Below are 53,857 nucleotides of genomic sequence, written 5' to 3'. Positions count from 1 at the left end.
GGACGAGTTCCAGCGTGTCCGGGTTCTTCTTCTGGGGCATGATCGACGACGTCGAGGAGTAGTCGTCCGCCAGGGTGACGAAGCCACGGTTCGCGAAGATGATCACGTCCTCGGCCAGCCCCGACAGCGTCGTCGCGTGGGTCGACAGCGCCTGCACCGTCTCGAGCAGGAAGTCCCGGCTCGAGGAGGCGTCCATCGAGTTCTCGACGATTCCATCGAAGCCGAGCAATTCCGCGGTGCGCTCGCGGTCGATGTCGAACGTCGTCCCCGCGAAGGCGGCCCCGCCCAGCGGCGACTCGTTGATCCGCTCGTAGGCCTCGAGCAGTCGTTCGGTGTCGCGACGAACCGCGCCCTCGTAGGCCAGCGCCCAGTGTGCCACGGTGGTCGGCTGGGCGGGCTGGAGGTGGGTGTAGCCGGGCATGATCGTCTCGGCGTGCGCCTCGGCCACGTCCACCATCGATTCGCGCAGCGCGAGCGTCGTCTCAATTGCCTCGAGGACGTCCTCGCGCAGGCGATAGCGGATACAGGCCGCGACCTCGTCGTTGCGCGAGCGCGCGGTGTGCATTTTCCCGCCGTCAGGGCCGATGCCCTCGATAACGGCCGTCTCGATGGCCTCGTGGACGTCCTCGCCGTCGGGCAGGGAGCCGTGGCCGTCGACCTCGATCGCGTCGAGCGCGGTCAGGATCTGGCCGGCGACGTCGTCGTCGATGATATCCTGCTCGGCGAGCATGACCGTGTGTGCGCGGTCGACCTCGAGGTCGGCCTCGAAAATGCGTTCGTCCGCGTCGAGCGAGGAGAGGAAGCTCCGGGCGGGGCCGCCGCTGAAGCGGTCCCGGCGGACGACCCCTTCGTCGTCAGTTCCCCCGTCGGTGAGGGGTGCTTCGGATCGGGGCGAATCGTCGTGAGCGCTCTCCTCGGTCATCGTTACTCGTCGTCGTTCCCGCTGCCGTCGGTCGCGAGTTCGACTTCATCGTCCGCGTTCGCGGCGATCGCCTCGTTCGCGAGGCGGCGCTGGAAGCCGTGGTACTTCGCGACGCCGGTGGCGTCTTCCTGTTTGATCTTCCCGACCGTCTCGGTGTCGAACGAAGCGTGTTCAGCGGAGTAGGCCGCGAACTTGCTGTCGCGAGCGACCGGACGTGCCTGGCCGCCCTCGAAGCGGATCGTGACGGTGCCCGTCACGCGCTTCTGGGTCTCGTCGATGAAGGCCTCGAGCGCGCTCACGAGCGGCGCGTCGATCAGGCCCTCGTAGGCCTTCTGGGACCACTGCTGGTCGATCTGTTGCTTGAACTGACGCTCCTCCTGCGTGAGGACGAGACCCTCGAGGGCCTCGTGAGCGTTGAGCAGCGTCGTCGCGCCGGGGTGCTCGTAGTTCTCGCGCACCTTCAGCCCGAGCATGCGGTCTTCCATCATGTCGGTGCGACCGACGCCGTAACTGCCGGCGAGCTCGTTGAGGTACTCGATGAGTTCGACCGGCTCGTACTCCTGCCCGTCGACGGCCACGGGGTAACCGTTCTCGAAGGAGATCTCGATCTCCTCGGTCTCGTCCGAGGGATCCTCGGTCCACGCGTAGATGTCCGTCGGCGGGACATAGTTGGGATCCTCGAGGTCGTCGCCCTCGACCGAGCGGCTCCAGATGTTGGTGTCGATCGACCAGTCGCCGCCGCTGCCACCCTCGACGGGGAGGTTCTTCTCTGCGGCGTACTCCTTCTCCCACTCGCGGGTGAGCCCGAGTTCGCGCACGGGAGCGATGACCTCGAGATCCGAGTCGCGCCAGACGGCCTCGAAGCGCAGTTGGTCGTTGCCCTTGCCCGTACAGCCGTGGGCGATACCCGTACAGTCCTGTTCCTCCGCGACCTCCAGGATCGCCTTCGCGATCACCGGACGGGCGAGCGCCGTTCCCAGCGGGTAGCCCTGATAGGTCGCGTTCGCGCGAACGCTCTCGAGACAGAGTTGAGCGAATTCCTCTCGCGCGTCGACGACGTAGTGTTCCAGGCCGAGCGCCTCGGCGGTTTCTTCGGCTTCGTCGAACTCCTCGGCCGGCTGGCCGACGTCGACGGTAACGCCGATCACGTCGTCGTATCCGTATTCCTCCTCGAGCAGCGGGACACAGACGGTCGTGTCCAAGCCGCCCGAGAACGCAAGTGCCACGCGGGTCATATCGTACTCGAGTGAAACCCCAGGAGAGACTTAAGGACGTTGGTTTAGATTCCGTAAAATGGCAATAGAGGCGCTGCTAACCGAAAATAATGGGTTTTCGGGAAAGGTGAAACAAACCGGAACAGGGGGAGTAGTATAGTACGGGCTCAGAGGCCCGGCCGGAGTCGCCGCGGTCGCCGCCGAGCGACGGTCCCGTCGGTGCCGGGAACGGCAATCGCGGTACCGACGGGGTGGCTCATTGGTAGGACACATCTGTCCCAGAGTATTAAATCCTGCTACATCGCACTCCCTGCGGTCCGCAGCCGGGGATTCGGCAACGGAGCGGAGAACGCGGCGGGAACGGAGAACCGAACGCGGACGCTACTCCTCGTCGGGCAACGCCAGCACGTTCTCCCGCCCGATTCGGAACACGTCGATCTCGTCGTTCTCGCGCAGCTCGCCGACGACCTGGCTCGTCTTGGCCTCGGTCCACTCGAGTTCCGACACGACCTCCTGTTGTTTGACCCGACCGCCGCGTTTCTCGAGCAGCCGCAGAACCCGTTCCTCGTTGCTCAGCAGTTCGGGCGGCGGGCCGCTGGCTGCGTTCGACTCGGCTTCGACGGACCCGTCGGTCCGTTGGATGGTACCGGACTCGGCCTCGATCCCGACGTCGCCGGATCGGTTCCGCCCGATCAACCAGCCGGCTGCGCCGACGACGGCCAGCAGAGCGAGGGCGAGAGCGACGATGGCCCACGGCATCGACGGTCCGTCCTCGGACGGCGACGGTTCAGTGGCCGCGTCACCGTTCTCGATCAGGACGATCCGCGGCTGGTCGTCCGTGAATTCGGTCTCCTCGCCGTTCCAGGTGACGGCCCCATCGAGCTCGGACGAGTCGGCCGGCGACGGATCGACCTGTGGCTCGCCCTCGTTTTCGTAGACGGCGTACGCTTCCGGCCATCGGAGTTGCAACGTCGTGCCGTCGGAGAGGGTAAACCCGGAGAGCGCGGCACCGGCCTCGATCCGGTTGAGTTCGACGAGCGCGAATTCGGACCACTCGAAGGTGACGATCACGTGGCCGATCTCCTCCGGTGCGGAATCCGTCTCAGTGGAGATGGAGACGTTCGAGATCGCCATATCCCGTCCGGTTTCGTTCTCCCCTTTCGAGAGGGTTTCGTTCCACCCTCGTCGCTCCTCCTCGACGTACCAGTCCGTATTGTTGGAGACGTTCGCTTGCAATTCCTCCCACTCCTCGGCGGAACGGTTCTCGTCGGTGAGCTGGAACTGATAGTCGACGGTCACCACTGCCGACCCGTTCTCGGCGATGAACACGTCCGTGTGGATCTGATCCGCCTCGCCGAGTTCCGGCGTCGCATTCGTGTCCTCGCCGTCGCTGGTCGGCTCGTCCTGTAGCGTCGCTCGCTGCGCTCCGGCATCCGCAATGGCGATCGAGGCCGGAGCGAACGCGATCGAAGTTGCGACCACCACGAGCACACAGATCAGGGCCCGCAGCCCCCTCACGTCCATTACTATGATATGCCAGAGCCGTTCAGATAGGTCTTTCCGACCGCGGAGCGGTGTGTTTTTCAGACTGTCACTCGTGTGTGACCGTATGGCCGATACACGCGGTGAACTCGAGGTCGAAACGCTGTTGAAGATCGTCCTCGGACTGGTCGCCGTTTTACTCGTCCTCGAGATCGTGCAAGCGGTACTCGGCAGTATCGCGGGATTGCTCGGCCCGTTCTTCATACTCGTCCAGCTCGCGATCGCGGTCCTGATCGTCCTCTGGCTGCTCGACCGGCTCTGAGACGATCCGCTGGCGGCCCGTCTCCGCCGTGAGAGACCACCAGACTGATAGCTACATCGATCCAATATCGGCCGAAGTGTACAGCGTCACCGTCCCGGTCCCCGGCCGCGTCCGTCAGCTCGCGAACCGGCTCCACCCCGATCTGATCGGGTTCGAGACCGTCCGCGAGGACCACTCGTGTCTGCTCAAGCGACTCGGCGAGGGCGACCACGTCGCACAGCTCCAGCACCGCGCCCACCGCGCCCTCGAGGGAACCCCAGCCGTCGAGGCCGAAATCACGGGGATCGACTACTTCGAGGACCCGCCGCTGGGCTCCGCACCGGTCGTCTATCTAGTCGTCGAAAGCCCCGGCCTCGAGCGGATTCACGCCGACCTCACCGAGGCGTTCGAACCTGTCGAAGGGCTCGAGGGGAACGATTACGTCCCGCACGTGACGCTCGCTCGCGGGGGCGACCTCGAGACTGCAACGCGGCTGGCCGACCGCGAGATCGACCCGATCCGGTGGACGGTCGGCGAACTCGAGTTTCGGGACGGAACGGACGAACTGCCGGTGAGCCGGGTTTCGTTGTCGTCATAGCTCGCTGCCCGGTCTCGAGAAACGGACGAAGCACACGGACGATCGGCCCGGGGTTCGAAGACGCCGACTCCACCGAAGGTCGCTTCTGTCGGTACTCACAAATACCGCAGCTACCTGCGGCGGAGAGTCAGCGAGGTTTTTCGAATACTGGCCGCGTTCGGCCCCCGTATCGCCCGTATTCGGATCTAATCCCCGTCAATAGTCAGGGTAGACCTGTCCGACTGGCCGTGCGTTAAGTCGTCCGAGCGGCTTGCTCCGGTGTGGTCGCAACGCTACTCGTCGCAGCGGTCGTCGGAATCGCCATCGGGGCCTTCCTCCAGAAGGGGCGATTCTGTTTCGTGAACGCCTTCCGGGACTTCTTCGCGTACAAGGACTCCCGGGTCACGAAGGGCGTGCTCGCTGCGACGCTTCTGACGATGGTCTTCTGGGGTATCGCCTATCAATTCGGCTACTATCAGGGGTTCTGGACGCCAGATTGGGGGCTGACCGGCCTCCTCGGTGGGTTCGTCTTCGGCGTGGGCATGACCTACGCCGGCGGCTGTGCCAGCGGCACGCTCTACCGCGCCGGTGAAGGGTATCTCCAGTTCTGGCTCACCCTCCTATTCATGGGCGTCGGCTACGCCGGGTTCACCGTCGCGTTCCCGACGCTCGAGAGCACGTACTTCGAGGCGCTCACGTTCGGAACGGGGGCGACCCTGTTCGAACTCACGTCCGTTCCGGGCGGGCTCGTGGCCCTCGCGGTCGCGATCGTCGGCCTGCTCGTCTACGCCACGCTGACCGGGCGGTCGTCGACCGCCGCTGCGTTCGGCGAGCGCGCCGACGTGGCTCAGCTCAATCCGACCGCCCTCCTCGCGCCCGTCGTGGGACTCCGGCAGTTCGGTCGCGGAACGGCGGCGTACGTCCGGGGCCTCGTCCGCGCGTGGCGCACTCCCATCGCCTCGAGCAAGCAGCCGTGGGATCCGCGGACGGCCGCGCTCGGGATCACCGCCGCCGCAGTTCTCTGGTTCAGTCAAGTGTCCATCGTCGGCGTCACCGGTCCCGAGGCGCGCTGGACGGGGTATCTCCTCTCGCAGGTCGGCGTCGACGCAGCGTCGTTCGACTACTGGGGCTCGGTCCTCTTTCAGGGCCAGGGCGTCGGCGTGACCGTCGACATGGTGATGATTGCGTTCGTCATCGTCGGCGCGTTCGTCGCCGCCCTCTGGAGCGGGGACTTTTCGGTCCGGGTCCCGAAGCGTCGACGCCTCCCGAACGCCGTCGTGGGCGGCCTCATGATGGGGGCAGGCTCGCGGCTCGCCCCCGGTTGCAACATCGGCAACATCTACTCCGGCATCGCGGAGCTCTCGATCCACTCGTTCATCGCGGCGGTCGGCATCGTCGCCGGCGTTTACGTGATGACCCACTGGATCTACCGCGACGTCGGCTGTGCTATCTGAAGACGAATCGTTCGCCAACTACAAATCGATCCGACTACGGACACACGATACAATGCCATCCATCGACGACGTCACGAACGCGCCGGACGAACTGAGCGACGACCGAGCGGACGAACTCCTCGAGGAGGCCGATCTCGTCCAGGACATGATGGGCGAGGTCTGCCCATACCCGCAGGTCGAGGCGAAAAAAGGGCTCCAGAAGATCGACTCGGGCGACCTCCTCGTCCAGGAGACCGATCACGTCCCGTGTACCGAAAACGTGCCGCGGGCCGTCGGCGACGACGCCGACGCGCAGGTGTGGCGCAGCGGCGACGCGGTCTACCGCATCTACCTCCGGAAGCAATAATGGTCGAGGAACTCGCCCCCGAAACGGTCCGCCGACGCATCGACCGGGACGACGAGTTCGACCTGCTCGACATCCGCGACGACGAGGACTACGCCGAGGGTCACCTCCCCGGTGCCGAACGCGTCAGCATCGAGGAACTCGAGGAGACCGTCGTCGACCGAGACTGGGCCGACGACGTGGTCGTCTACTGTTACATCGGCCAGACCTCGGTCCAGGCCGCTCGCCTCATCGAGGAGTACGGCGACGCCGAGCGGGTCGCGAGCATGGACGGCGGCTACGACGCGTGGGAGCCCCTCGAATCCTCGACGGCCGACTGATTTCCGGCGGGCGAAGCACCCTACCGGTAGTCTGGCGGTCGGTCACGGCGCCGGCGGTTCGCCGTCGTACTCGTCGTGGCCGCCGTAGAAATTGAGCATCGCGAACTTGAGCTTGTCCGGACCGATGTCGATCAGTTCCTCGCGTTCCTCGTGTGGGAACGTCCCGTTGACGCTGTACTTGCCGAGATCCGATTTCGCATCCCGTGAGTACCGCCGGTCGAGCAGCGCGCGGACGCCCACTTCGTCGGGTGAGCGGATGACCCGCCCCAGGGCCTGTCTGGTCTTGCGAACCGTCGGAATCTCGACGGCGTAGCGCCAGCCCGTGTCGGTGCCGTCGAAGGCCACGTCGTAGGCCTCCTGGACGGCCTCCGCCCGATCGTCCAGATGCGGATAGGGAACGCCGACGACGAGCACCGTGTTGGCGTCGTCGCCGTCGAAACTCACGCCCTCCGCGAGGGTCCCCCACAGCGACGTACAGAGCACCGCGTCGTCGTCCGCGACGAACTGCGTGCGGAGTTCCTCGACGGAGACGCCCGGCTCGTCCAAATAGACCGTCCGGTCGGTCCGGCGCTCGAGCCGGTCGGCATATCGACCAGCCTCGCCGTAGTTGGGGAAAAAGGCGAGCGTGTTGCCGGGCGTCATGCGGACGGCGTCGTGGATGGTCTCCGTGACGTCCTCCTGAACCGCCGGATCGTCGCGATCCGAGGAGAACAGCGGCGGCGTCTCGACGGCGTACGTGCGCCGGTTTGCCTCGGGAAACTGCAACCCGTAGGCCATCGTCACCGCGTCCTCGAGTCCGAGGACGTTCTCGGTGACGTCGAACGGCTGCAGCGTCGCGCTCATGAGGACGGTGGCGTAGACCTCGTCGAACAGCTGGCCGGTCACCTGCCGCGGCAGACAGGAGTACAGTTCCGCGCGGCCGTAGATCTCGTCGGTGCCGGCGTCCCGGGTGACCGAGACGACCGGATACAGTCCCTCCGCCGAGCTCTCGGTCATCCACGCGCTGACGAAGCCGGCGGCCTGCAGGGTTTGACACTCCGTTCGCGTGGCCGTCTCGCCCTCGCGATAGGCTTCCTCGTACTGTTCGTCGAGTTCCTGACCGAGTTTCATCGCGGCCTCGAGGTCGTCCTCGATCCCCCGGCCGGAGTACCGCTGCAGGAACTCGAGCGTGAGGTCGTCTTTCCGATCGTCGTTGGCGATGGGGACGTCGGACCAGTTCTCGCCGATTCCCTCGCGGTCACCGAAGCCGAAGGAGTCCTCGTAGGTCTCGACGAGCGCGCGGTGGAACGCCGAGAGGACGTTCGCGGCGTCTTCCGAGCGCGGATCGTCCGCGTCGGCCAACTCGTCCAGCGCGGAGTCGAAGGTGCGCTCGGAGCAAGTTCGGGTCGCGTGCTCGCGGGCCGCATCTTCGACGTTGTGGGCTTCGTCGAAGACGGCGATTACGTCCTCGGGATCACGGCCAAGCCACCGGAAGAACTGCTCTCGAATGGTCGAATCCAGCAGGTGGTGGTAGTTGCAGACGACCAGATCGACGCCCTCGAGCCCCTCCTTCAGGAGCTCGTAGCCGCAGAACTGCTGTTGTTCGGCGTGTTCGTAAATATCGTCCGGCGTGCGGACGTCCTCGAAGAGCCAGCCGAAGAAGTCGTCCGTGTCTCCCGTGAGATTATTGCGATAGTAGTCACAGACGTTCTGCTCTTCGAGGTCCTCGAGGCGCTCCTCGATGTCCTCGAGTTCGTCCATCACCGCCGAGCGGGCGTCGGCGGCCGAGCCGTCGCCGTCCTGGCTCTCCGCGAGCAGTTCGCGCTGTCGGCGCTCGAGTTGCTCGCGGTCGCGTTCGGCGTCGACGACGGCGCGAGTGTTGTCCCGCAGGGCCTGACACTCCTCGTAGCCGACGTCGATGTGGCACATCGTGGCCTTTCCCTTGAACACGACCGCCCGGATGGACTCCTCGCGGGTGATCGCGCGGGCTTCGGCGACGAACTGGCGCATCTGCTGGTGGACGTTCGTCGTGATGACGACCGTCTTGTCCTGCTCGCGAGCGATCTCGAGGGCGGGGATCAGCGACGAGAGGGTTTTGCCGGTCCCGCAGGCCCCCTCGAAGAGGACGTCCCGTCCCTGGTGGAGGGAGTTGTAGATGCGGTCCATCGCCTTGCGCTGGTTCTCGTACGGCTGGTCGTACGGGAAAAAGCGCATGTACCCGGCTGTCTCGGACACACGTGACGATAGGTTCGCGATGCGATAAAAGGATTCGTCTCGATTCGGCCGGCTCCGCGACCCGTCGGGAGGTGGCACCAAATACCACCGGCCGGCGAACGCGCGCTACAGGGCCATGTGTCTCGCGTCCCTGTCTCCGGTATGGCTATTCCGGGCTACGATTCGAACAACGTCGCGGAGTACACACTCGAACAGGTGGGCGCTCGCGTCGAACTCGTCGCGGGCGTCGTCCCCGACGAGTTCGGCCTCGCGAAGAGCGGGGGTGAGCCACCGGTCGATGCGCTCGCCGATCCCGTCGACTTGGTCGATCTCGAGACCGTAAAGGCGGTCGAAGCGGTCAGAATCGCTTTGGTCTACGATCCCTCGAAGCTGCCCCCCGGCGCGAGTCCGACCGACGTCGCGGTCGCCGTCGAAACGGAGGACGGCTGGGAGCCGCTCGAGTCGACGGTGGACTTGGACGAGACGACGGTGACGGCGGTGTTGAACGATCGACCGGCGGGATCGACGGTGGTGGCGGGGTACGACGACACGGACGAGGAGCGCGAAGAATAAAGCGATCGGCGCGGGCGAAACGGCTACGTCTCGGGTTCGATGTAGATCTTCTGGATCTGATCGTCGTGATCCATCAGCGCGAGTTCGATCTCCGTGATGCGCTCGTTGATCGTCTCGGCGTCGAGGTCGGGTTCGAACGCCACGTCGGCGGTGACGAGCAATTCCTCGGCACCGAAGTAGACGGTCCGGAAGTCGACGAGTTCGGTAACGCCGTCCCAGTCAGCGATGATCCGTCGGAGCTCGTCCTCGTCGTCTTTCGCGAGGCTCTCGCCGAGGATGAGCCGCTTGTTCTGCCAGCCGAGCGCGAGGGCGAAGCCCATGAGCATGATCCCGATGATGAGGGCCGAACCGGCGTCGTACATCGGGTTTCCGGTGGTTCGGGTGAGGTAGATGCCAAAGAGCGCGATCCCCGCACCGGCGAGTGCGATCGTGTCCTCGGTGAGCGCGGTCAGCGTCGTCACGTCGCTGGTCTTTTTGAACGCTTCGCGGAGGGTCGCCCAGTCGTGCTCGTCCATCTGGCGGCTGATTCCCTGATACGCCTTCCAGAGCGCGTAGGACTCGAAGAGGATCGCGCCGATCAACACGGCGTAGTTGACGTACACCGGGTCGAAGGTCGCACCGAGCAGCGTGACGTCTTCGCTGGCGCGGTGGACCCCGCCTTCTCGCAGCGCACTGAGACCGTGACGAGCGCTCTCCCAGCCGGCGATGCCGAAGAGCATGATACTCACGAGCAAGCTGTAGAAGAACTGCGCCTTCCCGTGGCCGAAGGGATGTTCTCGAGTCGCTTCCTGCGCACCGTACTTGATCCCGACCAACAGGAAGACCTGATTGCCCGTATCCGAGATCGAGTGGTACGTCTCCGACAGCATGGCGGGGCTCCCGGTGAGCGTGAAGCCGATGAATTTGAGAATCGCGATCGCGCCGTTCGCAAACAGTGCTGCGAGAACGACGGAAGTGCTACTGGCCATCGGCGGCGACTACGAAGGGGTTCCCTAAAAGTGTAAGCGGTTCTAGAGCCGGTCGGCCTCGGTTTGGAGTCGGCTACGTATCCCGACCGCAGTGGCGATCGCATCCGAAAGGGACCTGTCAGTGACGGGCGAAGTGCGACCATGATCGCGATCTTCTCCGACACGCACAGCAGCGGCGGCCACGAACTCGAGGGCGAGGCCCTGATCGCGGCCCGCGAGGCCGACACCGTCATTCACGCCGGCGATTTCACGAGCGAGACGGCGCTCGAGGCCTTCCAAACGGAGTGCGACCGCCTGTTCGCGGTCCACGGCAACGCCGACAGCGCGGCGGTTCGCGACCGGCTGCCGACGGCCCGCGTCGTCGAGGCGGGCGGTGCCCGGTTCGCCGTCACTCATCGCCGGGACGGCGGCGAAACCGGCCTCGCGATGTTCGGGCGGTCTCGAGACGCCGACGTCGTCGTCTTCGGGCACAGCCACCGACCGACGGTCGTCGAGACCGAGGACGCCGTCCTGCTGAATCCCGGGAGCCACGCCGACCCGCGCGGAAATCGACCGGGGTTCGCCACACTCGAACCAGGGGAGGAGGGGGCGGGGACACTCGAGGGCGAGATTCGAGAGCCGGACGGAACGGTCCTCGAGACGTTCGAGATTCTGACGGAGTAAGCAAACGTAGCCGTAGCGCTCGCGGACAGCGCCAGCGGGGGACTCGGACGGGAGACCGGCGAAGGGAGGGTGCCGCGGTACCGCGAGGGTGTCAGAGGCCGGCGGTCCACGGGCGATCGGCGCGATCGGGGACGGGTGATCCGGGCAGGTAACCTCGATCTCGGAGGCGGCCCGCGGAACGTTCGGGGAGGGCACACGGGCCGACGATCGAGGCGCATCTCGGTCTACGACTCGGCCGAGATTATAACCGGTGCAAGCTGAAACTCGCGTTTCAGCTACCGAAACCGGACATGGATACAGCCGATCGAGGTCGAAACGATTAACCTCACTGACAGAGTAGCTGCGGATATGCTGGATCTCATCACCGGTCTCCTCCCGGACGATCCCGTCATCATCGCGGTCGTCCTGATCCTGCTCGGGTTGGTCTTCTTCGCGTACCTCCTCCTCCGCCGGACCGTCCTCGAGTTCCGCGACGGCATGCGCGGCAACCAGTAGCCGCCACGACCCGAGCCACACTCAACCGAACGACGCTTCTATCCGTTCGAGCGCCCGCTCGATATCCTCGCGAGCGACATCGCGGTGCGTACAGAAGCGGATCGTCGTCGGTCCGAAGGGCGTCGCCAACACGTCTCGATCGCGGAGGCGATCGAGGACGCCCGCCGGCTCGAGTCCCGTCTCGGAGACGTCCGCGAGGACGATGTTCGTCTCCGGCTCCTGGACGTCGAACCCGTCGACGTCGTCGAGTCCAGCGGCCAGGAGGCGCGCGTTCTCGTGATCGGTTTCGAGGTCGTCGACGTTCTCGAGGGCTTCGAGCGCGGGGCCCGCGATGATCCCGGCCTGTCGCATTCCACCGCCGAACAGCTTGCGAGTTCGACGTGCGCGCTCGACGAACGCCTCGCTGCCCGCGAGCATCGAGCCGACGGGCGCGCCGAGTCCCTTCGAGAGCGAGACCATGACCGAGTCGACGGGAGCCGTGAGTTCGGTGACCGGGACCTCGAGCGCCGTCGCGGCGTTGAACAGCCGCGCACCGTCGAGATGGACGGGAACGTCGCGCTCGCGGGCCGCCGTCGCCGCCGCGTCGATTTTTCCGGAGTCGATCGCGAGTCCGCCGCGAGCGTTGTGCGTGTTCTCGAGACAGAGCAAGCCGGTTCCGGGCCGATGCAGGTCTTCGTCGATCACCGCTGTGGCGACCTGCTCGGGGGAGGGGACCCCACGATCGGTATCGAGCATCCGCACCTGTAGTCCCGAGTGCTGAGCCAGCCCGCCGAGTTCGTACTTCACGACGTGGCTCTGGCGATCGGCGACGACCTCCTGTCCGTGTTCGGTATGGACGCGGGCCGCGGTCTGGTTCGCCATCGTCCCCGTCGGGAAGTACAGCGCCGCCTCGGTCCCGAGCCGGTCGGCGACGCGGGCCTCGAGTTCGTTCACGGTCGGGTCCTCGCCGTAGACGTCGTCCCCGACGTCGGCGGTGGCCGCTGCCTCGCGCATCGAGTCGTCGGGCGTCGTGACGGTGTCGGAGCGCAGATCGATCATACGTCGCCGTAGACCCAGAGCGTGGAAATAATCGATGGTCCGTCGGTTCGATTCGTGCGGACCGAACGGACGAGTTTACTTTCACGTTCTCCAATAGGTTCGTATGGACGGCGAGGGGACGACCGACGAGATGACGACTACGATAGAGACAGGCACCGGCTCGGAACACGAGACGGCGGCCGGTCGGGTAACGCTGCGAACGACGCACCCCGGCGGCAACGGGCGCGTCCTCGAGGTCGACGGCGACACGATTCGACTCGAGCCCGAGATCCGGGATTCGACCCGGCGGTGGTTCTACTGGTACGTCGACGTCGAGAGCGATGTGGACCAAACGCTCCGGTTCGAGTTTCCCCGCGACGAGGTGATCGGCCCCCGCGGGCCGGCAGTGCGAACGGCGATGCCCTGCGGCGATCCGATCGGGAACGGCGCGTGGAACGAGTGGCGCTGGCTCGGTGCCGACCACCGTATCGACGCGACGGCGTTCCGATACGCGTTCGAGGCCGGCGAGGAGACGCAGTTCGCGCTGTCGTTCCCCTATCAGCGCGCCGATTTCGACGCGTTCGCGTTCGAATACGAGCCGGACGCACGACTGTCTCTCGAGACGCTGACGACGACTGCGGGCGGCCGAGACGTCCCAGTCGTCCGACTCGGGCCGTCCGACGCCGACCACCACGTCGCGCTCGCGGCCCGCCATCACGCCTGCGAATCGACGGCCTCGTACGTTCTCGAGGGCGTCCTCCGAGAACTCCTCGAGAGCGAGGCGGCGGGGTCGCTGCTCGAGACCCATCGGGTCCACGCCTACCCGTTCGGCGATCTCGACGGCGTCGAGCGCGGCGACCAGGGAAAGTACCGCGGACCTCACGACCACAATCGGGATTACGTCGACGCGAACGGGATCACCGAACTCTCACCGCTGTACCCGACCACGTCGGCGATCGCCGACGACCTGCGATCGCTCGAGTCTCTCGCGCTCGCGGTCGATTTCCACTGCCCGTTCAAGTGGGGCGGCGATATCAACGACCGGCCGTTCTTCGTGACCGAGCCGTCGACCGCGAGCGATTCGCTCCGACGGCTCGCCACGATATTCGAAGAAACCACGCAGGCCCGTTCGTCGACCGACGAGCCGACACTCACCTACGACGCGACTCCGGGCGTCGGACTGGCCAGTTTCGACAGTCAATCGGGGTTGCTGCATACCTTCCAACGGTACTGTTCGCAGCTGGGTGCCGAGCCGGCCGTCTCGCTCGAGGTTCCCTACGTCGGAACGGCGACGGATCCCGTGACGCCGTCGACTGCACGGCGGTTCGGGCGGGATCTGGCCGTCGCGCTCGAAGCGTGGACGCCGTCGGATAGTCGCTAACTCGAGTGCTATCGGACTGTTGGCCCTGTCACACGGGTACGGTCCGTGACTCGAGCAGGTGCAACTCCTGTCGAAAGTCATGACTAGCGAAACGTTCAATGGTGCGTCATTTGTATCGCGACGTATGGTCCCCGCCCCCAACACCGGACCGCCTACCGACGACGGTCCGTCGACGACCGCCGGCGGCTCGAGCGGCGGTCGCTCGAATTCGTTCGCGCGCCACGTCTCCCGGGTCATCGACCGATTCGGCGATCTCGGGGGATTCGCGGCCGTCCCGCTACTCCTCGCGCTCGTCGAGTTCGAGAAGGTTCGACGAGCGATCGACCCCGTCGGTCGCGGGTTCTCGATCAGCCTCGAGTTGCTGTTGCCGAGCCCGCTGGTGACCCTGTGGCGGTTCGCCGAGCCGCCCGAACCGTTCACGGGATCGCCGCGCGACGAGTCGTTCGGTTCTCCCTCGTTCGGCGAGTCGGCACCGGGGAGCGGGTCGACGACCCCCACGAGATCGACCGGCTCGAGCAGCGTCGACGTGACGATCGAAACCCCCGTCGAAACCGTCGATATTCCGCTCGAAGCGGTCGATGCCGAGACGATGGTCTGGCTCGGCCTCGCGCTCGTCGCGTACGGCGTGATTTCGGCGATCCTGATGGCGGCGTACGTCGGCGGGATCGATCGACGACTCCGGCGTGAACCGATCGCCATCGGCTCGTGTCTCGTCACCTACGCGCCGCGGTTCGTCCTGTACAATCTCGTCGTGTTCGGCGCGTTTCTACTGGTCGTCCCGGTTTTCGTTCTCGTACCACCGCTCGCCGTGCTCGCGATTCCGGCGATCATCGTCCTCGGGTACGTCTTCTATCCGGTGCCGTTCCTGTTCGTCGTCGACGATACCGCGTTTCTCGAAGCGTTTCGTCGGTCCGTTCGGCTCACGACCGCGGGCGGGCCGGTGCTCAGCTTCGCGTTCTGGCACGTCGTCGTCGGGGCCGTCTCCTCGCTCGTCCTGTCCCTGCTGGTGAGCGCCGGTAGCGCGGGCTTCCTGCTCGCATTGCTCGGTTCGGCACCGCTCGCGCTGGTCCTGACGGCCGCGACCGTCTCGTTCTTTCAGGAACATCTCGAGAGCGACGGTCTCGAAACCACGGACGACTCTCGGAACGACGGCCGCGGAACGGAGGAGACCGACGAGTACGAATTTGTGGTCGACTGAGCGATCGACGGGAATCCGGTCGCACCTCGATCCGACACGTTCCAAATCACGAACCGTTTTTTCCTCCCCCACCAATACTGAGGTATGGACCCCCGAATCCGCGAACACGCTGAGATCATCGCCACCCACTCGGTCGACCTCGAGGCGGGCGACAACGTCGTCGTCGACGCCCACCCGGTCGCCGAGGACCTTGTCGTCGCCCTCCACGAAGTGATCGGTGATATGGGAGCGAACCCGGTCACGACGAGCCAGCGAACCGGAAAGCGCCAACAGCGGGCGTATCTGCGTTCCTCCGATGCGGAGTTCGACACTCCCGAACACGAGCTCGCGCTCATTCAGAACACGGACGTCTACATCGCCATCCGCGCCACGGACAACGCCACCCAGACCAGCGACGTCGATCCCGAAATCAGCGCGGCCTACCAGCAGGCCCAGCGGCCGATCCTCGAGGAACGGCTCTCCAAGCGCTGGTGTCTCACCCAGTACCCCGCACCGGCCAACGCCCAGCTCGCCGAGATGAGCACGGAAGGGTACGAGAACTTCGTCTGGGACGCCGTCAACAAGGACTGGGACGAACAGCGCGAACATCAAGAACACATGGTCGAGATCATGGATCCCGCCGAGGAGGTCCGGATCGTCAGCGGCGACACGACCGACGTGACGATGTCCGTCGCCGGCAATCCGACGATCAACGACCACGGCGAACACAATTTGCCGGGAGGAGAAGTCTTCACCGCCCCCCAGCCCGACAGCGTCGAGGGCGAGGTCCTGTTCGACATGCCGCTGTACCATCAGGGCCGGGAGATCACGGACGTGTATCTCGAGTTCGAGGGCGGCGAGGTCGTCTCCCACTCGGCGGCGAAGAACGAGGAAGTACTGACGGAGGTTCTGAATACGGACGTCGGTGCGCGCCGGCTGGGCGAACTCGGCATCGGGATGAACCGCGATATCGACCGGTTCACCTACAACATGCTCTTCGACGAGAAGATGGGCGATACGGTCCACATGGCCGTCGGCCGCGCCTACGACGACACCGTCGGCGAGGGCAACGAGGCCAACGACTCCGCGGTCCACGTCGACATGATCGTCGACATGAGCGAGGACTCGTTCATCGAAGTGGACGGCGAGGTCGTCCAGCGGGACGGGACGTTCCAGTTTGAAGACGGCTTCGAGGAGTAGTAACCGCGAGCGTCCGACGGGAACAAGCGGTCTTTTTCATCGAAGTTTTTGCGCGAGGGGTGCCTGCGGCACCCCGAGCGGAAAAAGTTCGCTACGAATCCACGAACAGCTCCGCCTGGGCCTGGGCTTCGGACTGGGGATGTTCGTCGCTCCGGTCGACGATCTGGTCCGTGACGGCATTGTCGAGCGTCGCAGCAGTGGGCCAGTCGACCTCGATCAGATTGCCGGCCGGATCTCGAAGGTACATCTGGACGCTCCCGTCGGGAAGTTCGAATATCGGGAGTCCGTCGTCCGGAGCGAGGTGTTCGTCGAACAGGTCGTCCGCTCGAGCGAGCCGATAGACCGCTTCGAAGTCGTCTACCGTCAGCGCGAAGTGGTGGTATCGCGGGGCATCGGTGTCGCGACGGACGATATGCAACTGACCGTCACCGCAGCGTAGCCATGCGGCCGGGACGCCGAGGTTGGGTGCCTGGACTCGCTCGAGATCGAACACTCGCGTGTAAAAATCCACGAGTTCGGTGACGTCGTCACCGTACACCGTGACGTGGTTGAAACCGGTTGCGGCCATCGTCTTCGGATCACCCGCTACCCAGTTATATGGAGAGGGTCGAACCGGTCACCCGATCGCTATCCGGGTTTATAGTTCTGAAAAACGAGTTACGGATATGGCAATCCTCGTCGCGTACGACGGCTCGGAACCCGCACAGAAGGCGGTCGAACACGCGTTCACGACGTATCCCGACGAAGAGATCGTGCTGTTGCGCGTCATCGAGGCCGCGGACGGCTCGACGGGAGCAGGGATCATGGCCGCACAGGAGTGGCTCCGGGACCGCGAGGAGGAGATCTCGACCGAACTGCCCGAGGAAATCGCGGCGATCATCAGCGATCCCGATCGCGACTTTCGGACCGAAACCGCGGTCGGGAAACCCGCGCGCGAAATCGTTCGCTTCGCGGAGGACAACGACATCGACCACGTCATCATCGGGAGCCACGGCCGGTCGGGGCTCTCGCGTATCCTACTCGGCAGTGTCGCCGAAACGATCGTCCGTCGTTCGCCCGTCCCGGTCACGGTGATGCGCTGAGTCGGAGCGCAGACCGCGGTCAGTCCACCAACTCGGCGACCATCCCGGAGACGTACTGCATCTCGTCCTCGTTGATGCCGTGGCCCATCCCCTCGTAGAGCCGCTTGGTCACGTCAGCGTTCATGGATTCGAAAACGTCGGCCGTGTCGTGGACCCGCTCCTCGGGAATGTGCGGGTCGACGTCGCTACAGCCGAGGAAGATCGGCGTCCCCTCGAGATCGCCGGGATACTCGTCGTCCAGTTCCTCACCGATGAGGCCGCCGCTGAAAGCGGCGAGGCCGCCGTAGCGCCGCGGGTTGCGGGCGAGGTACTCGCTGGCGAGACAGGCACCCTGCGAGAAGCCGATCAGCATGACCCGCTCGGTCGGGATGCCGGCGTCGTTAGCTTCGTCGATCGCGTCGGAGATCGCCTGCAGGCCCGAGGACCGACCGGGCTCGTTGCGTTCGACGGGTTCGAGAAACGAGTTCGGGTACCAGGTCTGGCGAGCAGCCTGCGGCGCGAGGAATGCGACGCCCTCCTGCTGGAACTCGGCGGCCATCTGGATCATGCCGCGAGCGGTCGCCCCGCGGCCGTGAGTGAGCACGAGGGCTGCCTCGGCGTTTGCGAGGTCAGTACCGCCCGTAACGAGTTGCTGATCCTGATGCGGGCCGTCGACGCGGTCGTCCGCGCTCATTCGACACCACCGACGCCGGTGCTGGCCTCGGGCAGGTCGTGCTCGATGAGTTCGAGGCCCAGCGCCTCGATGGCACCCCGGAGGTGCTCGTCTTTCGCGTACTCGGCCCCGTCTTCCTCGCGGAGTTCCTGAGCCTTGGCGAGCACCTCGCCGCGGCGGTCGTCGGGTACTTCGTACTTGTCCGTCGAGAGCTCGATGACGAGGCCGTTGTTGTCCGTCGTGTAGATCGAGTGGAAGATGCCCCGGTCGAAGACGTTGTACTGGTGGCCGGCGTCCTCGAGCGCCTGCATCGTGTCCTCGTAGTCGTCGGGGTCGACGCTGAAACAGAGGTGGTGGACGGCACCGGTTCCGCCGCGCTGACCGCGCCGGTTCGACGGGCGGTCGTCGCTGACGAAGAAGGTCAGGATGCGGCCGTCACCGGTGTCGAAGAACAGGTGCGTCTGCGAAGGGTCGTCGAGGTTCGGCTGGCGAAGGACCAGCGGCATGCCGAGGAGGTCCTGATAGAACTCGATCGTGTCGGCCTCGTTGCTCCCCCAGATGGTGATGTGGTCGGTTCCCGTCGTGTGGACGGGGCTGTCGGGCAGTTCCGGCGTGACTGGATTCTGTGATTCGTTGGACATTGTCGTGGATGAAATTCGGTCGGTGAGATCCTGCAGCGCGTTACTCCGAGATCAGGTCGCCGAAGACGCGCTCTGCGTCCGCGGGAACGTCGAAGTCGTGGTAATGTTCCCCACGTACGTTCGACAGGATGTTAAGTCCCGCGGCGGCACCGTCGCCGACGGCGATCGCGGCCTGCCACTCCTCCGGGCGGACCATCGCGCCGGTCGCGTAGACGCCCGCCACGCTGGTCTCCATCTCGACGCCGACGTCGACGGTCTCGTCCTCGGCGAACGCAACGCCGAGATCCTCGGCGAGATCGCGGTTCGCGCCCGTCGCGAGGACGACGAAGTCGGCCTCGTACTCGCCGTCCTCGGTCTCGACCGCGAAGCCGTCGCCGGCTTCGCTGACCGCAGTCACTTCCTCGCCCTGTCGGCGATCGACGCCGAAGTCGTCGACCTGCTGACGGGCCGTCGCCATGAACTCGCTGCCGCCGACCGAACCGATTCCGAGGTAATTGAACAGGTGCGCCTTGTGCATCCACGTTCCGTCCGTATCGAAGACGGTCGTCTCGAGGCCGTTCTTCGCGGTAAAGAGGGCCGCACTCAGTCCGGCGGGGCCGCCGCCAACAACGATCACTGTCGTCTCGTCCGCAGTCGTCTCGTCGCTCATGTAGTTACATAGTGTTACCACAGGAGTATCAATACGGTAGCAACCCCGGAGCCACCACGTAACATCAGTGTTAGTGGCCCTGAGGAGCATCGTACCGTGCCGCTAACGGACGACGTGAACCGTGATCGGGCCAATACGTCACTAGAGGTCGTTCGGCCATCGGCTCCGCGAAGGGAGCGTTCCGTGGGCGTCGTAGCCGAAGTGGATTCGACAGCGCGGAGATGCTGGCGTGCGGCCGAGACCCACCTGCTCGGGACGTAGACCCGAACGGAGGGGTATTCACTCAGGCGATTCGGTCGAGCGCAAACACCGGCGGCTACTGCTGTCGGGTATCGAAAGGGTGTACACGTGTCGGCAGCAGGGATAGAGACTGTCGTGTGACGATGATCAGTGCCTCCCCCGTATCCCCTGTGATGCCGTCGGACGGCTCTGCCGACGTTCTATTTAACGTTAGTGGCCGACATTAGTGTACCGAAATTGTTCGATAATTCAACATTTTCTGGACTACTGATTCGTTCCGAGTCGCCTCTAACTCGTCTATGGGTTAGTCGAACAGGAACGGAGCCTCATCGATGTGACGCTACTATCGAGCTACTCGTGCGTGACGGCCGTCGAATCACCCGTTAATTGTGGTGGGTATTTCGTATCGATCGTTACACGAACTCTCGGGTCCAGCCGAGCAAAAACCGTACTTCTCCGTTTTTCGGGTTCACTTCGGGCAGAACACGCCGATACGATCGGGGATCACCGCCTGCGAACGGGCTAATCTTCCGTCCATCCTTCGTTCTGTCGCCACCCACAAAAGTAAACTGCTATGGTGATTTCCACCAGTAAATTTCGTATTTCTTCAGCGGGAACCGTTCGGTCGAGAACCTAGTGCGGTCGCTGCTGACCGTCGACCAAGGGGCGTTCACGCTACTCGTGCAGGCGAGAACGCCCAACGGACATCCCATCCGTTTGGGACCAGCGATTCGTTTAGAGGTCCATCTCAGAACCGCTGGAGAGCATTTCGACCGACAGGGATGTCCTCAAGAACGATACGGTTCCCGATGGTATCTAGAGTATGTACTGTCATTAGTTGGTGTATACTAATATTTGAATGTATATATTTTGGGGACGGATACAGTCCGCATGCAACGGAACGAGAGACCGGCCGGGAAACGCGCGATGGCGATACCGATGCTACCGAGGAGCCGTACCGAACTGTCGTTCGGACGGCCGCTTTCCGGATCGATTCGCTCCGTTTCGGCCTGCTGGAAACCGCTTCGAAGCAGCTCGTCGACCGTCTCGTCGGGCACGTGAATGTATCCGTAGACGGAATTCCGTACGAAGTGATACTATGGTACAAAATCCGAATCCGACACGACGAACCGTGGTAAAAGGACTCGCTGGGACCGGCCTCGCAACCAGCGCCGTCGGCAGTGCGAGCGGTGCGGGCAGTGATCGATCCGGCGGCGACGACGATGCCCTGACGCTCGTTGCAGCGGCCGGCGTCGAGAACGCGATGGAAGTCGTCGCCGACGACGAGTACGCGTACGTGGCGACCGGCCGCGGAATGGCGATCGTCGACTGGGAGGACCCGAACGAGCCGGACGTCGTCGCGGACATCGAAGCGTCCGATCCGGAAGCGATCGGCGGTGACGACAGAGGGGCCACCGGTGGCGTACTGGACGTCAAGGTCGACGACGATCTTGCGATCATGGCCCACGACGACGGGACGGGAATCACGACGGTGGACGTGAGCGATCCATCGGATCCCGAGGAGCTGGCGTTCTATCACACTCTCGACGCGGTGGGTGTCCACAACGCCTTCCTCACCGACGAGACGGTCTACATGACGATCAGCGGAGACCGGATGATTCAGGACGATGCGGGCGTCGGCGTCCGAATCTTCGGGAACGCCGGCGTCGAAATCGTCGACGTCGAAGACCCGAGGCGTCCGGAGCGCGCGGCGACGTGGTACCTCCACGAGGCGCTCCCCGACTACGCGGACGCCGGTATCAACCCGAATCACGACCTCTACGAACAGGACGGGTTCCTCTACAACGCGTTCTGGGACGCCGGCGTCGTCGTCCTCGACGTCGACGAGCCGACCGATCCGAGCTTCGTCACCCAGTTCGGTGCGGCACCCGACGGCGACGAGGAACTCAGACCCTGGCGGCCCCGCGAGGAGAGCCGCTCGGAGTTCTTCGACGCGGCGTTCCCCTCCGAACGGTACTCCGCCGGCGAGGGCAACACGCATTACGTACAGCCGTCGCCCGACGGCGAGTACGTGTACGTCGGCGACGAGAAGTTCCCCGGACAGGTACAGGAAAACCCCCCGACCGAAGCGTTCGGGGGCATCCGAATCTTCAGAACGGAGGAGCTCGACGACGACGGCAAACAGCACGTCGAACGGGTCGGCTACATTTCCCCGCCGGACGCCGAGGGACTGCGAACCGCTCACAACTTCGACGTCACCGACGACTACCTCCACGCGTCCTGGTACAACGGTGGCGTCCGACGCTACGATGTCACGGATCCGTCCAATCCCAAAGCGGCGGGCGTCTACAACCCCGACGGCCAGTCGTTCTGGACCGCAGTCGCGAGTGACGACTACACGCTCGGCGGGATCTACGGCGCTGGCTCCGACGCACACGAGGGCGGCGTTGCTATCCTCTCCTCCGACGACTGAGCCTCGAGGACCGACGAGCTACTCGCGGTATTCGAGCCGCGTGATTTCGCGCTTTTTGCAGCGTTTCCGGCGTTCGGCGGACTACTTGACGACGCCACCCCAATCGCATCGATCGGTCTCTCGACGGTCGTCGAACGGTGACCGATCGCGTACGTACCGGACCCGAACCACGGTCGCAGCACGCTGCTCCCCCATTCACCCCATCTCATCGAGTGCTGTGGCTCACGAATTGTTCGCGACAGCAAGCGGGCGCGATGGGATTATGAACCGAAGCCAGACGATCGTCTCACTCCGTTCGACGCTGTGACTGGCAGGGTTCAAACCCATCTCTGTCGGTAATTTGTTCCTCACGTCCGTTCGTCGCAGAATCACGGGCGCAATGGGATTTGAACCACGCCCGAGAACCTGCGCTTCGCGCAGAACCTCGGTCTCATTCAAATCCCACGTGCCGGTTCGCTCACTTCGTTCGCTGTACGGGCGCGATGGGATTTGAACCCACGACCGTCGGATTAGAAGTCCGACGCTCTTTCCGGACTGAGCTACGCGCCCTCGAGTCCGAATCCGCGGTGGACCCTGATAAGCGGTGTGGATTTCGGTTTTCATCGGGCCGTAGAAAGGCGATAGGAGTTCCCGACCGGTACCCAGATCGCCGGTCGGCGAAACGTCGAGTGACGCGGCCGGACGAGGACGCGATAGACTCCCGTCACGTTACTAGAAGCGGTGATTCCCATCCGTACCTCCCGAAACGAACGGAGAGGGCTCCGGCGGGGCGTCCGAAGCCGAGAGCAAGGAGCGGTGTCTCGGAGCCGCCCGCGACTCGAGCGCCGAACACAGCGTTTATGCACGTCTCGCCGGTACGTGTGCTCGATGCACGTCATCGGAACGGTGGGACTCCCCGGGAGCGGCAAGGGCGAGGCCGCCACCATCGCACGCGAGGACGGGATCCCGGTGGTAACGATGGGCGACGTCGTCCGCCAGGAGACGGCCGATCGCGGGCTCGACCCCGCGAAGGACCACGGGACGGTCGCGCAGGCGCTGCGCGAGGAGAACGGCCCGGCGGCGATCGCCGAGCGGTCGCTCCCGATGATCGAAGACCGACTCGAGGCCCACGACACGGTGCTGGTCGACGGCATCCGCTCGGACGTCGAGGTCGACGCCTTCGAGGAGCGGTTCGGCGACGCGTTCACGCTGATCAGTATCGAGGCACCGTTCGAAGTCAGGGCCGAGCGGGTCGACGAGCGCGGCCGAGATGCCGGCGAGGCGGACGGCGGTGAGGGGCTAGCCGCCCGCGACGAGCGCGAACGGGGCTTCGGGATGGACGACGCGATGGATCGGGCCGACGTCGTCGTGGAGAACACCGACTCGCTCGAGGCGTTCCACGAGCGGATCCGATCGATCGTCCGGACCGGAACCGACGACGGGAAACACGCCGAGGCCGAAGCCGACCCATGAGCGAGATTTACCGCGTCGACGTCGAGATCACGGCACCGGTCTACGACACCGAAGTCACGAGTCGCGTCGTCGACGCCGTCGCCAACGTCTTCCCCAACGCCGACCTCGAGGAGGAGTTCGGCGAAGTTCGGGGCGAAACCCACACGCTCGATCACTTTTCGGACCTGCTCCACCGGCAGGAGATCCTCGACACCGCCCGGGGCGAGTTCTTCGCCAACCGCGAGGGTGACACGTTCACCTTCGCGCTGAAGAAACAGGCGGCCTTCGAGGACTACGTCAATTTCTCGGTCGGGAAACCGGACGAGCTCGGCGAGATCGCGGTTCGCGTTCGGGTCGAGGAGCCGACCCTCGAGGAGTACGTCGATCACATCGCGCCGCCGACGGAGGACGGGCGGCCGGTCGACGCCTGATTCGACGGCGATTCGCGGCACCGTCGTTCGTGGTGTGTGGTAGCGTCAGTCATTGGACACTGATAGGGATCGACGGTGAATGGTGGTCAAATGCACGACACCATACCCGTCGCCGAGATCATGGTCGAGGACGTCGTCACCGCCTCGCCCGACGCGACCGTGACCGAAGCGGCGACGCTGTTGCGCGCCGAGAGCGTCAGTTCGGTGATCGTCGAGCGGGACGGCGAGCCGGTCGGCATTCTCACCGAGGGCGACTTCGCTACCCAGCTCTGCGAGCGGTCGCATCTGGGTCACGTCGCGGTGCGCGACGTCATGTCGACGCCGCTGACGGCGATCGAACCGACCGCATCGATCGTCGACGCCGTGGATCTGCTTCGAACGACGGACATCGAGCACCTGCCGGTCGTCTCGAGCGACGAGGCAGCGACCGGCGGGGACGACGACCCGACTCCGATCGAGGGGGACGACGCCGGCGAACTGGTCGGCATCGTCACGACGACCGAGCTCACGTACTACGTGCCACAGCTCGCCCATCGCGCCAGCGAGTCGCGCCAGCGGCACCCTCGCAGGCGCGTCCGGTCGGACACGCTGTACGAACGCGACGACTGGGACTTCGACTACCGCGGCGCGGACGAGTCGACCGTTTCGGTGGGCGACGTCGCCCAGTTCTCGAAGACGATCTCCGACGACGACGTCGAGGCATTCGCCGAGGTAACCGGCGACACCAACCGGGTCCACCTCGACGCGGCGTACGCCGCCGAAACCCGCTTCGGCGAGCGAATCGTCCACGGCGTCCTCGCGAACGGACTGATCAGTGCGGCGCTCGCTCGATTGCCGGGATTGACGATCTACCTCTCGCAGGAGAGTAGCTTCCGCGCACCGCTCTCGATCGGCGAGCACGTAACCGCCGTCTGCGAGATCGTCGAGGACCTCGGCCGGGCGAAGTACCGGGTCGAAGCGACCGTATTCGACGGCGACGACGCGATCGTACTCGAAGGTGACGCCGTCGTGCTCGTCGACGATCTCCCGCCGATAGCCGCCCGCGAAACCGACGCAGCGACGACGCAGTAGCCGAGACACGCAGACCGGGCAGTAGCCGAAATCAGGCCGTGCAGTCCCCGACCCTGTCGAGGGCGGCCTCGGCCTCGTCCCGATGGGCGGCAGCTGCGGACAGATTCCCGTCCGACGCGTCCGCTGCCGCCGCCGCGAACGATTCCGCCGCCGACGCCAGGTGCCGATTCTGACACTCGGCCGTCTCGAAGTAGCCGGCGAGTCCCTCGGGGGCATCAGCCATGCCGGTGTCGAGTTCCGCCTGGGAGTTCGAAAACGTCGACTCGGCCGTCTCGAACTCGGTCTGTGCGGCATCGTACTCCCGCTTCTCCGAGTGCTTCCGGCCGCGCTCGAGTGCACCGTACCCGTCCTCGAGATCCAACGTCCCCGCGTACGCCCCGGCGAGGGTTTCGAGCGACGCCACGACGGTTCCGAGCGCGGCCGCTCCCGCCTCGAGTTCGGCGACCGAAACACCGGTCAGTTCCTCGAGCGTGTCGGCGTCCAGATCCCCAATCGTCGCGTTCGCTTCCTCCCAGCGCTCGTGGGCGTCGGAGATTTCGGCGTAGCGGTCGTCGACGGTCTCGCTCGCGCTCTCGAGATCCCCTTCGGATTCGATCGCCGCGGTGACGGCGTCGATATCGTCGGCGATTCCCCCGTCGGTTACGGTGGCAGTCACGTCGACGAGTCCCTCGAGGGCGTCGGCGTAGGACCGGAGCGTGTCGATATCCCCCTGTCGGTCCTCGGGCAGTTCGGTCGCCGCAGTCTCGAGGTGCTCCCGAGCGTCCGCGAGATGCGATCGCGGCGCTTCGGGGTCGAATTCGACGGCGTCGGGGTCCTCGAGGCCACCGACCTCGTTCAGCGCCTGCGCGGCTTTGTTCAGGTCGCCGGCGGCGCGGTCGAGCGCTCGTTCGCCGGCCCGACTGCCGGCTTCGTCGTCGGTGCCGTCGTTCGTGTCGGACGACCCACTGAGGTCGTCGATACAGCCGGCGAGTCCCGTAAGTAGTCCGACACTCGTCCCGGCCGCGCCGGTCCGGGCGAGATACTGTCGACGGTTCATTCGTACTCGAGGATACGTCTAGAGACGTATTAACGTAGTGGCACGGAGATTTTCGGATGAGTTGAAATATCGATCGAAAACCCGTCGCGGTTCCGAAACGGCTGCTCGGCGGATCGTACTGCTCGACGGTATTAGCCGAACGGTCCCATCCCGCCCATGCCGCCGCCACCGCCACCGCCGCCCTGTTGCATCTGCTGCATCATGCGTTGCATCTCCTGTTCGGAGCCCATGCCCTGGAACTGCTTCATCGTGCGCTCCATCATCTTGTACTGCTGGAGCAGCTCGCGAACCTGTTCTTCCTCGGTTCCCGAGCCGCGGGCGATGCGTTCGATCTGGCTCGCGCCGATCGCCTTGGGGTACTCCTTCTCGGCCTCGGTCATCGAGTCCATGATCACCGTGAACGTCCGCATCCGCTCCTGGGTGACGTCCATCGCGTCGTCGGGCAGCTGGTCCTTGATCCCGCCGCCGAGGCCGGGGATCATGTCCATCACCTGATCGAGGGGGCCCATGTTGTTCATGGCCTCCATCTGCTTTTGCATGTCGTTGAGCGTAAACTGGCCCTGGAGCATGTCCTCGGGGTCCCAGTCCTCTTCTTCGATCTCGGTCTGCTCCATCGCGCGCTCGACGCGCTCGGCGAGCTGACTGAGATCGCCCATGCCGAGCAGCCGCGAGATGAAGCCGTCGGGCTCGAAGCGCTCGACGTCCTGGACCTCCTCGCCGGTCCCGAGGAAGGCGATCGAGGAGTCGGTCTGGTCGACAGCGGTCAGTGCACCGCCACCCTTCGCCGTTCCGTCGAGCTTCGTGATGACGACGCCGTCGATCCCGATAGACTCGTCGAACTGCTGGGCCTGGTCCTTCGCGCCCTGCCCGATCGCCGCGTCGAGGACGAGCAGGGACGTGTCGGGCTCGACGACGCCCTCGATCTGCTCGATCTCGTCGATCAGGTCGTCCTCAAGCGCGTGGCGACCCGCCGTGTCCACGATGTGGACGTCGGCGTCGCTCGTCTCCTCGAGTCCCTTGCGGGCGATTTCGACCGGATCCTCGCTGTCCGGATCGCCGTAGAAGTCGACCTCCGCGCGCTCGGCCATCTCCTCGGCCTGATCGTACGCGCCGGGTCGGAAGGTGTCGGTCTGGATGACCGCCGGGCGCAGGCCCTTCGTGGAGAACCACCAGGCCATCTTCGCCGCGGAGGTCGTTTTACCCGACCCCTGAAGCCCGGCAAGCAGGATGGTCTGTTCCTCGAGCGGCAGCTCGGTCGACTCGCCGATGAGGTCGACCAGTTCCTCGTAGACGATGCGAAGGACGAAGTCCCGCGCCGGGGTGCCGGCGGGGGGTTCCTCCTCGAGGGCGCGCTCCTTGATATTGTCCGACAGCTCCATCACGAGCGAGACGTCGACGTCGGCGGAGAGCAGCGATCGCTGGATCTCCTTGACGATCTCCTCGATGTCTTCCTCGCTGAGTCGCGACTTCCCGCGGAGCTTGTCGAGGGTGCCCCGCAGAGAACTCCCGAGATCGTCGAGTACCATTTGCTGGGTATACGAGACGGCGGCGTTAAAGGCTTTTTCTACGGCCGACACGATAGATCCGATTCGACCGCTAGCGGATCGGCCTAGTCCCGTGATTGGGACCCGCACTCGGTCGCCACCATCACAACGACTCGAGCGGCGTCGATGCGTATTTCACTCGAGCGCGACAACTCGTGTCCATGAGTTCCGACGCAGACGTCGACCCCTCCGACTACGAAGGACTCGAGGACGCGGACGTGACCATGCGAGTCAACGACCACGGCCTGCACATCGCCGACGACGAGGAGACCGGCGTCTCGAGTCAGGGACAGACGCCCGAAGAGGCCCTCGAGAACCTCGCTGAAGCGGTCAAGACGTACACGGAGGCGACGTCGGACGATCCGGGCGACGACTGGCTATAGGTAGATACGACTCACTGTAGTCGAGCGAATCGGGGCGGCAGGCAGCGCCATTCGTATAGCAGGCTCCCATTTTACGCGGCTGTCCGTGGTCGACGCCGGCATGGAGGAGTACGACATCGTCGTCCTCGGCGGCGGATCGGGCAGTCAAGTCGCGACCGCGGCGGCCCAGCAGGGACTCGAGGCGGCCGTCGTCGAACCCGGGCCGCTCGGCGGCGCGTGTATCACTCGCGGCTGCGTTCCCTCGAAGGCGCTCATCCACCGAGCGGACGTCGTCGAAGACGTTCGAGGGGCGGAAGCGTTCGGCGTCGCCGCACAGGTGGACGACGTCGACTACGGCGAGATCACGGCCTCGATTCACGACACGGTCTACGAGAAGGCGGGGAACCAGGAATCCAGTCTGGAAGACAGCGAGCACGTCACCCTCTACCGCGGTGAGGGACGGTTCGTCGACGATCGAACGGTCGAGGTCGTACCGAACGACGAATCGACCGATACGCGGGAGATCGGCGCCGAAACCGTCGTCATCGCGGTCGGCGGCCGACCGATGGTCCCGCCGATCGAGGGCCTCGACGACGTCGAGTTCCTCACGAGCGACGACGCGCTCTTCCTCGAGGACCGGCCCGACGAGCTCGTGATCGTCGGCGGCGGGTACATCGGTGTCGAACTGGGCTATTTCTTCGGCGCGCTCGGGACCGAGGTGTCGATCGTCGGTCGCAGCGACCGATTGGTTCCCCGGGAGGACGACGATGTCAGCGCGGTCGTGACGGAGTCGATGAAGACCTACTGCGACGTCTACACCGGCTACGAGGCGGCCGAGGTGAGTCAGGACGACGAGACGGTCGCCGTCACCGCGAAGCCGAGCGACGGTGACGGCGGCGACGGTGATGGGGACGGCGACGCAGTCGAACTCACCGCCGACGACCTCCTGCTCGCGACCGGCCGGCGGCCGAACACGGACACGCTCGCCCTCGAGGAGACGGCGATCGAAGCGGACGAGCAGGGCTACGTCGAAACCGACGACACGCTCGAGACGACCGTCGACGGCGTCTGGGCGCTGGGCGACATCCTCGGCGAGCAACCGTTCAAGCACACGGCCGACTACGAAGCGCGCATCGTGACGAGAAACGTGCTCGATGACGCAACCCAGGCGGTCGACTACGGCGCGATGCCCCACGCGATCTTCACCGAGCCGCGGGTCGCAAGCGTTGGTCGAACGGAGGACGACCTCGCGGACGAGGGACGTGACCACGAGACCGCAACCGTCCCCTACGACGCCGCGCCGCTGGGGATGATCCTCGAGGCCGACGACGGGTTCGTGAAGGCCATCGCCGCGCCGGACGGCGAGATCCTGGGCTGCCACGTCGTCGGTCCCCAGGCTGCGACGCTGATTCACGAGGTGGTCGTGGCGATGGACAGCGGCGGTGGTACCGTCGACGACGTCGCCGAGCCCGTCCACATTCACCCCGCGCTGAACGAGGTGGTCTACGCGACGTTCGACGAACTTTCGGACGCGACGTATTCGACGGCTCCGGACTGGCGGGACGTGAGCAACGGATAGCTTATCCGTTACAGAACCCTCGACGGAGTACATGCCCGAGCAATCGAACCCATCCGAGCAGCACGACGGTGATGCTGCAAGGGCTTACGGGCGCATCTCCGATGCCGTCTTCGCGCTCGACGAGGAGTGGCGGTTCACCTTTTGCAACGAGCGAGCCGAAGGGCTGCTCGAGCGGTCCGAGGCGGAGTTGCTCGGGACGGTCATCTGGGACGGAGTCCCCGACGCGGTCGGGTCGGCGATCCGTCCCGAGTACGAGCGTGCGATGGCATCCCAGGAGCCGGTCACGTTCGAGACGATACCCGAGTCGCTCGATGCCCGCCTCGAGGGTCGCGCGTATCCCTCCGAGACGGGGGTGACGGTCTCCGTCCGCGTCGACACCGAGTGCGTCGGACGAACGGAACGGCTTCGAGCGCGCGAGACCGCGCTTCAGAACGCCTACGAGGTCATCGCGGACCCCGAGCTGTCGTTCACCGAGCAGGTCGATTCGCTCCTCGCGGTCGTTCGGGAGACGATCGGAACGGACTACGCGACGCTGTCCCGCGTCCGCGAAGATACCGACGAGTACATCTTCGAGGCCGTCGACGCGCCGGCCGACGCCGACCTCGAGGCGGGCGACACTACCGCACTATCGGCGACGAACTGCGAACACGTCGTCACCACTGAACGGACGCTCGTCCTCGAGGATGTCGACGCGGACGCGCCGGAGTTGGCCGACCGCGACGGGAACGCCGAGTGGGGAATCTCCTGTTATCTCGGGACGCCCGTCACCGTCGGCGACGAGGTGTACGGCACCTTCTGCTTCTACGATATGGAAGCGCGCGCAGCGGAGTTCTCCGACTGGGAGGTCACGTTCGTCGAACTGCTCGGTAACTGGGTGAGCGCCGAACTCGAGCAGCAACGATCCGAACGGGAACTCGAGGCGTCGAACGAACGGTTAGAACAGTTCGCCCACGCCGCCTCCCACGACCTCAAGGAGCCCCTGCGGATGGTCTCGAGTTACCTCTCGCTCGTCGAAGAGCGATACGCGGACGAACTCGACGCTGACGGCCGGGAATTCATCGACTACGCCGTCGACGGCGCCGACCGAATGCGGGCGATGATCGACGGCCTCCTCGCGTACTCGCAGGTCGAAACGCAGGGGGATCCCTTCGAACCCGTCGACCTGAACGCCGTGCTCGCGGACGTGCGAAGCGATCTGGAACTGAGACTCGAGGAGACCGACGCGGCGCTCTCCAGCGAGTCGTTACCTCGGGTCAGGGGTGACGCCGACCAGTTACGGCAGCTGCTCCAGAACGTGCTCTCCAACGCGCTCGAGTACTGCGGCGACGAGCCGCCGCAGATCCACGTGGGCGTTCGACGGGACGGCAGCGACTGGATCGTCTCGGTCAGCGACGAGGGAATCGGAATCGATCCCGCGGACGAGGAGCGGATTTTCGAGGTGTTTCAACGACTCCACAGCCACGAGGAACACGCCGGGACGGGGATCGGACTCGCGCTCTGTCGACGTATCGTCGAGCGCCACGGCGGCGAGATCTGGCTCGAGTCCGAACAGAGCGACGGGGCGACGTTCGAATTCGCGCTCCCGGCCGTCGAACCCGCGCAATCGTAGGGCCGCCACTGACGGCGGCTGTCTCAGTGATCCGTTCCGGCAGGCCCGGCTTCGATCTCACCGTCGTTGGCGAGCCATTCCGTGAGGCTCCCTTCGTAGAAGCGGACGTTCTCGTAGCCGAGCGCTTTGAGCACGACGTAGGTGTGGCTAATTCGGCGAGCCGTGTTACAGTAGAGGACGATTTCCCGATCCGGCGTGATGCCGTGGTCGGCGAGCAGCGCCTCGAGTTCGGCCTCGGGTTTCAGCCGCCGCGTCTCGTCGTCGACGACCTCGCGCCAGTCGAAGCGGACCGCGCCGGGCAGGCGGCCCTCCTCGAACTCGTCCTGCTCCCGCGTGTCGACGAAGACGGCGTCGCGATCGAGCGCGTCCGCGACGGCGTCGTAGCCCACGAGCGGGCTCTCCTCGGGCGCGAGCGGATCGGCTTCGTAGGTCGTCGGCTCGACCTCGGGCGTCTCGCCGGTCGTCTCGTACTCTCGATTCCAGGCGCTGTAGTCGCCGTCGAGCAGACGCACGTCGTCGTGGCCGTACTCGAGCGCGGTGAGCACGAAGCGAGCGGCGAAGACGCCGTGGGTGTCGTCGTAGGCGACGATCGTGTCGTCGGGGGTAATTCCCACCTCGCCGAGCAGGTCCGCGAACGCCTCGGCACCAGGTAGGGTACCGCGGTCGACGTCGCTCTCGTCGCGGTAGCTGTCGAAGGGAACGTTCACTGCGCCGGGGAGGTGACCGATCCCGTCGAACTCCCAGGCGTCCCTGACGTCGACGAGACGGACCTGCGGATCGTCCAGACGCGATGCGAGCCAGTCGGGGGAGACGACGACGGATTCGTCCATTACGTCGCCGTTCGGAACGAGGACTCGAGTACGCACCGATTTCGGTCGCGCATGGAGTACCGGGACAGTGGCAACTCTTGCTTGTTTTTGGTGGAGAATCTGACCTATGGAGATTCCTATATATTGAACTCCCCGCGAATGTGGCGAATAGGGCCTCTCTCCGAACGATGTCGAGGATCGGTGCCGCCGGAGGAGGCAAATATTTCCGCCAGAGTCGATCGGTGTCCGAATTGACCGGTTAAGAAGTCCCTTTGTGTGTCGCCATTGTAGGAACGGGTATGGCAAACGACTACGCCAACGACGTACTCGTCACGGCCGACTGGGTCGCTGACCGACTCGACGACTTCCAGGACGACGACTCCGACCTCCGACTGGTCGAGGTCGACGTCGACACGGAAGCCTACGAAGAGGAACACGCCCCCGGCGCGATCGGGTTCAACTGGGAGACGCAGCTCCAGGACCAGACGCAGCGAGACATCCTCGACAAGGAGGACTTCGAGGACCTCCTCGGGAGCCACGGCATCAGCGAGGACGACACGGTCGTCCTCTACGGTGACAACTCCAACTGGTTCGCTGCCTACACCTACTGGCAGTTCAAGTACTACGGTCACGACGAGGTCTATCTGCTCGACGGCGGCCGCGAATACTGGCTCGACAACGACTACCCGACCACGGACGAGACGCCCGACTTCTCGGAAACCGAGTACGACGCCGCCGGTCCGCGCGAGAGCATCCGCGCGTACCGAGAGGACGTCGAGAACGCGATCGAGCGGGGCGTCCCGCTGGTCGACGTTCGCTCGCCCGAGGAGTTCTCCGGCGAGATCCTCGCTCCCTCCGGCCTGCAGGAGACCGCCCAGCGCGGCGGCCACATCCCCGGCGCGAAGAACATCTCGTGGGCCGCCGTGACCAACGACGACGGCACCTTCAAGGACTACGACGAGCTCGAGGAGCTCTACGCCGAGGAAGACATCGACGGCGACGAGACGACCGTCGCCTACTGCCGCATCGGCGAGCGATCGTCCGTCGCGTGGTTCGCGCTGCACGAACTGCTCGGCTACGACGACACCGTCAACTACGACGGCTCCTGGACGGAGTGGGGCAACCTCGTCAACGCGCCGATCGAAACCGGCAGCGGCGAGTAAGCGTCATCCCTCGAACGAGCCTCGCTCGTTCGTGAGTGGTCGAAAGCAGTTGCGGGACTTGCGGTTTTTCTCTTCGGAAGTGACCGGACGGTGAGACAGCGGAGTGAGTCAGCAGGTAACGGCGTTACTCGTACCCGAGACGTATCTCTCCCCCACCTTTCCGTTGTACTCACGGAAAGACGGCCGTCTCGAGTTCGAGAGAGGCCGGCCGATTACCCGCGGAGAGACGACTCGAGGCGACGCTCGCCGGCGCAATCGGGGCCGACCGAGACGGCGGGTTCGGGGACGCCGCCGAGAGCGCCGTCGCGACAAACCTAACTCGGGGCCGCCCGAAGGCCACTCTATGACCGATCCGGACGCGTTCGTCGAGACTGTCAGTGAAGGGAATCAGACCGCACTCTCGCGACTCGGCTCCTCGAAGTCGCTGTACGCCGACACCGGCGGGGAGATCGACACCGAACCCGTCCTCGAGGCGACCGCCGACGCCGAGTACGCCGCCTGGCAGACGTTCCTCGAGTGGGCCGACGACGAGGCGGACGGCGAGGCCCGCGAGGCCTTCGAAGCCACGGCAGCGGAGGAAGAAGATCACTACGAGACCGTCGCCGACAAACTCGCCGACGACGAGTTCGAGCCGAGTGACGTCCCGCAGCTCCACGAGTACCTGCGCGACCGCGAGGACACCGTCTCCCGCGTCGGCGCGCTCGTCGGCCGCATCCTCGCGAGCCAGCGCTCGAAGGATCAGGTCGTGGGCTACTTCGTCGGTGACGCCGACCCCCAGACCGCAAGCCTGTTCCGCGGCTTCGGCGAGGACCTGGACGACCAGCTCGAGCGTGCGAAGTCCCTCCTCACGTCGGTCTGCGAGAGCGAGGAGGACTGGGACCGCGCCGAGGAGGCCGCAAACGGCGCGATTCAGGCCGCCTACGACGAGTACGTCGAGACGCTCGAGGGGATGGGTGCGAACCCGAAGCCGGTCTGTTGAGGAACGCGGCCCGACAACCCTACCGACGATCCAACAGACGGGTGTAATCACCTTCTTCGGCGGGAACCCACGTCGTTTCCAGCTCCTCGTCGGTCGCATCGGACGGATAGAGAACGCACTCGTTGGGCGAATTCGGGTTCTCTATCACGACGGTGCTCACGCGACGCTGCGTCGACGCGTCCTCGAAAGAAGCGCTCATGCTATCGAAGTGGGGCGGTTACGGTCGCGGTGCGGGTTCCGGTGGCGGGAGCGTTCGAATGGATCGGTCGATCCCCTGGAGTAGGAGATCGATTCCTTTCTCGTGTGCTTCCTTCCGCCGGTGAACGTGAGACGGCCGAACCGGTTGCGCATCGTAGGCAGCAAACGCGTCGGGCGGAACGTCGCCGCCGTCTTCGAGTTCCGCACGCACCTCGAGTAAGAGCGCATGAAAGTGGATGAGTTCTTGGCTCCGCATACGCTGAGGCACCACATCATTCCGAATAAAGCATTTCGTAATATTTTCTTGGTGTCAAATTGTGAGTGACTGGTACGCCACGCAGTGAATCGGTGATCGACCCACTCCGAACGGTCGCCGTGTGAATTATCCATAATTCTGTCGCGGGCAAATCAGCGGACTGCCCCGCTGTCGGGACGAGGTCGGAGCCGCGTCAGCTGTCGTTCTATTCATCCTCTTCGATAGGACTGCGTACTGACTGAACGGCTCCGCTCGAAGCGTCTTCCCCCGAGCGGAGATTCGAGGGGACAGTGTTCAGTGAGGGGCTGCTCGAGGCTGCCCGGTAGAAAACGGGTTGCCGGAACAACCAATCGGGATCGCTCCGCAGACTGCGGAAAATCGGTATTTTCGAAACGGAACTCGCTTCGGAAGCCCTAGACGCCCTCGAGCGTCGACCGGAACTCGGTGATCGCCTCGAGGGCGTCGTCGACGTGGTCCGCGACGTCGCCGCCTTCCTCGTCCGCGATGTCGTGCAGGATGTGTTCGTGGCGTGCGAGCTGTCCGTGGTCCGGACCGCGATCCGCCGTGGCGTAGTCCTCGAACTTCGTCGCCTGGTTTTGCAGTCGGTCCCGTGCCTCGTCGTCGTCAGCGGCCGCTGCCGCGTCCGCGAGCGACTCGGCCGCGTTCTCGAGTTCGTCTCGAGTCATAGGGAACAGTTCACCCGGAGGTATTAAAACGGTTTCAGTACGTTCCCGATCGCTGGAAGCACTGCGGAGAGCGAGTCGCGCTCTGGTGCTGTCGGGGCCGGGTTCAGAGAGCCCGTTCGATCCGATCCGCGAGCGCGAGATCAGCGACGGCGTCACCGGTGACGCCGTAGACGGCATCGCGGAAGTTCGTCCGATAGCTTCCCGGACCGGCATACTCGAGGTCGGCGGCCCGTTCGCCGGCGATGCCGAACGCGAGCGTGCCGTGGACGGCGGCTTCGCGGGCGTCCTCGAGCGCGCCGCAGAACGTGGCGATCGTCGCGCCGAGCATACAGCCGGTGCCGACGACCTCGCCGAGCATCTCGTGGCCGGCGGTGAGCCGAACCGCGCCGTCGGCGTCGGCGACGACGTCTTCCACGCCGGAGGCGACGACGACCGCGCCGGTCGATTCGGCGACGGACCGAGCCGTCTTCTCGATGTCCTCGTAATCGCCGATGGACTCGACGCCCTTTACCTCCGCCTCGACGCCCGCGAGCGCGCTGATCTCGCCGTAGTTGCCCTTGATCGCGGCGAACTCGACCTCCGAGAGGAGGCTCTCGACGACGGCCTCGCGCGAGGGCGTCGAGCCAACGCCGACGGGATCGAGGACGACCGGGATCCCGCGCCGGTTCGCCTTCCGGCCGGCCTCGTGCATGGCCTCGACGCGGCCGTCGGGCACCTGCCCGATGTTGATCACGACCGCGCGGGCGAGTTCGGCCATCTCGCCGGCGTCCCCGAAGGAGTCGGCCATCACCGGCAGCCCGCCCCAGTGGAGGGTCAGGTTCGCTACGTCGTTGATCGTCACCGTGTTGGTCAGGTGCTGGACGAGCGGTTCCGTCTCCCGGACCGTCCGGACCGAATCCGCGAGGTCGTCGGCGGCGATATCAGTCACGCTCATGCTCCTCCTCCTCCGTTCCCGATTCCCTTCGTCGTTTCGACGGCGGCCGCAAGCGATTCGGTCGCCGCTCGCGGATTCGGGGCCCCCGTAATCTCGCTGATCACGGCGACGCCAGTCGCACCCGCCTCGACGACCGGGCCGGCGTTGTCAGCCGTAATCCCGCCGATACCGACGACCGGAATCGAGACCGCGTCCGCGATCGCGGCGACTCGTTCCGGACCGATCCCGTCCTTGTCCTCGTCGACGTCCTTCGAGGAGGTTCCGTAGACGGCCCCGACGCCCAGGTAGTCCGCCCCGTCGGCTTCTGCTTCCCGGGCGTCCGCGACCGTCGACGTCGAACAGCCGACGATCGCGTCCGGCCCGAGCAGGTCGCGCGCGACCGCGACCGGCAGATCCGACTGGCCGACGTGGACGCCGTCGGCGTCGATCGCCCGCGCGATATCGACCCGATCGTTGACGATCAGGTCGACACCTGCGTCGGCCGTGAGCTCGCGCAGCTCGAGGCCGAGTTCGTGCCGCGATCGAGCGCTCGTTTCCTTCTCGCGGAGCTGTACGACGTCGATCCCGCTGTCGATGGCCGCGCGGACGACCTCCACTGTCGACTGCTCGCCCGACAGCGACGCCTGCGTGACGAGGTAGGTCTGCCAACTCGAGATATTCACGGCAGATATCAGGGGGTGGTCACACTAAGTGACATCGATCGAGATCGCGTAGGGACGCGTTCGATCGTCCTCGAAGTGAATAGAACGGCCGACGTTCTTGGCCCTCCCCTCCGTAGGTATCCCATGGCCTTCGATCCCGACCGCGTTACGACGGTTACGTTCGACTCCTACAGCACGCTCGTCGACGTCGATGCGACCGTGGCCGCGCTCGCGGACCACGCGGATATCGACGATCCGGATCCGATCTCTCAGACCTGGCGGGAGCGGTCGATGCAGTACACGCTCGTCGCCAACCACCTCGAGGAGTACGAGACGTTCTACGAGATCAACCGGGACGCGCTCGCCTACGCCCTCGCGGCACACGGGATCGACCTCCCCGCCGACGAGCGCGAGGAGATCCTCGAGGTCTACCACGAACTCGAGGTCTTCGACGACGTCCGGGAAAGTATCGAGCGATTACACGAGGCCGGGTACGACACGTACGTCCTCTCGAACGGCAATCCCGAGATGCTCGAGTCGATGGTCGAACACGCCGAAATCGGGGATCTCGTCGTGGATACGATCAGCGCGGACGAGCTCGGGACGTTCAAACCGGACGCGGACCTCTACCGCCACGCCGCGGGGCGAACGGGAACGCCGATCGACGAACTGGTCCACGTCTCGGCGCTCTGGTTCGACGTGCAGGGCGCGATCCACGCCGGCATGCAGGGGGTCTGGCTCGACCGGAAGGGGACCCCGTGGGAGCCCTTCGGCCCGGAACCCGACCTGATCACCGAGGGCCTGGAGGAGTTGGCGGATCGACTGGAAGCGTAATCCGTCAGCGCGACTCGAGCAAGTCCTCGCCCGCCCGGACCAGCGACTCCCAGTCGGCGTCCTCGCGAACTGCCGAGAACGGGCGCGGCCGATCGGGTGTCTCGGTCTCCGATTTCTCTGCGAGCGATCGCCGCCACCAGGCCACGTCCTGCCACTCGCCTTGCGTGTAGCCGATTCCGGGGAAATCGACCAGTCGATCGAATCCCATGCGTTCGTGGAACCGCTCCGTCTCGGGGTTCGGCACCGTCGTCACGGCGTAGCCGTCGCGGATTCCCTGCCGCTCGAGGACGGCGAACAGCGATTCGTACAGGGCCCGTCCGACGCCCATCCCGCGAGCCGAGTCGGCGACGTAGACCGACAGTTCGACGACCCACTCGTAGGCCCGCCGCTTTCGCAGCGGCCCCGCGTAGGCGTAGCCGACGACGTCGCCGGCGAGCTCGCAGACGAGCCACGGATGCGTCTCGAGGGTCGACGCGATCCTGTCGGCCATCTCGCTCTCTGTGGGCGGGGTCTCCTCGAAAGTAACTGCCGTCGACTCGCAGAAGGGTGCGTAGATGTCGCGGATCGTGACCGCGTCGTCCGCGGTCGCGACTCGAATCCGCACGTCGGATGCCATGGTCACGGTTGCGACGCGCTCGAAATAAGTCCGCTGAAGCGACGTCGACATCGGCTGCAGTGCTGGTCGATGCGAACTGCCTCGAGAAGCGGACCGTTCCTCCGTCGTATCTTCACCTTGTGACCAGAGTCACATTAAACGCCAATCGATGATTACGGGACTGCATCGGCGGGCTCGAGTCGAGAAATCGAGCGGGCAGCCGCACGTGGAACTCCGGAATCGAGCGACCGGCGCAAACGATTTAGTCGGGGTGATTGTTAGCATTCAACAGAAGATGAGCGCGATGTTCCTCGAGAACGAATCCATCCCGGAGACGCCGACGTGTTCGCGGTGCGGAATCGAGATGGAGCGCAGGGGAGCAGGGACCGAAACAACGATCCCGCTCATCGGAAGCGAGCTCGAGTTCCAGCAGTTTGGCTGTCCCGAGTGCGGGCAGGGCGCACGATTCGAACGGAGCGTGGACGAGGAGGAGTGGTCGCGAGCGGGTGTCTGAACGGGCCGGACACGCGGGCCGGCCCATCCCGCGCTGTCGGTCCGGAACCGCTTCGAGACGCGAGAAGCATCGCAGTTCTTTGGGGCACATCTCTCGGTACCGAGAACCCGGAGTCAGTTCGCCCCGATCGCAAGTCCCATATCAGGTGCAGGAAGTAGCTGGCTGCGAATGCACTCCGTTACTGCCGCGCAAGCGCGGACTATTCCGAGTCGACCGCACCGAGACGAGGGTGACCGCTGATCGATGGCGAACCTCGTCGGGATTTTCGGCTCCGCGGTCGGGCCGATCGTCGCCATCGCGGCGGTCGGCTACGTGTTGGCGACCGTCAAAGAGATCGATCCGGAGCCGCTGAACACTGCCGTCGTCTACGTGCTGGCACCGGCGCTGGTCTTTCACAGCCTCGCCGTCACCGAACTCGAGGCGGCGACGCTCCTCCGGGTAACGATCGGGATCGTCGCCTTCACCGGGATCATGTGGGCGATCGCCGAACTCGCCGGCCGCGCCGTCGGCGAGGAGGAACCCGCACTGAGCGCGCTCGTCCTCGTCGCGATCTTCTGTAACTCCGGAAATCTGGGAATCCCCGTCTCCGACTTCGCGTTCGGCGAGGTCGGCAGACAGACGGCCGTGCTCTTCCTCTCGGTCCAGTCCGTGCTGATGTACACCGTCGGCGTCTACGTCGCCTCCCGGAGCAGCGGCTCCGCCGGCCTCGAGGGCGTCCGGCGCGTGTTCTACATCCCCCTCGTCTACGCCGTTATCGCGGCGCTGCTCGCTCGAGCGGTGGACATCGTCCCCCCTGCTGACACCGCCGCGATGGAGACGCTCCAGCTCGTCGGCGACGCCTCGATCCCGCTCATGCTGCTCATTCTCGGTATTCAACTCGCGCGTGCCGACACCGCCTCGGCCGTCTCTCGAGCCTGGCCCGCAACCGCGCTCAAGATGGGCGTCGCCCCGCTCGTCGGCCTCGGGGTCGCGCTCCTCGTCGGCTTCGAGAATCAGACCGTCGCGCGCGTGTTCGTCCTCGAGACCGCGATGCCCGCCGCCGTGACGCCGCTGATCCTCACCATCGAGTTCGCCGGCAGCGCCCGGACCGACGGGATCCTCGTCTCCGAGTACGTCTCGACGTGCGTGTTCCTGACGACCCTGCTGGCGATTCCGGTACTCACCGTACTGATCGCTGTCTTGCAGTCCGGCGCGGTGATCTGAGTCGGCACCAATTGATCAGTATCAGACCGGGCGAGTCGTCAGTAACTCGCCGTGTTCGTCCGACAGCCGTCAATCGAAGACGTATTGCGTCATTTGGTCGACCGCGGTATCGGTCAATTCAGTACTTACTCGAGCGATCGCTCGATCCACGTCGATATCCTGCAACGAGACGACGGCCCAGGGAGAGACGAACGATTCGCGATCCAGGGATCCGGTTTCGAACGCGCCCTCGAGCGGGATGCTCGCAACGTACTCTTTCGTCGTGATTCCGAGCGCGATGTACTGCCGGCCGGCGAACGGATGCGCCGCGTTGCTAACGATCAGATACGGCCGGCGCGGCGTGTTGCCGAACGGATCGGCCGCAACGACGACGACATCGCGCTCGTACATTACTCGTCCTCCACCGACCCGTCGGCTTCCTGCTCGCTGAGGTCGGGGAGTCCCGCATCCCAGTCCGGATTTTCGTCGTAGTAGTCGCCTTCGAACTGCTCGGCGACGGTTTCCAGTCCGATGAGACTCGCCGTGTGGGCATCGTACGCGTCCGGATCGATCGCCCAGTATTCGCCCTTGTGGCGAACGAGTCCCCGACTCTCGAGACGACTCAGCGTCGTTCCGACGCTCCCGCGGGGGATCTCGAGCTCCGCCGCGAGTTCGCCGGCACGATACCCCGTCTCGGGATTCGATGCGAGGAACTCGAGGATTTGCCGTCCGTTCGTCTCCTCCTCGGGGAGGTCGGTCGGGCGGTAGTTCTCGAAGTCGACGGGCATACGTAACAAGATGTAACAGAGCGTAATAGACGTATCGGTGCCATCGGTAATCGGCCGTCTCGCCGGCGGTCATCTCGGTGTGACAGCCAAACTCCGAATCTCGTCGTCCGCCATTTGCTACCCTTCTCGAGCCCGATTACGGGCCGACCGCCCGACAGCAACCGTCGATAGCGGCGGTCGCCGCTGGTGGATCCGAGTGGTGTGTCGTGGGATGCGATCCGACGGTGCACCGTCGAGTGATCGGCTTGCTGTCGAGACTCGAGCGCTGGCGCTCGAGCCTGTGGGATGGAGTTCGACCCCGAGTCAGTACTCGTAGTCGTTCTCGAGGAGCCCCGGCGTGACCGTACAGCCGCAGGGGGAGGCGCTGGCCTCGAGCGGGCCGATGACCGAGACGGCCCAGATGGGGGTGCCACAGAGGGGGCAGTCGGGGAGCGCGGTGTCGAAGCGCTCCCTCGCCCGCTCGATCGAGTACGGCGTGTCGCGGGTTTGAGTGGGTTGCTCGCTCGAGGGTTCAGCAGGCGTGCGCTCGTCGCTCATCGTGCCCTCCGAGGTCGCCGTTGGCAGGCCGTTCGATCGAGTGCTGTCGCTGGTCGTTGGAGTTGATTCCACTGTCGTTCGGGACGTTTATATCCCGATAGGATGTACGCAATCATGCTTTCAAATCCCTCGCTGGGATTGAAAGCCAGTCTCGGGTGTTTAGGGCACCCGGGGCGTTTCGTGAGGACGCCCCCTCCGCTCGCGCGTTTGAAGACTAGCTTTCGTTTGAATATTGTCACAACTATACTTATAACTAATGAATATGTTGAGGATGATTATTCAGTGATGGGCGTTGCGAGCATCAGTGAATTCCTCGATAATGGCCGTTAGAACGTGAAGAACTGCTAAAGCTGACCTACTCGTGCTGGAAGCAGGGAATCGCCACGCCCTCCCCAGCCGATTCGTTCCCTCCCTTCGGTCGCTCACTCATCCCTCGCACGGCTTCGAGCCGCGGTTCGTCGATGGCTCACGGCTCCTCCCGTCGCCGTTCGCAGTTCCGAGGCCTCACTTCGTTCGGCCTCGCACTCCTCACCGCGGCACAGCGTGCGCCACCGCTAGTGACTGACTGATTAGCTTGAGAAAAACGGCAGAATAACGACAGAGAAACTGGCTCGAGCCCGAACCCCCTCAGTGACCGAAGTCGTGCGGGTTCAGCTCGGTGCCGTAGTTCTCGGCGTGGTCCTTGTACTCGATGAACCGCGGGGCGTCGGGGTCGAAGGGCCGCTCGAGGCTCTCGAAGGCCTTCTTCTTGTCCCAGCCCTGGAGCTTGCCGACCGCGCTCTTGTCCTCGAGGTCGTGGTAGTCGAGGTTCGGCTCGGTCAGTTCCCACGCCTTCATCCCCTGTTCGGTGCGGATGATGACGCTGGAGTACTCGTCGCTCGAGCCGACGGAGCCGACGGTGATGTCCGAACAGAAGCCGGTGAAGTCGGCACACTCGTCGCAGCCCTTGAGGGCGGCGTCGTGGAAGTTCTCGATGTCCTCCTCGACGATCATCTCGCCGTCGTGGTCGTAGACCATCATCTTGCCGTTGAGGACGTCCATCTTGCCGATCTCCTCGGGCGCGATGTCCCGCTTCTCCTCCAGTTGCTCGCCCATGAGCTTCCGGTAGTTGAAGTTCTTCGTACACATCAGCGCGATCCTGTAGTCGACCGCGCGGAGGCCCTCGTCCTGGGCCTGGTAGTCCCACTCGAAGTCCTGCAGGGCGCGGAGGCCCTCGATCTCGCAGGGCGTCCCGACGACCGCGAGGCTGAGTTCGTCCCAGGACTTGTCGGGGAGCTTGTGCTTCCACTGCTCGAGGTCGAGGTTGCCAAGCGCCATCGTCTGGTTGTAGACGGTGCCGGCGTTCTCGATGAGCTCCTCGGTCGTCGTCGCGAGGAAGCTCTCGGCCTTCCAGGCGTCCTCCTCGCTCTCGGTCGCGACGAGCGCACCGTCGATCTCGCCCTCCTCGAGGAGGGTCGCGAGGACGCCGGTGACGACGCCGCCGTCCTGCGCTTTGTCGGTCCAGTCGTCTTCGACCTTCGCGGAGAACTCCGTGATCGGGTCGCCCGCGCCCTTGACGTTGTCCTCGCCGCCGGTGATCTTCCACTGGCGCTCGTAGCGCAGGCCGCCGCGGGGACAGAAGTCCCAACACATCGAACAGCCGGTACACATCTTGACCAGTTCCGGCAGGCCGTCGTCACCGATGCCGATCGAGTCCGATGGGCAGGCGGCGACGCAGGTCCCACACTGGATACAACGACCCTCGTCTATGACGGCCTCGTCCAGCTCCATGAACCAGGTCTTCTCGTCAGGCGTCTCGATGTCGTTCATCTGCGACCGGATCGAGTAATCGGGCGTCTCGAGGTCGACGCCGTCCGGAATCCCGACGCGCGTGTCGGGCGAGCCGTTGTCGACGTCCTGGCTGACGTTCTCCGCTGGCTCGGTGAACTCGAGGTCGCCGAGTTCGCCCATCTCGTCGACGTTGGCGACGCCGGCGCCGTCGGTCGCGACGGGCGGCGTTTCGGACTCGGCATCGGTGTCGGCAGCCGTTTTCTCGCCGCAGGTGCAGGTGTTCGGCGAGCAGCTCTCGCCGCTGGCTTCGGCGGCATCGTTACCGCCGTCCGTGGCGATGGCACCCTCTCGAGCGTGATCCGTGTTCTCTCGGGACCGGGATGCGCCACCCTCGGCGTCGGGGACGATGACGGCGTCGTCATCGTCGTCCGAGGCCGGAACGTGGGGGAAGCGCTGCTCGTCCTCGCGGCTCGCGTGTCGCTTCGCTCCCGCTCGCTCATCCGAGGACTCACTGCGTTCGTCCTCGCTATCAGTCCCCATGGGCGACACCTCGTGCAACCGGTGCGTCCGCCTCTTGCATGATCGACCGGAGTTCGCCGTTGTCGACGCCGCGGCACCACTCGTAGAACTTCTCGCCCTCATCACGGTCCGCGGAGTAGGCCTCGAACAGCTGCTCGAGGGCCGGGATCACGGAGTCGGCGGGTACGGCGCTCTCGACCCAGTCGAGGAACTCGTTGTCGGCACCCAGCGAGCCGCCCAGACCGAAGTCCATCCCTTCGACGATGTTGTCGCCTTCCGCGTTGGTACTGTTCTCGTCCTCGAGTTTGACCGTCTCACCACGGAACCCGATGTCTGCGATCTGAGGTTGGGCACAGGAGGCCGAGCAGCCGGACATGTGCATCCGGATGGCGCCGATGTCGTCGGGCACGTCGATGCGCTCGTCGAGCTCGCGGGCCCAGCGCTTGGTGCGTTTCTTCGTCTCGATGATGGCGTAGTTACAGAACTCGTTGCCCGTACAGCCGACCGCGCCCCGCGAGAACGGCCCCGGATCGGGGCTGTACTCCTGGGCGAACGGCTCCGCGAGGAGGTCGTCGACGTTCTCGTCGGGAATGTGCGTGATCAGGAAGTTCTGGTCGGTCGCGAGGCGCACGGAGGCGTCCTCGGTCCCGTACTTCTCGGCGGCGCGGGCTGCAGCGGCGAACTCATCGCCGCCCATTCGGCCCGCGATGACGTTGAAGCCGACGTAGTTGAGGCCGTCCTGTTTCTGCTCGTGGACGCCGACGTGGTCGCCCTGGTAGCCGACCGTCAGGTTCTCACCGGCCTCGAGCAGGTCGACGGTGCTGCGGTCGCGGATCGCTTCCTCGAACTTCTCGGGACCCATCTGCTCGACGAGGTAGCGCATGCGGCAGACGCCGCGGTTGTTGCGGTCGCCGAGCTCCTTGAACGTCTGTGCGACGGCGCGGCAGAACTCGACGGCGTCTTCGGGCTGAATGAAGACGTCGAGCTCCGATCCCATTCGCGGGCCGTCGGAGAGGCCGCCGCCGACGCGGGCGTGGAAGCCGTAGTAGTGCTCCCCGTCGATTTCCTTCTTTGCGGGGACGAGTCCGACGTCGTTGATCTGGGACTGCGCGCAGTCGTGGGCGCAGCCGGTGATCGTGATCTTGAACTTCCGCGGGAGGTTGGCGTACTCGCGGTTCTCGGTGAAGAAGTCCGAGACGGCGTCGATGACCGGCTGTGCGTTGAAACACTCGTGGTCGTCGAGTCCGGCCGCGGGGCAGCCCAGGACGTTCCGGGCGGAGTCACCGCAGCCCTGGACCGTCGTCAGGCCGACCTCGTCGTAGCGGTCCCACATCTCGGGGACGTCCTCGACGCGAATCCAGTGTTTCTGAATGTCCTGTCGGGTCGTGATGTCGAGATACGCGTCGCCCCAGAGTTCGTTCTGTTCCTCGCCGCCGTACTCTTCGGGGGCGACTGCGAGGTCGTCGGTGACCTCGCCGATCACTTCGGCCTGCTCCGGCGTGAGCTTCCCGCCGGGCACCTTGGTCCGGATCATGAAGTAGCCCTCCTGCTTCTGGGCGTACATACCGGCCCACTTCAGGCGCTCCCACTCGCCGCCGCCGGCGCGCTCCTCGATCTCGTCGAAGGAGAGTTCCTCGTCGGCGTAGTCGTAGACGTCGTCGATAACGTCGAGCGGATGCTTGTTCTGTTTGTATTGTTCCGTCGTATTCACGCGAACCACCTCGTGGTTCGTGCGGAGTCGGAAGAATCTGCGCTTTCGCTACGCATGCGAACCACCGCCGCTGCTCGATGCAGCACTCTCGTGACTGATAACACTATCTTCAAAGACCATTGTTTGACGGGTAATACAACCCCACACCTATACACCCCCGCAACTCGGCGAATCATGACGTGGATCGTTTTCACCGGCGAATATTGCTGCATCGTTCGGCTACCGACGACGGGGACGGACGGAAACCCCTTCGAACACGCCGGAACGCTCCACCGGCGGCCATCACCGGCGACGTACGCGTCGGTGATACGGGCAACACTATCCGCTACCATGACGTCGCTACACGGACGCGACGAACCGCCCCGGTAGACGGCACGACGTGCTCGAGAACAGCGGCGGGCGGGAGGGTGAGCGTGTCGAACGGCTCCCGGAAAACCATCGCTGGTAGCGGCCCTGACGGCCGCGCTCAGTCGACGCACGCGACGAGGTCGCCCTGCCTCCGCGGATCGGGATCGAACGTCAGTTCTTCCGCAACGCCGTCGTATCGCGCACGGAGCACGACGTTCTCGTCGACGTAGTACGTGACGCGAACGTCCCACTCGTTGCGGCTTCCCCCCATCGCCTGTCGCGTTCCGGTCGTCACGTCGTAGAGAATCACCACCAGAAGGGCGGCCCCGTCTGCAGCCGAATCGATCGGTACCGTTCGGGACGCCGTGTTCCGGAACTCGAAGCGCCGCGCGATGGGCCCATACTGGGCGACGAAGGCGTTCCGTCGATACGCCCGCTCGAAGTCGATGACGTACCGATCCGTCCCGTACAGCGGGACCGACGCCGGTACGCGGTCCGATACCTCGTTCGTTTCCTCGAGACGCGTCTCAGACGGTCGTTCCGGGTACGGCCGCGGCTCGAGTGCGTCCTCGTCTGCCGGCGGATCGGGCTCGGGACGGTCGACGTCGCTGCAGTCGTACCGGTCAGGGGGGAGGGCTTTCGACTCGAGCGACGGCTCGGGAGCGTCACTCGGGTCGGACTCGAACCCACCCGTCGCGACCGCCGTGGTCGTTGCGACCGACGCGAGGAGGGCTCGCCGAGACAGCGGGCGGTTCATACGCCGACTTCTTAGACAGCTAATAAGTGTCTTCTGTAATAGAGAACAGCTGACAGGACGGCGATCGAACGCAGGAGTCTACTCCTCGTCGGCGAGCAGCCGATCGACCATCTCGTCGGGATCGAACCGCTCTAAATCGTCGTACCCCTGTCCGACGCCGAGGAACAGGATCGGCTTCCCGGTGACGTGGGCGACCGAGATCGCCGCACCGCCGTTGGAGTCGGCGTCGGCCTTCGTCAGGATCGTCCCGTCGATCTCCGCGGCCTCGTTGAACTCGCGAGCGCGGTTGACCGCGTCCTGCCCGGCGACGGCCTCGTCGACGAACAGCGTCATGTCGGGATCGACGACGCGGCCGATCTTCTCGAGTTGGTCCATCAGGCCCTCGTCGGTGTGGAGCCGTCCCGCCGTATCGCCCAGCACGACGTCGACGTCGTTGGCTTCGGCGTACTCGACGGCGTCGTACAGCACCGCTGCTGGGTCACCGCCCTGTTCGTGACTGATACACTTCGTGTCCAGGGCGTCGGCGTGTTCCTGAATCTGCTGGTTCGCCCCGGCACGGTAGGTGTCGCCGTTCGCCATCACCGACGAGTAGCCCCGCTCCTCGAAGTAGCGGCTCAGCTTGGCGATCGAGGTGGTCTTTCCGACCCCGTTGACGCCCGTGAAGATGATGGTGACCGGTTTGTCCTCGGCGGCGATCCGCTCGTCGAAGTCGAACTGACCGACGCTAATCACGTCGTAGATCGCGTTACGCAGCGCCTCCTCGACGACCTCGCCGGTCGAGGTCGTGAAGGTCCGCGTCTCGCCGACCAGTTCGTCGCGGATGTTGTCGAGGATCTCCTCGGCGACGCCCATCTCGACGTCGCTCGAGAGCAGCGCCATCTCGAGTTCGTGGAGCGGCCCCTCGAGGTCCTCTTCTTCGATGACGAACTTCCCCTTGACGAGGGATTTAGCCTTCGTGCCGAACCCGGTCGAGTTGCCGCCCTCGTCGTCATCGTCATCCTCGGCCGTCCCCTCGTCGACCGGTTCTTCGTCGACGGACGGCTCCGTTTCGACGGCCGGCTCCGCCGGTTCCTCCGATTCTTCCTCGACCGACTCGGCTAATTCCGCGTCGGAGGACGCCTCGTCCGATTCGGACTCGTCGTCCGTCCCCGTGATGAGAGATCTGGCTTTGGCACCGAGGCCGGTCCTGCCGCCGTCGTCGGCATCGTCTTCCTCGTCCCCGTCGACGGCCGCTTCATCAGCCACGTCGTCGTTCCCATCCTCATCCACGTCCTCATCGACGGCCGCTTCAGCGGCCGCCTCCTCGTCACGGACCGTCTCCTCCGATTCCGGCTCGGAGTCGAGAGTATCGGGTTCGGGATCGGTCGCCGGCTCCTGTCCCGCGGACTCGGCCGCGTCTGCAGTAGCGGACTCGCTCGTCGCCGATTGCTCCGACGCTCCCTCGGCATCAGGCTCGACCGCAGACGACGATGGGGCTGCCGGTTCGGTCGGTTCGGTGGCCACCGTTTCGGAGGTAGTATCGGTAGCTTCCGCGTCGGCCGACTCCGCCGCTACGTCCGGCTCGACGTCCTCGTCCTCGAGTTCGTCTTCGTCGACCTCCTCGACGTTCTCGTCGGCGGCCGCTTCGGCGTCTTCGCGGAAGCTACCGAGTTTGTCCTTCAGGTTGTCGAACATGGTATCGATAAGACTGCCTGCGCCGCGTTACTCGTCGGGGCCCTGGCCCTGACCCTGACCCATTCCCTGCATCTGCTGTTGCATCGCCTGCTGCTGGAGCTGCTGGGCCTGCTGCTCGAGTTCGTCGCTTTCAGTCTCGAGTTCGGCGATCTCCTCGTTGAGCTCGTCGATCTGCTCGTCGAGGTGCTCTTTCTTGTTCTCGAGGGCGTCGACGGCGTCGTCTTCCTCGAACTCCGCGGCGTAATCGGCACCGAGGTCGACGATCACTTCGTCGATGTTCTCGATGGTCGTTCGGAGGTACGCGCCGCCGCCGAGGGGCATCTGGACGGTCGAACCCGTCTCGAGCGTGCCGAGGGCCTCGATGGCCTCGTCGACTTCGGTCTTCTCCTGCTGGACGGCCTCGACGTTCGCCTGAAGACCCTCGATCTGTTCTTCGATCTCCTGAAGCTCCTGGGACAGCTGCTGAAGTTGCTGCTGACTCATTGCTGGGATACCTCCTCAAGCTCGATCTCGCTACGTTTCAGCCCGTGCTGACTCCCGAACTGGGAGAGCGTGTGTTCGCGGGCGACGTTCTCGTTTTCGGCGTCGATCGTCGTCTCGAACTCCGCGAACCCGTCGCGGCTCTTGAACCGACCACTGACCGTAAATTGACTCATGCCTATTCCTCCGGCAGGCAGCCGGAAGAATCTTCCCTTCCCATCCCGACGGGCGTATCCGGCGGAACAGGCCGAGAGGCGCGCCGCAACCACGGATAGCCGACGAGCGGAGGGTCAACGATTTTACCACACGACGCCGAATCGGCGACCATGAGCGAACTCGATCCGAGCGAGCTGTTGCCCAGCGAGCGGATGCAAACGCAGGCCCTCGACGGAGACGTCACCCAGATCCACCGCGGGCATCAGTACGCGGACGAAGGGGACACGTTCACGATCGACGGAACGACCTTCGAAGTGACTGAGATCCGCGAGCGGACGCTCGGGGACCTGACCGACGAGGACGCCCAGGCCGAAGGGATGGACGACCTCGAGGGGTATCGGCGCATGCTCGAGCGTGCTCACGACAATTTCGAGTGGGACGACGACAGCGAGGTCGTGTTACACCGATTCGAACAGCACTAGGCGAAAACGAATCGCTCCAGCCAGTCGTCGAGCGATCGCAAATCGGGCTGCCTGTCACGCGCTATCGGGGCGGGCCCGAGGCGGGGACACGCTCGCAGTCCGTCTCCTGTGACGAACGCGGTGATACAGCCGAACGCGGCGAGCGGTAGGCGGCAAGCAGGAACCACATGCCCCCAGTAGCCAGCAGGCCGCCCGCAGCGAGCGACATCCCCATCGTGGCGAACGTCACCGCGTAAACGACACCCAGTGCCATCTTGGGGACCGTCGTCGCGAGGGGAAGCCGCGTGTTCACGTTCCGGAGCGCGGGCGCGAGAAAGACGACCGAGAGCAAACTACCAGCCATGAAGATACCGTCCTGCCAGACCATACAGCGAGTACTCGCTGTCGAGTGAATATAAATGTCGGTCCGAAACGGGCACAGTCGGATGATTTTCGCGGTCGCTAACCGGATCGAACTGCGTCGATGGCGGCCGCTCGAGTCCGGTCGAAGAGACGTGGAGAAATCGGGGTCGCACCCGGTTGCAGCGGGTCAGTCGAGATAGCCCAGCGCGTCCTCGATCCGGCCCAGTTCGGGGCCGGTCGTATCCTCGCCGACGACGTAGCCGGCCTCGTTGGCGATCAGCCCGGAGCCGACCAGCGGTGCGCCGTAGTTGACCGTGCCGACGTCGGCCCGGACATCGAGGACGTCCTCGAGCGTATCGAGTTCCTCGTCGGTCGCCTTAGGGTGACAGAGCACCCCGGTGTTGGTCGCCACCGCGGCGGTGCCGACGGTGCGGACGCCAGCGAGGTCGCCGCGCTCGACGGGAACGTCGAGGGTGTCCTTGACGATCTGGATCGCCTCGCGGGGCAGGTCCGGGTGGACGTAGGCCCCGTAATCGTTCGCGAGGACGACGTTACCGGCGGCGTTGATGTTTCCCGGCAGTTCGGCGACGGGAAGATCGACCGTCTCCTCGAGCGTCTCGCGCTCGTACTCGAGGACCCGGGAGCTGACGAGCAGTCCGTTCTCGTTACCCATCGCTAACGCGCCGACCGTCGAGGAACCGCCGACGGTCGTCTGGATGGCGGGCACCTCGAGTTCGTCGGTCAGGGCGGCGGCAACGTCGTCGTCGACGTCGCGGCGAACGAGTACGCACGAGTCGGTCGCGCGGGCGAAGACGCCGACGTAGGCCGACCCGGCGAATGCGAGGCGTTGCAAGTTTAGTCTGCGACCTCGGCCTCGACGACGGCTTCACCCTCTTCGTCGAAGCGGGCTGCGCGGACGCGCAGCTTTCGCGGCGGGTTGGAGCGCCCGTTCGCCCAGACCGTCTCGTTGATCGAGGGGTCCAGACGGATGGCGTCTTCGTCGACCGCGAAGTGTTTGGCGAGGTGTTCGCGGACCAGTCGCATCGCGTAGTCGGCGGCCTCGTGGTTGGCCCCCTTCTTGACGTCGCGCAGCGGAACGGTTACGACGCGTTCCTCGAAATCACTTGCACTCATCGTTACTCGTCAGTGTCGTTGCGCCGCCAGTTGCGTCGTTTCGGGTTGCGCTGGACTTCCATGTCCGTCTTCATCATAACCCACGCCGGGACGCGGCTGTTCTGGTTCTCGAGTTTGGCAAGTCGCTTCTTCTTGCCCTTCGATTTTTTACCCATAGTAGCCGGACGTAGCCCGCGGTGGCTTAAAATCTTGTCCATCTAAGCGGCGGAGTCCGGTGGGGCCGACCGAACACACGCCGAACGGGGTCAGTCACCTGTTCGGACCGACGTGAAACGCGCTACCGATAGAAACGAACGAAAGCATATGAATCCGACTAGCGACCCCCCTATTATTCGGCAATAATATTTCTATAAACTGTCACGGTGCGCTCCACCGTTCGAGAAAACGCGTCACGCCCTCGCACGTCGCGTCACTGAGTTCGGTGGTGTAGGTCCAGTTCTCGATGCCCTCGTTGCCGTCGTGGCGAGAGAATCGGTCCCGATCAGAGCAGCCGGTGCCGTGGAAACGGGTGCCGCCGCCGATCCGGTCCGGGCCGGCGTAGGCCGTCGCCATCGGAGAGATTTCCAGCGTTTCCTCCTCCGTCCGGACGGCCGTTCCGAGTTCGTGATCGCAGTACGCGTCGCCGACGGCCGCGACGATGTCGTTCGGAAGGAACGTGTGAATCGTCTCGTGAATCGCCATGTTTCTCGTCACCGCTCGAGAGTCCCAGACCTCGGTCGCGCCGACGTTCGCGACGGTCTGTGCATCGCCGCTGTCGCCGGCGCCCCCTTCGCCGGTGATCGAGTTCGGTGCCAGCGTCCCGCCGTAGCCGACGCGGAAATTCAGCGGCGACCAGGGCAGGAAGACGTGACAGGCCCCGCCGGTGAGCGCGTCGCGGTTCCGCAGCCGCTCGCGAAAGCGCTCGAGGAGAGTCTCGAGCGACGGAAGCACGGCATCGGCCGAGAGCGGCGTCGCCGACGGCGGGATCCGAATTGGCCTACCGCGCTCGACGCTGATCTCGAGGGACTCGAGTCGGGTGCGGTCGCGGGCGTATGTGAGTACCTGCTCGAACGCCGACTCGATAGCCGCCACCGCGTCCCGGAGTGGAACCGGCCAGTCGCGGTACAGGGCGTCGAGTCCGTACCGCAGTCGGGCCTGGTGCGGAACGGCACCGGGATAGACCCGGACGCGAACGGGGGCGTCGCGGTCCGGGTCGGTTGCCGTCCGCGACGTACCGATCGAGGACGCGATGGTCGCACCCCCGATCGCGGCGAGGGCCTCGCGCCGCGTCACGCGCCATCGACCGCTCGCGGGCTCCGACGGACGGTCGTCGAACACGGGACCCATGGTCTCGGACTCGCTACGACGGACCCGGTCTTGATACTCAGTTCTGTATTTCCTGACTATACCGGGTGCGAGCGACACAATACGTCATTTCAGCTAATAGTCGTCTCTCGAGAACGCAGCCGAATCGAACACCGTCGGCCGCCCATACCGCCCTCGACGGCCGCACACGATCCGACTGAGAGTCCACTCGACGACGGCAGGCTCACTCGAGCGGGAACGACTCGACCGTCGAATACACCGGCCCCTCGTCCGTGAGGGTGCTCTCGGTCAGCCGAACCTCGTCGACTCGAGTCTCGCCGATTGTCGGGTCGCGCTCCTGTACGAGTTCCTGGACCAAGTCCTTCCCGCCGGCGTGTTCCATTCGCGCGAGCGTGACGTGGGGCGTGAAGTCGTGATCCTCGGCCTCGAATCCCATCGCCGTCGTCCGATCCTCGATGGCTTCGTGGAGCCGAGTGAGTTCCGCGCCGCCGTCTTCGACGCCCAGCCAGACGACGCTGATGTAGTCGAGCGACGGGAAGACGCCCAAGCCGCCGTATCGAGCGGTGAAGGGTTCGACGGCGGCATCGTCGACGGCAGCCGCGAGTTCCCGCTCGAGGTCGGGTACTCGGTCCTCGTCTACCTCGCCGAGGAACTTCATCGTCACGTGGGCCTGCTCGGGATCGGTGACATTGAGCCCGCTCGCACCGTCGAACTCGGCTTGCAGGTCGGCGACCGCGTCGGCGAGATCGTCGGGGAGGTCGACGCTGACGAACAGTCGCATACACGAGGGTGTTCGAGCGAGCGGGTATTGAACGTACGGTCGACCTACCGTTCGATCCGTTCCATCGGATTCGATCGGTCGTTCTCCTCGATGGCACTGGTCAGCAGCTTCGACTGCGCCTTCCGGAGGTGCTCGAGCATCGTGGTTCGGCTAATCCCCAGCTCGTCGGCGAGCTCCTCGCTGTCGATCGTCCGCGGCCACTCGAAGTACCCCTCCTCGAGGGCGCGCGTGACGACCTCGAGTTGCCGGTCGGTGAGCATCGATTTCGATCGATCGAACTCGGTGAGTTTGCCCAGCGTGACGGTCCCGATCCGGTTGAAATCGTCGATCATGGCCCGCAGGTCCTCCCGGCGGAAGAACAGGACGGTGTAGACGCGGCGATCGCCGCGGACCCGGCTCTGTCGACGGAGGACGCCGTGGTTCCGATCGACCGCCGAGTACGCGCCACACGAGGTCTTCGTGATCAGGTAGGTCGACTCGTCGAGGCGTTCGACGTGCTCGACCTGCTTGGCGTTCCTGAAGAACTCGAGGAACTCCTCGCGTGACTCCTCCATCCGGATGGTAAACGTCACGAGGTGGTCGTGGAGTTCCTCGATGTTGACGTCGAAGGACGTACCGAAGTGATCCGCGAAGTCGTCGAGGACGCAGGCTTTCTCCTGTTGGAGGTGGATTTCGGCTTGAAACATCGTCGCCAGTCGTTGTCCGTATGCTACAGACCACCACGACATAACGGTTCCGTAAATACACCCGACCAGTGTTGGCTCGGACGGCGGATCCGCGTCGATCAGTCCCCGAACTCCCGCTTCGCGAGGGCGACGGCCTCGTCCAGCTCGAGCGGGCCGCGGTCCGCCAGCGCCGATTTGAACGCCGAGACGGTCGCGTCGTCGGCCTCGATGCCCGCCCGCTCAAGGAGTTTGCGCGCGCCGTCCTTTCCGGTCGATTTGCCGAACACGAGCCGACGTTCGCCGCCGAAGGCCGCGGGATCGAACGGCTCGAGCGTTGCGGGATCGCTGAGCATCGCCGCGGTGTGGATCCCCGATTCGTGTTCCGAGATCTCCTCGCCGAGGATTGCCTTCCGGTCGCCGTACTCTTCACCGAGCGTGTCGAGCACGTCCCGGCAGACGGGAACGAGTTCGTCCGTCTCGATACCGAGGTCGTCCCCCAGGTCGACGGCGCAGGCGACGACGACCTCCTCGAGCGAACTGTTACCCGCTCGTTCGCCGAGGGACGCGACGCTCACG

61 protein-coding genes and 1 tRNA gene (2 of these 62 running past the window's edge) are annotated in these 53,857 nt (G+C 65.0%); 25 read left to right on the top strand and 37 right to left on the bottom strand.

Translation table 11 applies throughout. The features are described from left to right. The 3 genes from argH to LDB05_RS16110 form a co-directional block, all read right to left on the bottom strand. Window positions 1–922 carry the 5' portion of an argininosuccinate lyase gene (argH, locus tag LDB05_RS16120; protein WP_226005008.1) on the bottom strand. It extends 584 nt beyond the left edge of the window, so 922 of the gene's 1,506 nt are visible here — the first part of the coding sequence; it begins with the start codon at window positions 920–922; its stop codon lies off the left edge, out of view. Between the two features lie 2 nt (window positions 923–924). Further along, the gene (locus LDB05_RS16115) at window positions 925–2,157 is read right to left on the bottom strand and encodes an argininosuccinate synthase (RefSeq protein WP_226005007.1); all 1,233 of its coding nucleotides are present in this window, start codon (window positions 2,155–2,157) and stop codon (window positions 925–927) included. 360 nt (window positions 2,158–2,517) lie between these two features. Beyond that, window positions 2,518–3,660 (bottom strand): helix-turn-helix transcriptional regulator, encoded by a 1,143-nt coding sequence (locus tag LDB05_RS16110; protein WP_226005006.1) that lies wholly within the window; start codon window positions 3,658–3,660, stop codon window positions 2,518–2,520. Window positions 3,661–3,745: 85 nt separating this feature from the next. Between LDB05_RS16110 and LDB05_RS16105 the strand changes: the two genes are divergently transcribed. From LDB05_RS16105 to LDB05_RS16085, 5 genes are all read left to right on the top strand, one after another. Next, window positions 3,746–3,940 carry a DUF7554 family protein gene (locus tag LDB05_RS16105; RefSeq protein WP_226005005.1) on the top strand — a complete coding sequence of 65 codons (195 nt, stop codon included), beginning with the start codon at window positions 3,746–3,748 and terminating at the stop codon, window positions 3,938–3,940. Between the two features lie 76 nt (window positions 3,941–4,016). Beyond that, window positions 4,017–4,517 (top strand): 2'-5' RNA ligase family protein, encoded by a 501-nt coding sequence (locus LDB05_RS16100; protein WP_226007926.1) that lies wholly within the window; start codon window positions 4,017–4,019, stop codon window positions 4,515–4,517. 260 nt (window positions 4,518–4,777) lie between these two features. Beyond that, complete coding sequence (locus LDB05_RS16095; RefSeq protein WP_226005004.1) at window positions 4,778–5,950, top strand: YeeE/YedE family protein; 1,173 nt, start codon at window positions 4,778–4,780, stop codon at window positions 5,948–5,950. Window positions 5,951–6,002: 52 nt separating this feature from the next. Beyond that, a complete protein-coding gene (locus LDB05_RS16090) occupies window positions 6,003–6,296 on the top strand; it encodes a sulfurtransferase TusA family protein (protein WP_226005003.1) in 294 nt (97 codons plus the stop codon). Further along, window positions 6,296–6,613, top strand: coding sequence for a rhodanese-like domain-containing protein (locus LDB05_RS16085; RefSeq protein ID WP_226005002.1), 318 nt, complete (start codon window positions 6,296–6,298; stop codon window positions 6,611–6,613). Before LDB05_RS16090 ends, LDB05_RS16085 begins: the two co-directional genes overlap by 1 nt. 42 nt (window positions 6,614–6,655) lie before the next feature. Here the strand turns inward: LDB05_RS16085 and LDB05_RS16080 are convergent, their stop codons facing one another. After that, window positions 6,656–8,806 (bottom strand): ATP-dependent DNA helicase, encoded by a 2,151-nt coding sequence (locus tag LDB05_RS16080; protein WP_226007925.1) that lies wholly within the window; start codon window positions 8,804–8,806, stop codon window positions 6,656–6,658. Window positions 8,807–8,968: 162 nt separating this feature from the next. Here LDB05_RS16080 and LDB05_RS16075 point away from each other — a divergent pair, with 162 nt between their 5' ends. Then, window positions 8,969–9,379 carry a hypothetical protein gene (locus tag LDB05_RS16075; RefSeq protein ID WP_226005001.1) on the top strand — a complete coding sequence of 137 codons (411 nt, stop codon included), beginning with the start codon at window positions 8,969–8,971 and terminating at the stop codon, window positions 9,377–9,379. 23 nt (window positions 9,380–9,402) lie between these two features. Here the strand turns inward: LDB05_RS16075 and LDB05_RS16070 are convergent, their stop codons facing one another. Further along, a complete protein-coding gene (locus LDB05_RS16070; protein ID WP_226005000.1) occupies window positions 9,403–10,347 on the bottom strand; it encodes a cation diffusion facilitator family transporter in 945 nt (314 codons plus the stop codon). 141 nt (window positions 10,348–10,488) lie between these two features. On the opposite strand from LDB05_RS16070, the gene LDB05_RS16065 reads away from it, so the two are divergent. Together LDB05_RS16065 and LDB05_RS16060 are read left to right on the top strand one after the other, a co-directional pair. Then, a complete protein-coding gene (locus tag LDB05_RS16065; protein ID WP_226004999.1) occupies window positions 10,489–11,010 on the top strand; it encodes a metallophosphoesterase in 522 nt (173 codons plus the stop codon). Window positions 11,011–11,358: 348 nt separating this feature from the next. Further along, window positions 11,359–11,505, top strand: a complete 147-nt coding sequence (locus LDB05_RS16060) for a DUF7859 family protein (protein WP_226004998.1) — start codon at window positions 11,359–11,361, stop codon at window positions 11,503–11,505. Between the two features lie 21 nt (window positions 11,506–11,526). On the opposite strand, the gene LDB05_RS16055 is transcribed toward LDB05_RS16060, so the two are convergent. Beyond that, window positions 11,527–12,543, bottom strand: a complete 1,017-nt coding sequence (locus tag LDB05_RS16055; RefSeq protein ID WP_226004997.1) for a threonine aldolase family protein — start codon at window positions 12,541–12,543, stop codon at window positions 11,527–11,529. A gap of 103 nt (window positions 12,544–12,646) precedes the next feature. Between LDB05_RS16055 and LDB05_RS16050 the strand changes: the two genes are divergently transcribed. From LDB05_RS16050 to LDB05_RS16040, 3 genes are all read left to right on the top strand, one after another. Beyond that, window positions 12,647–13,903 (top strand): M14 family zinc carboxypeptidase, encoded by a 1,257-nt coding sequence (locus tag LDB05_RS16050; protein ID WP_226004996.1) that lies wholly within the window; start codon window positions 12,647–12,649, stop codon window positions 13,901–13,903. 124 nt (window positions 13,904–14,027) lie between these two features. Beyond that, complete coding sequence (locus LDB05_RS16045) at window positions 14,028–15,101, top strand: hypothetical protein (protein ID WP_226004995.1); 1,074 nt, start codon at window positions 14,028–14,030, stop codon at window positions 15,099–15,101. Window positions 15,102–15,185: 84 nt separating this feature from the next. After that, complete coding sequence (locus tag LDB05_RS16040) at window positions 15,186–16,280, top strand: aminopeptidase (protein ID WP_226004994.1); 1,095 nt, start codon at window positions 15,186–15,188, stop codon at window positions 16,278–16,280. 91 nt (window positions 16,281–16,371) lie between these two features. On the opposite strand, the gene LDB05_RS16035 is transcribed toward LDB05_RS16040, so the two are convergent. Then, a complete protein-coding gene (locus tag LDB05_RS16035) occupies window positions 16,372–16,848 on the bottom strand; it encodes a VOC family protein (protein WP_226004993.1) in 477 nt (158 codons plus the stop codon). A 97-nt stretch (window positions 16,849–16,945) separates the two neighbouring features. Between LDB05_RS16035 and LDB05_RS16030 the strand changes: the two genes are divergently transcribed. Further along, the gene (locus LDB05_RS16030; protein WP_226004992.1) at window positions 16,946–17,362 is read left to right on the top strand and encodes a universal stress protein; all 417 of its coding nucleotides are present in this window, start codon (window positions 16,946–16,948) and stop codon (window positions 17,360–17,362) included. 19 nt (window positions 17,363–17,381) lie between these two features. On the opposite strand, the gene LDB05_RS16025 is transcribed toward LDB05_RS16030, so the two are convergent. The 3 genes from LDB05_RS16025 to LDB05_RS16015 are packed head-to-tail and all read right to left on the bottom strand — an operon-like array spanning window position 17,382 to window position 19,304. After that, a complete protein-coding gene (locus tag LDB05_RS16025; protein ID WP_226004991.1) occupies window positions 17,382–18,035 on the bottom strand; it encodes an alpha/beta hydrolase in 654 nt (217 codons plus the stop codon). Then, complete coding sequence (locus LDB05_RS16020; RefSeq protein ID WP_226004990.1) at window positions 18,032–18,655, bottom strand: VOC family protein; 624 nt, start codon at window positions 18,653–18,655, stop codon at window positions 18,032–18,034. The genes LDB05_RS16025 and LDB05_RS16020 overlap by 4 nt, the downstream gene beginning before the upstream one ends. Before the next feature lie 40 nt (window positions 18,656–18,695). Next, on the bottom strand, window positions 18,696–19,304 hold the full coding sequence (locus LDB05_RS16015) for an NAD(P)/FAD-dependent oxidoreductase (RefSeq protein WP_226004989.1): 609 nt from the start codon (window positions 19,302–19,304) through the stop codon (window positions 18,696–18,698). A gap of 1,372 nt (window positions 19,305–20,676) precedes the next feature. Here LDB05_RS16015 and LDB05_RS16010 point away from each other — a divergent pair. After that, window positions 20,677–21,978, top strand: coding sequence for an LVIVD repeat-containing protein (locus LDB05_RS16010; RefSeq protein WP_226004988.1), 1,302 nt, complete (start codon window positions 20,677–20,679; stop codon window positions 21,976–21,978). Between the two features lie 474 nt (window positions 21,979–22,452). Here LDB05_RS16010 and LDB05_RS16005 read toward each other — a convergent pair. Further along, a tRNA-Arg gene (locus LDB05_RS16005) sits at window positions 22,453–22,527 on the bottom strand. Between the two features lie 318 nt (window positions 22,528–22,845). Between LDB05_RS16005 and LDB05_RS16000 the strand changes: the two genes are divergently transcribed. From LDB05_RS16000 to LDB05_RS15990, 3 genes are all read left to right on the top strand, one after another. Continuing rightward, entirely contained in the window at window positions 22,846–23,430 is a 585-nt protein-coding gene (locus tag LDB05_RS16000) for an AAA family ATPase (protein WP_226004987.1), read from the top strand. Further along, window positions 23,427–23,840 (top strand): RNA-binding domain-containing protein, encoded by a 414-nt coding sequence (locus LDB05_RS15995; RefSeq protein WP_226004986.1) that lies wholly within the window; start codon window positions 23,427–23,429, stop codon window positions 23,838–23,840. Before LDB05_RS16000 ends, LDB05_RS15995 begins: the two co-directional genes overlap by 4 nt. A gap of 90 nt (window positions 23,841–23,930) precedes the next feature. After that, complete coding sequence (locus tag LDB05_RS15990; RefSeq protein ID WP_226004985.1) at window positions 23,931–24,911, top strand: CBS domain-containing protein; 981 nt, start codon at window positions 23,931–23,933, stop codon at window positions 24,909–24,911. Between the two features lie 31 nt (window positions 24,912–24,942). Here LDB05_RS15990 and LDB05_RS15985 read toward each other — a convergent pair whose 3' ends face one another. Both LDB05_RS15985 and LDB05_RS15980 read right to left on the bottom strand, forming a co-directional pair. Next, complete coding sequence (locus tag LDB05_RS15985) at window positions 24,943–25,947, bottom strand: hypothetical protein (protein ID WP_226004984.1); 1,005 nt, start codon at window positions 25,945–25,947, stop codon at window positions 24,943–24,945. A gap of 131 nt (window positions 25,948–26,078) precedes the next feature. Then, window positions 26,079–27,473 carry a signal recognition particle protein Srp54 gene (locus LDB05_RS15980; protein WP_226004983.1) on the bottom strand — a complete coding sequence of 465 codons (1,395 nt, stop codon included), beginning with the start codon at window positions 27,471–27,473 and terminating at the stop codon, window positions 26,079–26,081. 179 nt (window positions 27,474–27,652) lie between these two features. Between LDB05_RS15980 and LDB05_RS15975 the strand changes: the two genes are divergently transcribed. The 3 genes from LDB05_RS15975 (at window position 27,653) to LDB05_RS15965 (ending at window position 31,041) form a co-directional block, all read left to right on the top strand. Further along, window positions 27,653–27,874 carry a type II toxin-antitoxin system HicB family antitoxin gene (locus LDB05_RS15975; RefSeq protein WP_226004982.1) on the top strand — a complete coding sequence of 74 codons (222 nt, stop codon included), beginning with the start codon at window positions 27,653–27,655 and terminating at the stop codon, window positions 27,872–27,874. A 100-nt stretch (window positions 27,875–27,974) separates the two neighbouring features. After that, a complete protein-coding gene (locus LDB05_RS15970; protein ID WP_226004981.1) occupies window positions 27,975–29,432 on the top strand; it encodes a dihydrolipoyl dehydrogenase in 1,458 nt (485 codons plus the stop codon). A 31-nt stretch (window positions 29,433–29,463) separates the two neighbouring features. Then, window positions 29,464–31,041: a sensor histidine kinase gene (locus LDB05_RS15965; RefSeq protein WP_226004980.1), complete on the top strand. Its 1,578-nt coding sequence runs from the start codon at window positions 29,464–29,466 to the stop codon at window positions 31,039–31,041. Between the two features lie 23 nt (window positions 31,042–31,064). On the opposite strand, the gene LDB05_RS15960 is transcribed toward LDB05_RS15965, so the two are convergent. Further along, window positions 31,065–31,871, bottom strand: coding sequence for a sulfurtransferase (locus LDB05_RS15960; RefSeq protein ID WP_226004979.1), 807 nt, complete (start codon window positions 31,869–31,871; stop codon window positions 31,065–31,067). A gap of 278 nt (window positions 31,872–32,149) precedes the next feature. Here LDB05_RS15960 and LDB05_RS15955 point away from each other — a divergent pair, with 278 nt between their 5' ends. Both LDB05_RS15955 and LDB05_RS15950 read left to right on the top strand, forming a co-directional pair. Continuing rightward, window positions 32,150–33,013 (top strand): sulfurtransferase, encoded by an 864-nt coding sequence (locus LDB05_RS15955; protein WP_226004978.1) that lies wholly within the window; start codon window positions 32,150–32,152, stop codon window positions 33,011–33,013. A 343-nt stretch (window positions 33,014–33,356) separates the two neighbouring features. Continuing rightward, window positions 33,357–33,992 (top strand): rubrerythrin family protein, encoded by a 636-nt coding sequence (locus LDB05_RS15950; protein WP_226004977.1) that lies wholly within the window; start codon window positions 33,357–33,359, stop codon window positions 33,990–33,992. Window positions 33,993–34,011: 19 nt separating this feature from the next. Here the strand turns inward: LDB05_RS15950 and LDB05_RS23630 are convergent, their stop codons facing one another. The 5 genes from LDB05_RS23630 to thiE all read right to left on the bottom strand — a co-directional run bounded on the left by LDB05_RS23630 (window position 34,012) and on the right by thiE (window position 36,728). Further along, window positions 34,012–34,191, bottom strand: a complete 180-nt coding sequence (locus LDB05_RS23630; RefSeq protein WP_425498574.1) for a DUF7511 domain-containing protein — start codon at window positions 34,189–34,191, stop codon at window positions 34,012–34,014. An 18-nt stretch (window positions 34,192–34,209) separates the two neighbouring features. Further along, the gene (locus LDB05_RS15945) at window positions 34,210–34,446 is read right to left on the bottom strand and encodes a UPF0058 family protein (protein WP_226004976.1); all 237 of its coding nucleotides are present in this window, start codon (window positions 34,444–34,446) and stop codon (window positions 34,210–34,212) included. 413 nt (window positions 34,447–34,859) lie between these two features. After that, entirely contained in the window at window positions 34,860–35,132 is a 273-nt protein-coding gene (locus LDB05_RS15940) for a DUF7553 family protein (protein ID WP_226004975.1), read from the bottom strand. A 103-nt stretch (window positions 35,133–35,235) separates the two neighbouring features. Continuing rightward, the gene (gene thiM / locus LDB05_RS15935; protein WP_226004974.1) at window positions 35,236–36,066 is read right to left on the bottom strand and encodes a hydroxyethylthiazole kinase; all 831 of its coding nucleotides are present in this window, start codon (window positions 36,064–36,066) and stop codon (window positions 35,236–35,238) included. Further along, complete coding sequence (gene thiE, locus LDB05_RS15930) at window positions 36,063–36,728, bottom strand: thiamine phosphate synthase (RefSeq protein ID WP_226004973.1); 666 nt, start codon at window positions 36,726–36,728, stop codon at window positions 36,063–36,065. The genes thiM and thiE overlap by 4 nt, the downstream gene beginning before the upstream one ends. A 123-nt stretch (window positions 36,729–36,851) precedes the next feature. On the opposite strand from thiE, the gene LDB05_RS15925 reads away from it, so the two are divergent. Further along, window positions 36,852–37,541: a haloacid dehalogenase type II gene (locus LDB05_RS15925; RefSeq protein WP_226004972.1), complete on the top strand. Its 690-nt coding sequence runs from the start codon at window positions 36,852–36,854 to the stop codon at window positions 37,539–37,541. Between the two features lie 4 nt (window positions 37,542–37,545). Here LDB05_RS15925 and LDB05_RS15920 read toward each other — a convergent pair whose 3' ends face one another. After that, window positions 37,546–38,157, bottom strand: a complete 612-nt coding sequence (locus LDB05_RS15920) for a GNAT family N-acetyltransferase (protein ID WP_226004971.1) — start codon at window positions 38,155–38,157, stop codon at window positions 37,546–37,548. 274 nt (window positions 38,158–38,431) lie between these two features. On the opposite strand from LDB05_RS15920, the gene LDB05_RS15915 reads away from it, so the two are divergent. Both LDB05_RS15915 and LDB05_RS15910 read left to right on the top strand, forming a co-directional pair. After that, a complete protein-coding gene (locus LDB05_RS15915; RefSeq protein WP_226004970.1) occupies window positions 38,432–38,650 on the top strand; it encodes a hypothetical protein in 219 nt (72 codons plus the stop codon). Window positions 38,651–38,893: 243 nt separating this feature from the next. Further along, window positions 38,894–39,853, top strand: a complete 960-nt coding sequence (locus LDB05_RS15910; RefSeq protein ID WP_226004969.1) for an AEC family transporter — start codon at window positions 38,894–38,896, stop codon at window positions 39,851–39,853. A gap of 69 nt (window positions 39,854–39,922) precedes the next feature. On the opposite strand, the gene LDB05_RS15905 is transcribed toward LDB05_RS15910, so the two are convergent. From LDB05_RS15905 to rpl18a, 9 genes are all read right to left on the bottom strand, one after another. Continuing rightward, on the bottom strand, window positions 39,923–40,243 hold the full coding sequence (locus LDB05_RS15905) for a hypothetical protein (protein ID WP_226004968.1): 321 nt from the start codon (window positions 40,241–40,243) through the stop codon (window positions 39,923–39,925). After that, the gene (locus tag LDB05_RS15900; protein ID WP_226004967.1) at window positions 40,243–40,620 is read right to left on the bottom strand and encodes a MarR family transcriptional regulator; all 378 of its coding nucleotides are present in this window, start codon (window positions 40,618–40,620) and stop codon (window positions 40,243–40,245) included. Before LDB05_RS15900 ends, LDB05_RS15905 begins: the two co-directional genes overlap by 1 nt. Before the next feature lie 303 nt (window positions 40,621–40,923). After that, window positions 40,924–41,157: a hypothetical protein gene (locus tag LDB05_RS15895; protein WP_226004966.1), complete on the bottom strand. Its 234-nt coding sequence runs from the start codon at window positions 41,155–41,157 to the stop codon at window positions 40,924–40,926. Between the two features lie 627 nt (window positions 41,158–41,784). Further along, a complete protein-coding gene (locus LDB05_RS15890) occupies window positions 41,785–43,467 on the bottom strand; it encodes a Coenzyme F420 hydrogenase/dehydrogenase, beta subunit C-terminal domain (protein WP_226004965.1) in 1,683 nt (560 codons plus the stop codon). Continuing rightward, window positions 43,457–45,157: a nitrite/sulfite reductase gene (locus tag LDB05_RS15885; protein ID WP_226004964.1), complete on the bottom strand. Its 1,701-nt coding sequence runs from the start codon at window positions 45,155–45,157 to the stop codon at window positions 43,457–43,459. Before LDB05_RS15885 ends, LDB05_RS15890 begins: the two co-directional genes overlap by 11 nt. A 466-nt stretch (window positions 45,158–45,623) precedes the next feature. Continuing rightward, window positions 45,624–46,262, bottom strand: a complete 639-nt coding sequence (locus LDB05_RS15880; protein ID WP_226004963.1) for a hypothetical protein — start codon at window positions 46,260–46,262, stop codon at window positions 45,624–45,626. A gap of 78 nt (window positions 46,263–46,340) precedes the next feature. Continuing rightward, entirely contained in the window at window positions 46,341–47,936 is a 1,596-nt protein-coding gene (gene ftsY / locus LDB05_RS15875) for a signal recognition particle-docking protein FtsY (RefSeq protein ID WP_226004962.1), read from the bottom strand. 27 nt (window positions 47,937–47,963) lie between these two features. Further along, window positions 47,964–48,419: a prefoldin subunit alpha gene (gene pfdA, locus LDB05_RS15870; RefSeq protein ID WP_226004961.1), complete on the bottom strand. Its 456-nt coding sequence runs from the start codon at window positions 48,417–48,419 to the stop codon at window positions 47,964–47,966. Continuing rightward, window positions 48,416–48,592, bottom strand: a complete 177-nt coding sequence (rpl18a, locus tag LDB05_RS15865; protein WP_226004960.1) for a 50S ribosomal protein L18Ae — start codon at window positions 48,590–48,592, stop codon at window positions 48,416–48,418. Before rpl18a ends, pfdA begins: the two co-directional genes overlap by 4 nt. Before the next feature lie 150 nt (window positions 48,593–48,742). On the opposite strand from rpl18a, the gene LDB05_RS15860 reads away from it, so the two are divergent. Beyond that, entirely contained in the window at window positions 48,743–49,054 is a 312-nt protein-coding gene (locus LDB05_RS15860; RefSeq protein ID WP_226004959.1) for an ASCH domain-containing protein, read from the top strand. Window positions 49,055–49,115: 61 nt separating this feature from the next. Here the strand turns inward: LDB05_RS15860 and LDB05_RS15855 are convergent, their stop codons facing one another. From LDB05_RS15855 to LDB05_RS15820, 8 genes are all read right to left on the bottom strand, one after another. Beyond that, on the bottom strand, window positions 49,116–49,421 hold the full coding sequence (locus tag LDB05_RS15855; RefSeq protein ID WP_226004958.1) for a hypothetical protein: 306 nt from the start codon (window positions 49,419–49,421) through the stop codon (window positions 49,116–49,118). A 162-nt stretch (window positions 49,422–49,583) separates the two neighbouring features. Continuing rightward, window positions 49,584–50,249 (bottom strand): translation initiation factor IF-6, encoded by a 666-nt coding sequence (locus LDB05_RS15850; RefSeq protein ID WP_226004957.1) that lies wholly within the window; start codon window positions 50,247–50,249, stop codon window positions 49,584–49,586. Window positions 50,250–50,251: 2 nt separating this feature from the next. Continuing rightward, complete coding sequence (locus tag LDB05_RS15845; protein WP_226004956.1) at window positions 50,252–50,530, bottom strand: 50S ribosomal protein L31e; 279 nt, start codon at window positions 50,528–50,530, stop codon at window positions 50,252–50,254. Between the two features lie 2 nt (window positions 50,531–50,532). After that, entirely contained in the window at window positions 50,533–50,685 is a 153-nt protein-coding gene (locus tag LDB05_RS15840; protein WP_004267621.1) for a 50S ribosomal protein L39e, read from the bottom strand. Between the two features lie 202 nt (window positions 50,686–50,887). Next, window positions 50,888–51,856, bottom strand: a complete 969-nt coding sequence (locus LDB05_RS15835; RefSeq protein WP_226004955.1) for a hypothetical protein — start codon at window positions 51,854–51,856, stop codon at window positions 50,888–50,890. Window positions 51,857–52,058: 202 nt separating this feature from the next. Continuing rightward, window positions 52,059–52,616 (bottom strand): RNA 2',3'-cyclic phosphodiesterase, encoded by a 558-nt coding sequence (gene thpR / locus LDB05_RS15830; protein ID WP_226004954.1) that lies wholly within the window; start codon window positions 52,614–52,616, stop codon window positions 52,059–52,061. Between the two features lie 44 nt (window positions 52,617–52,660). After that, window positions 52,661–53,302, bottom strand: coding sequence for a helix-turn-helix domain-containing protein (locus LDB05_RS15825; RefSeq protein WP_226004953.1), 642 nt, complete (start codon window positions 53,300–53,302; stop codon window positions 52,661–52,663). Window positions 53,303–53,400: 98 nt separating this feature from the next. Further along, window positions 53,401–53,857: the 3' end of a LeuA family protein gene (locus LDB05_RS15820; RefSeq protein WP_226004952.1), read on the bottom strand. 635 nt of this gene lie beyond the right edge of the window; 457 of the gene's 1,092 nt are visible here — the last part of the coding sequence; its start codon lies beyond the right edge, outside the window — the gene reads right to left on this strand; it ends in the stop codon at window positions 53,401–53,403.

The sequence above is a fragment of the Natrinema salinisoli genome, from assembly GCF_020405205.1.
Taxonomy (GTDB): domain Archaea; phylum Halobacteriota; class Halobacteria; order Halobacteriales; family Natrialbaceae; genus Natrinema; species Natrinema salinisoli.
The sequence above is the reverse complement of the archived record's forward strand: the minus strand, read 5'-3'. Positions and strand labels throughout refer to the sequence as shown.

Excerpts from the sequence above, each read along its gene's own strand:
- LDB05_RS16115 (WP_226005007.1), bottom strand. The coding sequence starts at position 2,157 with ATGACCCGCGTGGCACTTGCGTTCTCGGGCGGCTTGGACACGACCGTC.
- LDB05_RS16110 (WP_226005006.1), bottom strand. The coding sequence starts at position 3,660 with ATGGACGTGAGGGGGCTGCGGGCCCTGATCTGTGTGCTCGTGGTGGTC.
- LDB05_RS16105 (WP_226005005.1), top strand. The coding sequence starts at position 3,746 with ATGGCCGATACACGCGGTGAACTCGAGGTCGAAACGCTGTTGAAGATC.
- LDB05_RS16090 (WP_226005003.1), top strand. The coding sequence starts at position 6,003 with ATGCCATCCATCGACGACGTCACGAACGCGCCGGACGAACTGAGCGAC.
- LDB05_RS16085 (WP_226005002.1), top strand. The coding sequence starts at position 6,296 with ATGGTCGAGGAACTCGCCCCCGAAACGGTCCGCCGACGCATCGACCGG.
- LDB05_RS16080 (WP_226007925.1), bottom strand. The coding sequence starts at position 8,806 with ATGCGCTTTTTCCCGTACGACCAGCCGTACGAGAACCAGCGCAAGGCG.
- LDB05_RS16075 (WP_226005001.1), top strand. The coding sequence starts at position 8,969 with ATGGCTATTCCGGGCTACGATTCGAACAACGTCGCGGAGTACACACTC.
- LDB05_RS16070 (WP_226005000.1), bottom strand. The coding sequence starts at position 10,347 with ATGGCCAGTAGCACTTCCGTCGTTCTCGCAGCACTGTTTGCGAACGGC.
- LDB05_RS16065 (WP_226004999.1), top strand. The coding sequence starts at position 10,489 with ATGATCGCGATCTTCTCCGACACGCACAGCAGCGGCGGCCACGAACTC.
- LDB05_RS16060 (WP_226004998.1), top strand. The coding sequence starts at position 11,359 with ATGCTGGATCTCATCACCGGTCTCCTCCCGGACGATCCCGTCATCATC.
- LDB05_RS16055 (WP_226004997.1), bottom strand. The coding sequence starts at position 12,543 with ATGATCGATCTGCGCTCCGACACCGTCACGACGCCCGACGACTCGATG.
- LDB05_RS16050 (WP_226004996.1), top strand. The coding sequence starts at position 12,647 with ATGGACGGCGAGGGGACGACCGACGAGATGACGACTACGATAGAGACA.
- LDB05_RS16045 (WP_226004995.1), top strand. The coding sequence starts at position 14,028 with ATGGTCCCCGCCCCCAACACCGGACCGCCTACCGACGACGGTCCGTCG.
- LDB05_RS16040 (WP_226004994.1), top strand. The coding sequence starts at position 15,186 with ATGGACCCCCGAATCCGCGAACACGCTGAGATCATCGCCACCCACTCG.
- LDB05_RS16035 (WP_226004993.1), bottom strand. The coding sequence starts at position 16,848 with ATGGCCGCAACCGGTTTCAACCACGTCACGGTGTACGGTGACGACGTC.
- LDB05_RS16030 (WP_226004992.1), top strand. The coding sequence starts at position 16,946 with ATGGCAATCCTCGTCGCGTACGACGGCTCGGAACCCGCACAGAAGGCG.
- LDB05_RS16025 (WP_226004991.1), bottom strand. The coding sequence starts at position 18,035 with ATGAGCGCGGACGACCGCGTCGACGGCCCGCATCAGGATCAGCAACTC.
- LDB05_RS16020 (WP_226004990.1), bottom strand. The coding sequence starts at position 18,655 with ATGTCCAACGAATCACAGAATCCAGTCACGCCGGAACTGCCCGACAGC.
- LDB05_RS16015 (WP_226004989.1), bottom strand. The coding sequence starts at position 19,304 with ATGAGCGACGAGACGACTGCGGACGAGACGACAGTGATCGTTGTTGGC.
- LDB05_RS16000 (WP_226004987.1), top strand. The coding sequence starts at position 22,846 with ATGCACGTCATCGGAACGGTGGGACTCCCCGGGAGCGGCAAGGGCGAG.
- LDB05_RS15995 (WP_226004986.1), top strand. The coding sequence starts at position 23,427 with ATGAGCGAGATTTACCGCGTCGACGTCGAGATCACGGCACCGGTCTAC.
- LDB05_RS15990 (WP_226004985.1), top strand. The coding sequence starts at position 23,931 with ATGCACGACACCATACCCGTCGCCGAGATCATGGTCGAGGACGTCGTC.
- LDB05_RS15985 (WP_226004984.1), bottom strand. The coding sequence starts at position 25,947 with ATGAACCGTCGACAGTATCTCGCCCGGACCGGCGCGGCCGGGACGAGT.
- LDB05_RS15980 (WP_226004983.1), bottom strand. The coding sequence starts at position 27,473 with ATGGTACTCGACGATCTCGGGAGTTCTCTGCGGGGCACCCTCGACAAG.
- LDB05_RS15975 (WP_226004982.1), top strand. The coding sequence starts at position 27,653 with ATGAGTTCCGACGCAGACGTCGACCCCTCCGACTACGAAGGACTCGAG.
- LDB05_RS15970 (WP_226004981.1), top strand. The coding sequence starts at position 27,975 with ATGGAGGAGTACGACATCGTCGTCCTCGGCGGCGGATCGGGCAGTCAA.
- LDB05_RS15965 (WP_226004980.1), top strand. The coding sequence starts at position 29,464 with ATGCCCGAGCAATCGAACCCATCCGAGCAGCACGACGGTGATGCTGCA.
- LDB05_RS15960 (WP_226004979.1), bottom strand. The coding sequence starts at position 31,871 with ATGGACGAATCCGTCGTCGTCTCCCCCGACTGGCTCGCATCGCGTCTG.
- LDB05_RS15955 (WP_226004978.1), top strand. The coding sequence starts at position 32,150 with ATGGCAAACGACTACGCCAACGACGTACTCGTCACGGCCGACTGGGTC.
- LDB05_RS15950 (WP_226004977.1), top strand. The coding sequence starts at position 33,357 with ATGACCGATCCGGACGCGTTCGTCGAGACTGTCAGTGAAGGGAATCAG.
- LDB05_RS23630 (WP_425498574.1), bottom strand. The coding sequence starts at position 34,191 with ATGAGCGCTTCTTTCGAGGACGCGTCGACGCAGCGTCGCGTGAGCACC.
- LDB05_RS15945 (WP_226004976.1), bottom strand. The coding sequence starts at position 34,446 with ATGCGGAGCCAAGAACTCATCCACTTTCATGCGCTCTTACTCGAGGTG.
- LDB05_RS15940 (WP_226004975.1), bottom strand. The coding sequence starts at position 35,132 with ATGACTCGAGACGAACTCGAGAACGCGGCCGAGTCGCTCGCGGACGCG.
- thiM (WP_226004974.1), bottom strand. The coding sequence starts at position 36,066 with ATGAGCGTGACTGATATCGCCGCCGACGACCTCGCGGATTCGGTCCGG.
- LDB05_RS15925 (WP_226004972.1), top strand. The coding sequence starts at position 36,852 with ATGGCCTTCGATCCCGACCGCGTTACGACGGTTACGTTCGACTCCTAC.
- LDB05_RS15920 (WP_226004971.1), bottom strand. The coding sequence starts at position 38,157 with ATGGCATCCGACGTGCGGATTCGAGTCGCGACCGCGGACGACGCGGTC.
- LDB05_RS15915 (WP_226004970.1), top strand. The coding sequence starts at position 38,432 with ATGAGCGCGATGTTCCTCGAGAACGAATCCATCCCGGAGACGCCGACG.
- LDB05_RS15910 (WP_226004969.1), top strand. The coding sequence starts at position 38,894 with ATGGCGAACCTCGTCGGGATTTTCGGCTCCGCGGTCGGGCCGATCGTC.
- LDB05_RS15905 (WP_226004968.1), bottom strand. The coding sequence starts at position 40,243 with ATGTACGAGCGCGATGTCGTCGTCGTTGCGGCCGATCCGTTCGGCAAC.
- LDB05_RS15900 (WP_226004967.1), bottom strand. The coding sequence starts at position 40,620 with ATGCCCGTCGACTTCGAGAACTACCGCCCGACCGACCTCCCCGAGGAG.
- LDB05_RS15895 (WP_226004966.1), bottom strand. The coding sequence starts at position 41,157 with ATGAGCGACGAGCGCACGCCTGCTGAACCCTCGAGCGAGCAACCCACT.
- LDB05_RS15890 (WP_226004965.1), bottom strand. The coding sequence starts at position 43,467 with ATGGGGACTGATAGCGAGGACGAACGCAGTGAGTCCTCGGATGAGCGA.
- LDB05_RS15880 (WP_226004963.1), bottom strand. The coding sequence starts at position 46,262 with ATGAACCGCCCGCTGTCTCGGCGAGCCCTCCTCGCGTCGGTCGCAACG.
- ftsY (WP_226004962.1), bottom strand. The coding sequence starts at position 47,936 with ATGTTCGACAACCTGAAGGACAAACTCGGTAGCTTCCGCGAAGACGCC.
- pfdA (WP_226004961.1), bottom strand. The coding sequence starts at position 48,419 with ATGAGTCAGCAGCAACTTCAGCAGCTGTCCCAGGAGCTTCAGGAGATC.
- rpl18a (WP_226004960.1), bottom strand. The coding sequence starts at position 48,592 with ATGAGTCAATTTACGGTCAGTGGTCGGTTCAAGAGCCGCGACGGGTTC.
- LDB05_RS15860 (WP_226004959.1), top strand. The coding sequence starts at position 48,743 with ATGAGCGAACTCGATCCGAGCGAGCTGTTGCCCAGCGAGCGGATGCAA.
- LDB05_RS15855 (WP_226004958.1), bottom strand. The coding sequence starts at position 49,421 with ATGGTCTGGCAGGACGGTATCTTCATGGCTGGTAGTTTGCTCTCGGTC.
- LDB05_RS15845 (WP_226004956.1), bottom strand. The coding sequence starts at position 50,530 with ATGAGTGCAAGTGATTTCGAGGAACGCGTCGTAACCGTTCCGCTGCGC.
- LDB05_RS15840 (WP_004267621.1), bottom strand. The coding sequence starts at position 50,685 with ATGGGTAAAAAATCGAAGGGCAAGAAGAAGCGACTTGCCAAACTCGAG.
- LDB05_RS15835 (WP_226004955.1), bottom strand. The coding sequence starts at position 51,856 with ATGGGTCCCGTGTTCGACGACCGTCCGTCGGAGCCCGCGAGCGGTCGA.
- thpR (WP_226004954.1), bottom strand. The coding sequence starts at position 52,616 with ATGCGACTGTTCGTCAGCGTCGACCTCCCCGACGATCTCGCCGACGCG.
- LDB05_RS15825 (WP_226004953.1), bottom strand. The coding sequence starts at position 53,302 with ATGTTTCAAGCCGAAATCCACCTCCAACAGGAGAAAGCCTGCGTCCTC.